Here is a 57384-nt window from a genome sequence, read left to right on the forward strand (position 1 = left end):
CCGATTGGCTTGGTGATGGGCATTTTTGGCGGGCCGTTTTTCCTGTTTTTATTGCTGCGTGAAAAGAAAAGGCGGCGGATATGACCCTTTTGGCGCAAAATGTGTCCTTTGCGGTGCAGGGGCGGCCTTTATTGCGGGATGTTTCGGTATCGATACAGCCGGGCGAGGTGCTGGCCGTGATGGGCCCAAACGGGGCGGGAAAATCCACCCTGTTAAAGGTTCTGGCGGGGGAACTGGCCCCATCGCGTGGTTGTGTGATGCAAAATGGTCGCATTATTGCCGATATGGCGGCGATGGATCTGGCGCAGGAACGTGCGGTGATGCCCCAGGCCGCATCAATGATGTTTCCCTTTGCCGTGCGCGATGTGGTGATGCTGGGGCGTGCACCCTTTCGCAAAATCTCGCCCCACGGGCTTGATCTGCGGCTGGTGGATCAGGCAATGGAACAGGCCGATATTTCCCATCTTGCCGACCATCCCTATCCTGCGCTGTCGGGCGGGGAAAAGCAGCGCGTGCATCTGGCCCGCGCCCTGGTGCAGCTTTGGGCGGTTCCTGATAATCCGGGGCCGGAGGAGCCGTCGCGACATTCAGGTATAATATATCGTTACCGAAATAAATGGACAAAAGACAGGGAGATTCCATCAATTCACGGTTCTCAGGGCCGGTTTTTACTGCTTGATGAACCGACAGCCGGGCTTGATATCGCCCATCAACATGCGCTGTTGCAATTGGCCCGGCAGGAAGCCCTGCAACGCCACGTCGGGGTGCTGATGATCCTGCATGATTTTAACCAGGTCACGGGCTATGCCGACAGGGTGGTTTTGCTTCGCCGGGGGGCCGTTTTTGCCAGCGGACCTGTGGCGGATGTCATGCAACCGGCGCTGTTAAGCGAGCTTTTTGAAAGCCCGATACGGGCCGTGCCCGACCCAGGCGGCGCGTCGCCCATTCTGGTCGGCGACATCGCCGTTCAAACGCAACAGGCAGCGGAAGCTGATGGCCGTGAAGGGGACGCCGCCCTGTCCCGGAAAAGCTTCAGGGCTGGATAACACTGCGTCCTTCGGCTGCGAGATCGCCCAGTTTATCCAGCGTTTCGGCGGTGGCCTTTTCCATTTTGGCAAAATGGGCCTGTGCTTCGACCATGTCGTTTTTGCGCCATGCGGCCAGGGCCGCCGCGCCCTCTTCGTGCATGGCCCGATGCGGGGTCAATACCGCCTTGAAGGCCGGAAGATGGCGGAAGGGTTCGGATGCCGGGCTATCGTACCATTTGCCAAACCGGCAGGTGCCGGGGCTGGTCATGCTGTTGTCATGTTGCTCGGCAAGCCCCGCCAATATTTCGGCAACCTGTTTGCAATAGGCGGAATGGTCGGCCTTGGCACTGCGGATGGTGCGGTTGGGAATGTCATATTGCACCAGTTCGCTGATTTGCACGTTAATCAGCTTTTCGACATTGCCGATCACATCAATGATGCTGCGAATGGCACTAACCTGATTGCCGGTTTGATCGGCAATATTGGCAATGCCGGTTTGTACGGCATCGGCAGAGCGGGTTTGTTCGGCCAGAATTTGCGAAATATCTTCAATCCGGCGGGTGGAATCCGCCATTTTATCGCCGATATCCTCGATTCGGGTTGAAACCTCGCCAATCACCTGCTGCCCGTTGGTGACGGCATCGGTGCCGCGTGCCATCGCATCAACGATATGGCGCATTTCTTCCTGCAAATTGCCAATACGCTGGCGAATTTCCTCGGTCGCGCGGGCGGTTTGCTGGCTAAGTGATTTGACCTCGCCTGCGACCACGGCAAAGCCCTTGCCTGCTTCACCGGCGCGCGCGGCCTCGATGGTGGCGTTCAGGGCCAAAAGGTTGGTCTGACTGGCAATATCTTCGATGGATTGGACAATCTCGCCAATCCGTTCGGAGGCTTCGGCCAAAATGCCAACCCGGTGCGAGGCATCGGAAACCGCAGTGGCGATTTCGTTCATTCCGGCAACCGCGTTTGACACGGTTTGTTGTCCATTGCGGGTGGCAGTAATGGCTTCGGCGGCATTGGTTGCGGCAATGGTGCTGTTTTCATTGATGCTGTTAATGCCTGCCACCATTTCATCGACCGCGCTGGAAATGGAGCGTGCGCGTTCATCCACCTTTTGCAGGCCACGCATCATTTTGGCGTTGGAAATCACCCCGGTATTGATCGCAACCGACATATCCATCGTGCGGTCCAGCAGTTTGTCGGCGAACCGGGTTTCTGACAGGGCAGTGTGGTGGCCGTCGGCCGGTTGCGTGCTGCTTTGGCGCTGGCTTTCCGGGCGTTCCAGCAACAGGGTCAGATCAAACATCAGGGCGGCATTTGCCAGGGCCACCAGCTCCCCCGCCTGGCCGACATTCCAGCGAAACCGGCCAAAAATTGCCGTGGTCAGACTGTGTTGAACGCTGGCAAGGGCCGTGATGATGTGGGGTGGTGAAATGTGGGCGCGCGCGTGCAGGGTTGCCAGTTCTGCGGCCTGATCCGTAAATTTGCGGTCAGCCTTGCCCCTGAAAAGCTGTGTCCAGTGTGCTTCAAGCAGCGGGATCAGCTTTGCCATCTCGTCCCTGTCGGCCCTGGTGCCTGGCAGGCTTTCAATGATTTGGTAAAACTGCTTTGCCCGCTGTGCCATCGGGGCAAAGATTACATCTGAAATGCGCTGAAATTTGGTGAAGTCTTCGGTTTCAATGTGAAACGGCGACAGGTGGTTCTCCACGACCGACAAAGTCATCCCCTTTTGTGCTACCCCGATTACGCAATCGTCCCGCCCGGTTTGTTCTATGTGGTTGTCGGGTCGCAAAATTTTAGGGGTGGGAGCGGAATGGTGCAATTAAAAACGGCTTTCAGCCTGTTTGGGCACGATGGGCCACCTCAGTCGTGCCAATTGGCGGGTTCCCGCTGGCAACCAGCAGCCAGTCGCGAAAGGCGCGCACGGCAAAGGTGTTTTCCTTTTCTTCGGGGTAAACCACGTAATAGGCGTGCTGGCTGGGGATGCTTAAATCAAACGGGGCAAGCAGGCGGCCGTTATCCAGTTCCTCGCGCACCAGGAATTCCGGCATCAGGGCCAGGCCCAGCCCGGCAACGGCTGCCTGAATGACCATGTGGAAATGCTCGAATCTTGGACCGGCAAGATCATCAACGGCGGGCACACCGGCTGCTGTTAACCAGTCCTGCCAGGCAGTGGGGCGGGTGGCATGTTGCAACAGAATGCAATTACGAATGCGTTCGCGTGCAATGGGTAAATCATCATTGTCGCGCAACAGTTTGGGGGCGCAAACCGGGATCAGGGTTTCGCCCATCAGCCGGTGAAATACACAGCCCGGCCAGTTTGCCTCGCCAAAATGAATGGCGATATCAATCGCTTCCTCGGCAAAATCAAACGGGCGGATTTGCGTGATCAGGTTAAGCTGAATATCAGGCCAGGCGGTGCGAAAATCGCCCAGCCGGGGGACGAGCCAGCGCGCGCCAAAGGTGGGCAGGGTGCCCACATTGAGCATCCCGCCTTCACCGCTATAGGCCATCACCTGCAAGGTGGCGGCCTCGGCCCGGTCCAGAAGGTCGCGTACCTGGGCAGCATAGGCATCCCCCGCCGGGGTCAGTTTAAGACGCTGGCGAATACGTCGAAACAGGTCGCGACCCAGATATTCCTCCAGGGCACGGACCTGTCGGCTGATCGCGCTTTGTGTCACGTTAAGTTCTTGTGCGGCCTTGGTAAAACTAAGATGGCGGGCCGATGCCTCGAAAAACTGAAGGGCGGTAAGCGAGGGTAAAACGCGGCGCATAGGTGGGCTTCCTTTGCGAAAAGTTCATTCCAAAACGGAATGATATGGTGCCAATATATCGTTTGCGATAAGCCCCGCCAAGTCCTAGCGTGTGAACGGCCCGGAAAGCGCCCTCGCGCCACCCGCGCAAAAAAAACGAACGGCTTTGACGGCGACAAAATGGAAGGATATGACCTGCGGTCTGTCATATTTTTTTGGTGGGTGTCGCCTCTGTCATGAAAGGGCAGTATCCTGCGGGATCTGCGGTTTTGCCCCACAAAACATCATGACATGCCAGGTTTTTTGCGAAGCAAGTCCGCTTTTCGGGTCGAAAGTTTCAGCAGCCTTTGGCTGCGGCTCCGCCAAGGGTGGGGATATAACAATAAACTCAATCCAGCCCGCAGGAACACTTGTTCATTTCGGGTTCGTTTTAATATCGGGAAGTTGACTTTTATGGGTGTGTCAGGCGATTTTTACGATGTCATTGTCGTGGGTGGTGGCGTTGTCGGGTGCTCGGCGGCGTGGCACCTTTTGGGGCGCAGCGATTTTCAGGGTCGCGTTTTGGTGATCGAAAAGGATTCAAGTTACGAATTCTGTTCGACAGCACTTTCAGCGGCCTCGATCCGTCAGCAGTTTTCCACCCCGATCAATATTGAAATGTCGGGTTATGGCATTGAATTTTTGCGCAACCTGAAGCGCGATGTGGACCCGGATGCCGATATTGCCCTGCACGAAAAGGGCTATCTGGTGCTGGCAACGGCGGATGGCCGCGATATTTTACACAGCAATCATCAAACCCAGCTTGCCCACCATGCCGATATCGTCTGGATGGAGCCCGATCAGCTTAAGGCAAAATATCCCTGGATGAATGTGGATGATCTGGCGGCAGGGTGCTGGGGCCGCACCGGCGAGGGCTGGTTTGATGCCTATTCCCTGCTACAGATCTTCCGCCGTCAGGCCAAAAATCGGGGTGCGCATGTGATCGATGGCGAAGTCACCGCCATTGCCCGTGATGGCGACCGGGTAACGGGTGTAACCCTGGCCGATGGCCGTCAGTTTAGCTGCGATACGATTATTAATGCCGCCGGAACGGGCGCAACGAAGGTCGCCCGCATGGCGGGGCTGGATATTCCGGTCGAGCCGCGCAAACGCTGCATTTTCGTGTTCGACTGCCGCGATGCCCGCGACATTCTGGCATCCTGCCCGATGCTGATTGACCCCAGCGGGCTTTATTTCCGCCCGGAAGGTGACTATTTCATCACCGGCATTCAGCCGCCTGCGGACCGGGATAACGAATGCTGGGATTTCGATGTTGATCATGGCCTGTTTGACGAAATCATCTGGCCGGGCCTCTATCAACGTTGTGAACGGTTCGAGGCGGTCAAGGTCGTGAATGCCTGGGCCGGGCATTATGCCTATAACCTGTTGGATCAAAACGCCATTGTCGGCCCGCATTCCGAACTGGGCAATTTCCTGTTTGCCAATGGTTTTTCGGGTCACGGCCTGCAACAAAGCCCGGCGGTGGGTCGGGGCCTGTCTGAACTGGTGGCAACCGGGCGCTATCAAACGCTGGATTTATCCGTCTTTGGCTATGAACGCATCCGCGATAATGCGCCGGTGCGCGAACTGAATGTCATTTAATATTTCGATATTAAAACAATAACTGAAACCCCAGTGAAACAGCCATTCTCTGCCTTGCATCTCGGTGCGCTACTGTTGCAAGGCAGGCCCGGCTTTACCCTTTGAAACCGGAACACGCCCCATGCCCCGTGATGATATTTCCGCCACCAGCAGCCTGAGCACCCGTCAGAAACAGTCTGTTTCATCGGGGATCCGCACGGTGCATCCGATCTATCTGGATCGTGGTGAAAATGCCGAGGTCTGGGATTGTGACGGCAAACATTACCTGGATTTTGTTGGCGGCATTGGGGTGCTGACATTGGGCCACCGCCACCCGGCCGTAATGGCCGAAGTGACCGCGCAACTGGCGCGTTTTACCCATAGCTGTTTTAACGCCCTGCCGCATGAACCCTATATCGCGGTAACGGACTGGCTGGCACAACATTGCCCGATCGAAGGCCCGGCAAAATCGATGCTGACCAATTCCGGGGCCGAAGCGATGGAAAACGCCCTGAAACTGGCGCGTGCCTTTACCGGGCGCAGTGCCGTGTTCGCCTTTGATGGCGGGTTTCATGGCCGGACAATGGCAACCCTGTCACTGACCGGCAAGGTCGCCCCCTATAAGGCGGGGCTGGGGGCGATGCCAGGCACGGTGCATCACATCCCGTACCCTTGCCCGGAATCGGGTGTGTCCGATGCGGATGCTTTGGCTGCGATTGATCGCCTTTTCAAAATTGTTGCCGAACCGCAATCATTTGCTGCTGTGGTGATCGAGCCGGTTCAGGGCGAGGGCGGGTTTCGATCCTGTTCACCCGCCTTCATGAATGCGCTCCGCCAGCTTTGTGACCAGCATGGCATGATGTTGATTGCCGATGAAATCCAGTCCGGCTTTGGCCGTACGGGCAAAATGTTTGCCATCGAACATGCCGGTGTTTGCCCCGATATTGTGGTGATGGGCAAGGGTATTGGCGGGGGCTTTCCCCTTGCGGCCCTGACCGGGGCGGATGACGTGATGAGTGCGATGGCCCCGGGCGGCCTTGGTGGAACCTATTCCGGTAATCCAGTGGCCTGTGCGGCAGCACAGGGCGTTTTTAAGGCCTTTGCCAATGATGATATTCTGGCGCGCGCCAATGCGCTGGGCCAGCGATATTGCGATTATATCGAAAAACTCCGCACCCTGCCGGGCGGAGACGTGATTGGGCGGATGCGTGGCATTGGGGCCATGCGCGCCTTTGAACTGGTCGATGGGGAGGGTGCCCCGTCGCCAAAACGACTGCAAACTTTATTGCAACTGGCCCGTCAGAACGGGCTATTGTTAATGCCAAGTGGTGAATATGCCAATGTGGTGCGCCTGCTGGCCCCACTGACCATCCCGTTTGACCAGGTTGACGCGGCGTTTGCCATTATCGCGCGCCTTTTACCAGCCCTTGCCGATGTGCAATAAGGGTATCAACCACAAACGGGCTGGCAAATTGGTCAATCACCCCGCCAGACCCAAAAGGAAAGGGAGCTTATCGTGAGCCATACAAAGATTTTAGCCGAACTCGGCCTGACCGATGATGTGATTTCGGGCGGAACCCTGAAGGTCCAGACCCCGGTTGACGGGTCCGAGATTGCCAGCGTGACCGAAACCGACCCGGCGGCCATGAGCGACATCATTGCCAATGCGAAACGGGCCTTTGGCGAATGGCGCCAGGTGCCGGGCCCCCGCCGGGGCGAATTGGCCCGCCTGCTGGGCGAAGAACTGCGTGCTGCCAAGGAACCGCTGGGGCGTCTGGTATCGCTGGAATGCGGCAAGATCTATCAGGAAGGCCTGGGTGAAGTTCAGGAAATGATCGATATTTGCGATTTCGCCGTCGGTCTGTCGCGCCAGCTTTATGGTCTGACCATTGCCTCCGAACGTCCGGGCCATAAAATGATGGAAAGTTGGCATCCGCTGGGGGTTGTCGGTGTGATTTCCGCCTTTAACTTCCCGGTTGCCGTCTGGTCGTGGAACACCGCACTGGCCCTGGTCTGCGGCAATGCCGTGATCTGGAAACCGTCGGAAAAAACCCCGCTGACGGCACTTGCCTGCCAGAACATCCTGAAACGCGCACTGGACCGTTTTGGTGACGCGCCTGAAGGCCTGCATCAGGTGGTCATTGGGGCCCGCGACATTGGCGAAGCCCTGACCGACAGCCACGATGTGGCGCTGGTTTCGGCAACCGGCTCCACCCGCATGGGCCGCGAAGTCGCCCCGCGTGTGGCGCAGCGTTTTGGCCGCACCATTCTGGAACTGGGCGGCAACAATGCCATGATCGTTACCCCGTCGGCCGATATTGATATGACGGTCCGCGCGGTTGTGTTCTCGGCTGTAGGTACCTGTGGGCAGCGTTGTACCTCGCTGCGCCGCCTGATCGTGCATAAAGATGTCAAGGACCAGTTGCTGCCGAAAATTATTGCCGCTTATAAATCGGTCAAAATCGGCGATCCGCTGGCCGATGGCACCCTTGTCGGCCCGCTGATCGATGAAGACAGCTTCAACAATATGCAAACCGCGCTTGCCAATGCCAAAAAGGATGGCGGCACGGTGCATGGTGGCGATCGTACGCTGGCAACGGAATATCCCGATGCCTATTACGTGACCCCCGCAGTTGTTGAAATGCCCGGTCAGACGGAAACCGTGCGCAACGAAACCTTCGCGCCGATCCTCTATGTCATGACCTATGAAACCCTGGAAGAGGCGATTGCGCTTCAGAATGGCGTGCCGCAGGGCCTGTCATCGTGCATCTTCTCGACCGATCTTCGCGAAACCGAACTGTTCCTGTCGGCTGTTGGCTCGGATTGCGGCATTGCCAACGTCAATATCGGCCCATCGGGTGCGGAAATTGGCGGGGCCTTTGGCGGTGAAAAGGAAACCGGCGGTGGCCGTGAATCCGGCTCGGACGCGTGGAAAGGCTATATGCGCCGCGCCACCAACACCATCAACTATTCCCGCGAATTGCCGCTGGCACAGGGTATCAAGTTCGATATCTGATCATCCTGCCGCCAGGATTAAGGCTTTGATCTCAAGCACCGTCAGCATTCCTGCTGGCGGTGTTTTTGTGCCGGGGTGTTTTCTGCGCTATATTGTTATGAGGGTACAATCACGGGCGGGATTTGAAACCTGATGGCGGATACATCTAATAATGACGAATGTGAGGATTGGCAGGCAGAGCTGATCCGTTTGCGTCGGGATCAATTGTTTGATGGGCGGGCAGAGTTGGTTGCGCATGAAGCCGTTTTGACCGAGTTCGCGCAGAGATTTGGTCTTATCGACCCCGAAACGACTTGATTTTGAAAGCAGGCACAAAAAAAGCGGCCCCCGAAGGAGCCGCTTTGTGGTCTGCTTCAAAGCGTTAGCGATTAGCCAGCTTTGGAATACAGTTCGGCAACATAGTCCCAGTTGACCAGGTCGTTGAGGAACGCCTTGACGTAATCCGGGCGACGGTTGCGGTAATCGATGTAATAGGAATGTTCCCAAACGTCGCAACCGAGCAGCGGGGTTTCGCCCTTGACCAGCGGGTTTTCGGCGTTGGCATAACCACCCACAACCAGTTTGCCCGCGCTGTTGAGCGACAGCCATGCCCAGCCCGAACCGAACTGGCCCACACCGGCAGCGGTGAAGTCTTCCTTGAATTTGTCAACCGACCCGAAATCTTCGATGATTTTCTTTTCGAGTTCGCCGGGGATGTTGCCACCGCCATTCGGCTTCATCATCTGCCAGAATTCAACGTGGTTGTAATGCTGGCCAACCTGGTTGAAAAGTTTCGGGTTCGATTTGTCTTCATAGGTTGCCACAACCAGTTCGGCAAGCGATTTGCCCGACGCAAGGTTGGAACCTTCCAGCAGTTTGTTGCCGGTTTCGACATAGGCATTGTGGTGCTTGTCATGGTGGAATTCGAGCGTTTCAGCCGACATATACGGTGCAAGCGCGTCATAGGCGTAGGGGAGTGCTGGAAGTTCAAGAGCCATGATACAATACCTCGAATTTCGTTATCGTTAATCAGTGCGGGTCGCACAAAGCTCCCGCACCATATCCCCATTTGGTTGTTCTGTGAAAGTTAAATTGCCGTGCAACCCGTTGTTACAAGGTAATTTTGCTTTCCTTTCATCCAAATGGAGGGTGAAACTTGCCTGTCCCATCTATCTAGGACAAAGTTTGTTTTACGCAACGCCCTTTACAAAAGCATCATGCAGATGATGCCACGGTCCGGAATACTAAGATGCAAAACGCGCCGGGTGTTTTGACGTTCCCGGCGCGATCAGAGATTTTTGTTTGGCAGCGATCCGTATTAATCGGCCGTGGGCCGCATCACGCCATTTTCATCGCGTTTAAGGGGATAGGGCTGCTCGGGCAAAGGGGCGCCGGGGGCATCGGCCAGGGTCACGCCATATTTCCAGTCTGCCGGCGCAATGGCCACATAGCGGGCATACCCGCCCGTGCCGCCCAGCGGTTTGGCAAAGCCGATTGAAATCAGCGCACCGGTTTCGGGGACCTTATCGAGGTTGGCAACCCCCTCGGCCTGGGTGAAGTTATTGTGCATCAGCCAGTATTCCCCCTCCAGGTTCGGGGTGGTGTCGGTATCGAGCGGTTCGTGGCCGTGGAACAGGATGTGACGTTTAAGATGGAGGAATTTCAGTGCCTCCAGCCCGACACCGGGAAACGGTGTTTCGTTAAAGCTGTCAATATCATCCCAGCGTTTATACCAGTCAGACCGCACCATCACGACCGATCCTTCCGGGATGCGGCCATGTTTTTGTTCCCAATCCTCAATATCGGAAACCTGCAGGTAATAGCCCTGATCCTTGGCAACCTTGTCGGCAATATTGATCACCACAAGCGGACGCACACTATAGGTTGCCGGAAGGTCGCTAATGGTGGCCCCCATCGGGTTCCAGTGCGCGGGCGGGTCCAACTGGGTGCCATACTGGTCGGTTGGCAGGTCATAGGCGGTGGCAACAAAGCCGTGTTTGGCATAGGTGAATTCTTCACCCACCGAAACATAACCCGGTATATCCTGGCCTGCGACAGCCGCCTTGAATTTGGCATTGCCAAAACCCGGCCAGACCGGCTGTACCGGCGCAAAGGCGTGGGTCAGGTCAATATATTTGGCCGTTTTAAAGCTGGCATCATAGGCGGACCATAAGCCGGGTGCGGTTTTGGCTGCCGGTTCGGTATCGTTTTGTACCATTGGTCCGGTTTGCGCACAGCCTGCAAGTATTAAAAACGTTACCGGCAGAAAGGCTGTTGCCAGCCTGGATGAAATTCGCATGTGAAGTTCCCCTGATAAACGTGTTTGAACGAAACCGTTCCTGAACGTCTTTGCCCTTTATTGTCGGGCTGCTAGATAGGTTCCAGCATTTTGGGGTATTAATTCACAAATGCAGGGGGGCAGGCAAGGGCCATAACCATGACCATGACCCTGTTATTCCTTATACAGGCTGACCATATTCTTGATATCGGTTCCCTCGCGAATCATCACGCCATATTCGCCTTTTTGCAGGCTGCTGATGTTCAACTGGCAGGGAAAACGGCTGCAGTTTTTCTGCAGGGCCATGCTGCCATCGGGGTAGGTTAACACAACCTCGCCACGCGGCGCATCGGCATGAATTGTTACCGTATCAGTCACGGCTTTTGGGGCAACCTTGATCGCAGCCAGGGCAGCTGTCGTCACTGACAAAAGACCGATCAGGGCGAGAACCACCGGTTTGCTGCGGAAAGACTTCGGCATGGACGTCTCCTCGCAAAATAACAGATGCGATAAACCGGCAGCGCGGGCAACAGACTGTCATTTTCCGGGAAAAGATACCGGGGCAGATCGTGCGTTCCTGTGTGCCATCGGGCCAAAACGACCCTTGTTTATCGTCGTTAACCCGGAATATGACAGCCAATCTGGCGCTATTCGGGGCGCGAATGAGGCAATTCCATGCCGAAAAGGGTAGGGGATTTATACAATCGCATGTGTAAAAGCCCGTTAATGCCTTGTTCCACAGGGAATTTTTGTGGTTATTTCAATTTTTGCAATGCCTGCCTTAATTTTGGCAAAGGGGGACATATTTTTACTCCGTGCGCGTTATTTGCTGCGATGAAGGGCAAAAATACATCATTGCCGGATTTGCGGGCCGGATTCGCCCGCTTGCGGGAAGTGCCGGGACATGCCCAGTTTCATTATGAATGTTTATTATGAATGCGGGGCTGGTCCCGGGGATGTTAATTTTGGCCGGTTTGGAAGGGGCCGGATGCCAGCCGGGCACGGGCGTTTTTGATTGCATCTGCCAGTTGGCGGGTGGCTGTTTCGGGGTTTTTCTGCCCGCAAATGGCGGAAACAACGGCCAGACCATCGGCACCACTTTCCAAAACATCTGTTACATGTTCCTGTTTCACCCCGCCAATGGCAACCGACGGCAGATTGCAAAGGGTTGTCAGATGCGCCAGCCCCTCAAAGCCGATGGCGGGTTTATGGTCCGGTTTGGTCGATGTCGCAAAAACCGGCCCGATACCGACATAATCAATGACGCTTTTGTCGATTTTGCGGGCGACAGCTTCGGATTCAATCGACAGGCCCAGTATTTTGTCTTTGCCCAGTTTCTGGCGGGCCATTTCGGCGGGCATATCGTCCTGGCCCACATGCAGGCCATGCGCATCAATCGCAATGGCAGCCTCAATATTGTCATTAACGATTAGCGGTACGCCGCTTCCCGCCATTGCCGCCCTTAATGCGCGGCCAATTTCAATGAATTCACGGGTGCTGGCGGTTTTATGGCGTAGCTGGACCATTGTGGCACCGCCCCTGATGGCGGCCATTGTGGTTTCCAGCATCGAATGATCGCGACACAAATCGGGATCCAGCACCAGATACAGCGACAGATCAAACGTCATGACAGAACCTCGATCCCGGCGTGGGTTTCAAGGGCGGCACCATCCAGATTATAAAGGGCATCCAGGAAGGCCGTGGCAAAGCTGGCCGGGCCGGATGCGGTTTTCTCCGCCATTTTTCCGGCAGCGGCAAAACAGGCCAGGGCGGCAATGGTGGCCTCAAACGGGGCCTTGGGTGCCGTTGCGGCAAAGGCACCCACCAGCGCGGTGAGCGAACAGCCCATCGCCGTTATTTTCGGCATCAGGGCAGACCCGCCATGAATGCGAACGGCTGCACTGCCATCGGTAACAAAATCGCTGCTGCCGGTTACGGCAACCACGCATTTTTGGTTTTGGGCCAGGGTTTTGGCGGCTTCTTCGGCCTGTTCAACCGGGTCGCCACTATCCACTCCCTGACCGGCACTTTGCCCCCCGGCAAGGGCAATGATTTCGGAAGCGTTGCCGCGAATAATGGTGGGCTTTAACGCCAGCAGGGCCGTAACAGCGTCACGGCGAAAGCCGGTGGCAAAATGGGCGACCGGGTCCAGGACCCAGGGTTTTTGTGCCGCGCTGGCGCCCGTGGCGGCTTCTTTCATGCCCGCGACCCATTCGCTGGAAAGGGTGCCGATATTTACCGTGAGCGCCCCGGCAATGGCGGCAAATTCACCGCTTTCTTCAGGCGCATGGACCATCGCGGGCGAGGTCCCTGCCGCCAGCAGCGTATTGGCGGCAATATTCATTGCCACATAATTTGTGATGCAATGAACCAGCGGTGCCGCATCGCGCATGTCGGTCAAAAGCCGGGCGGGGGAAAGGTTTTGGTGTGTGTCAGTCATGGCAAGGCTCCCATGCAGGTGCGTTTGGAAACCCAGTTCGGTGCCGGAATGATGTTGAAACGCGGTGTAAAGCGTTTGCACCCTCCCTACGCCAGTATGAACTGGATCAGGTTCAACGGGTCACTGCGCTGTCTGATTTCCCAGCCGTGGCAGTTTCTCAGCCCCCTGTCGGGGCTCCCCTTGGTGAACCCGCAAGATGGGTTTTGTTGATCGTCCTGTCAATGTGCTGTTTGCAGGGGGGATGGATTGGTATCAGCCCACAGGCAAAAAGAAAGGCGGGGTGCGCAAACATCCCGCCTTTCGTTCGATGTGTTTATCAGGCCAATTTGCCGGGATTACTTGCGCCGTTCCATGGCCGCCTTCAGGGCGGCGGCCATTGCCCCGCCCCCGGCATCACCCGCCGATGCCGCTTTGGCGTTGCCACGGCCATGATTGCCGCCATTTCCGCCATTGCCGCCTTGGCGGCGCGGCTGGTTGCGGTCCTGGTGGTTATGGCGGGCACCGCTGGGCTGGCTGCGCTGTTCGCGCCGTTCCTGCGTTCCTTCGTAATCGGGGGCGGATTTCATCGACAGGCCGATGCGTTTGCGCGGTGCATCCACTTCCATCACCGTGACGGAAACGATTTGGCCTGCCTTGACCACTTCGCGCGGGTCGGCGACAAATTTGTCGGCCAGTTGCGAAATATGAACCAGGCCATCCTGATGCACGCCAATATCGACAAATGCCCCAAAATTGGTGACGTTGGTGACGGTGCCTTCCAGTTTCATGCCGACTTTCAAATCCTTGATTTCATTGACGCCCTCAATGAATTTCGCGGTTTTGAATTCCGGGCGCGGGTCACGGCCGGGTTTGTCAAGTTCGGCCAGGATGTCGCGGATGGTCGGCACACCAAAAACATCATCGGCGAATTTTTCCGGCCGCAGGGTTTTCAGGAACGGGGAATCGCCAATGATGCTGGCAAGGTCCCGGCTGCTTTCCCGGCTGATTTTTTCGACAACCGGGTAGGCTTCCGGGTGCACGGCGGAGGCATCAAGCGGATTATCACCGCCGCGAATGCGCAAAAAGCCCGCACATTGTTCAAAGGCCTTTGGCCCCAGCCGTTCGACCTTGCGCAAATCCGTGCGCGAACGGAAGGCCCCGTTCACATCGCGATAACCAACAATATTGCGCGCCAACCCTTCGCTAAGCCCGGCAACACGGGTCAGAAGCGGGATCGACGCAGTATTAAGGTCCACACCCACACCGTTCACGCAGTCTTCCACCACCGCGTCGAGCGAGCGGGCCAGTTTGGTTTCCGAAACATCGTGCTGATATTGACCAACCCCGATGGATTTCGGGTCGATCTTCACCAGTTCGGCCAACGGGTCCTGCAAACGGCGCGCAATCGAGGCCGCACCGCGCAGCGATACGTCCAGATCGGGGAATTCCTCGGCGGCAAATTGTGATGCCGAATAGACCGACGCCCCGGCTTCGTTAACAATGACCTTGGTTGCCTTGATTTGCGGAAAGGCATTTAACAGCATACCGGCAAGCTGGTCCGTCTCGCGCGAGAAAGTGCCATTGCCAATCGCGATCAGCTCGATTTTATGTTTGGCGGCAAGGGCCGCCAGCGTGTTAATCGCGCCCTGAACATCATTACGCGGCTGGAACGGATAAACCGTTGCCGTATCCACCAGCTTGCCGGTGGCATCGACCACGGCAACCTTCACGCCGGTACGCACCCCCGGGTCCAGGCCCATAGTGGCCTTTTGCCCGGCCGGGGCCGCCAGCAGCAGGTCTTTCAGGTTATCGGCAAACACCTTGATGGCATCTTCTTCTGCGCTGTCACGCAAATTGCCAAACAAATCAAGCTCGATCGACAGTGACAGTTTGACGCGCCAGGTAAAGCGCACGGTGTCACTCAGCCATTTATCGGCCGGGCGACCCTGGTTGCGAATGCCGACATGGGCGGCAATCACGGTTTCGGCGCGGCCCGGTTCGCCGCGCGGGCGGTCTTCGTCTTCGGCACCCAGGGTCAGTTTAAGCTGCAAAATGCCTTCGTTGCGACCCCGGAATAGTGCCAGGGCACGGTGTGACGGGCAGGTTTTGATCTTTTCCGAATGGCTGAAATAGTCGGAAAACTTTGCCCCTTCGGCTTCTTTGCCCTCGATGACACTGGCGGTAATTTCGCCGTCATCCCACAAAAGCTGGCGCAGGCGGGCCACCAGGTCGGCATCCTCGGCAAAGCGTTCCATCAAAATCTGGCGGGCACCATCCAGGGCAGCCTTGGTATCTTCGACACCTTTTTCGCCGTCAATGAATTTGGCGGCTTCGGCTTCCGGGTCCAGTTGCGGGTTTGCCAGCAGGGCATCGGCCAGCGGCTCCAGGCCTGCCTCGCGGGCAATCTGGGCCTTGGTGCGGCGCTTTTTCTTGTAGGGCAAATAAAGGTCTTCAAGGCGGGTTTTGGTATCGGCTTCGTTAATCGCCTTTTCCAGTTCCGGGGTCAGTTTATCCTGTTCGCGGATGCTTTCGATCACGGAAGCGCGGCGTTCTTCAAGTTCGGTCAGATAACGCAGGCGTTCATCCAGATTACGCAACTGGGTATCGTCCAGACCGCCGGTCTTTTCCTTGCGGTAACGGGCAATGAAGGGCACGGTCGAGCCTTCATTCAGCAGTTCGATGGTCGCAAGGACCTGTTCGGGACGAACAGAAAGTTCTTCGGCGATACGCTGGGGAATGGAACGCATGGTTTCTCCTTGTTTTGCTCGTCCGCTTGAAATAGCGACTTTCAGGCCCGCTGGAAAGAGCCAGTTTGCGGCAATCACAAGGCAGCTATTAACCGCCGGGGCTTGTCGATTGGGGCGGACGGGGCTATCTGTTGGACAAAGCGTTGAAAATGCCGCGCAAGCGGCCCAGATCGGAGGTCCCGATGGCCGGAAAATTTCGTGAAACCGTAGTGCAGCGGTCCAGCCAGTCCGTTGCCAAGTCAGACGATAAGCCAACATCTTCTGGCGAGAAACCGTCCGTCGTCGGGGCGAGCCAGGCCCCTGACATAACGGACATAAACACAGAGGCACAAGCCGCAGCCGATACTGAAGCCGCATCCGCGCCAGAATTATCGCAAGATGCGATCAATGCCATCGCCGAAGCCAAGGCCTTCCGCGAAGCCGCCCAGCGTGAAATCGGCGGCCCCAAAGGCCCCGAACCGACCCGCTTTGGTGATTGGGAACATAAAGGTCGCTGTATTGATTTTTAAGCTGTTTTTGGCGGGTGCGCGCTAAACAACGTCGTGCAGGGCCGAAACGTTTTTGGTGGCCGCGTCTGGCAGGGTCGCCTGCGCGGCAAATTCGGGCCAGCGTAAAAGGGCGTCTGCAACCTGGTCTATGATGTCGTTGATGCGTGCTTCCCGGATCGGCGATTCCTTTGCCAGTTTGATGAGCTGCTTTCGCGAGATGTCTTTTCCCGCCCCGGCAATTGCCAAACTGTGTTCTCCGCCCGGCCCGTGGGATGGGGTCAGGTCATAGGCAGGCGAGATACGCCAGCGCCAGTTATCGCCATCATCAATGTCCAGAAGGGCGCTATGCTGGCGTCCGTGATCGTCGCGATTATGGGACATGGCATTAAAGGCAGCCCGGCGGAAGGCCTCTTCCAATGCTGTTTCGCTTTGTGTGATTTGCCAAAACCAGTTTAGAAGCGTGCCATAATCAAAGGCAAATTTGCGATGTTCGCTTTCCAGTGCGCCAGAGGCCGATAACATGTGCCAGCGCCGTAAAACGGCCTGACCGTTCACATTTGTGGTTTCGCGATCAAATCGCCGCACAGCAAAAAAGCGTGTTCCCTTTTGTGTTGTGATCAAGCGGGTTTCGGGCATATGGATGCCTGCCTCACGGGCCATCAGGGAATAGGCATATTCAATTTCGGCGGCGTGGGGGCCATCGTCGCGGGTGGTAAATTTGACCATCCAGTGCCCGAAATGAAAATCTGGCAGGGCCGTGGCGGGTCTTATTTGGGCATCTTCGCCCGCATTTTCCTGAATTTGGCACACAATTTTGGGCCGCGCCCCGCCGGACCCGCCAAGGGCGGCCCGCAGATCCAGGGCGTCCTGTAATGTTTGCCCCTCCGCTTCGCCCAAAATACGTTGGGCGGCATCCGAGAGTTCGCCGAGGTCCATTTCGGGGCTTTCCGGCTGCGCCTGTGCTTTTGGTCGATAAGCCAGTGCGCCCATGCCCCCAACGCCGACAATCGCCAAACGGTCAATCGGGGTCAGGTCGCTGCGGCGGATTCCCCGTGCTTCGGCTTCCCGGTCCACCAGCAGCCGTCCCCATCCGTCGGGTAGGCTGTCGGCAAATACCCCGTGCAGGCCATCAAATTCCTCTCTGTCCGCCGGAATGATCTGCTTGCCCATGTCCAGGCTGTGGGGGGAAAGAGGCACCGTTGGTGCAAGATCGTTTTTGGCAGGTTCAAACATGGCGATGCGACGCGCTTTTGACCAGGCAATGCGGCCCAGTTCAATGGATGACGTGCCGGTTTTTCCCGTTGCCAGGCCCTGCAAGCGAATGGTCAGGGGTTCACCAAGTTTCCAGGCCTGTAGCATTGTCATCGTTTGCGGCTCGCCCGTTGTCTGGGTTTGGCATTTTCGCTGGCCAGCATTTCGTCAATGCTGCGTGGCAGGTCGTCATCTGGCTCAAATAAATGTTCAAGATTTTCGCCACGTGACAAGGCCTGCGCAAGGCGTACCACTGTTAGAAATGGGGCCAGGCCCGTATCCTCGAACTTCCGAAGGGTTGGCACGGGCACACCGGCACGTTCGGAAAGTTCCTTGCGCGTCAAATTCATATCCAGCCGTAACTGCTTTGCCGCAAGGCCGGTTTTTAATGCGGTTTCTTCAGGGGAGAATTTATTAAGTGATATAACCATATCAATAAACCACATAAATGCGCTTTTATTGATATCATCATATCACTTATTTTCACCAATGTATTGGTGTTTGTTTTACTCATTCAATTGGAAGGAGCAGGTGTTTTTGTGTGATTGACCTGCTCCGCCAATATAGCGGGGTTTTATGCCCCGCGAATGGCCTTGATATTGGGGGCATATTGGCTGGGGCCGCCTTTGAAGGTGGCGGAACCGGCGACCAGCACATCGGCACCCGCCGCGATCACGTCACGGGCGATTTCCGGATTGACGCCGCCATCGACTTCAAGGTCGATATGCCGTCCGGTCGCATCGATCATTTTGCGGATGCGTTTGATCTTTTCAAGTTGGCTGGGAATAAATTTTTGCCCGCCAAAGCCGGGGTTGACCGTCATGACCAGCACCAGATCAACCAGATCCATCACATATTCGATCATGCTTTCCGGGGTGGAGGGGTTCAGCGAGACACCAGCCTTTTTGCCAAGAGACTTGATCAGTTGCAGGCTGCGATGCAGGTGCGGGCCGGCTTCGGCATGAATGGTGATGATGTCGGACCCGGCATCGGCGAAGGCCTGGATATAGGGATCAACCGGGGCAATCATCAAATGCACGTCAAAGACCTTGTCGGTATGCGGGCGCAGGGCTTTGACAACATCCGGGCCAATGGTGATGTTGGGCACGTAATGGCCGTCCATCACATCGATATGGATGTAATCCGCGCCTGCGGCATCAATCGCGGCGACTTCTTCGCCCAGTTTGGCAAAGTCTGCCGAAAGGATGGACGGGGCAATTTTGATGTTGTGCGTGGTCATGCGCGCAGGGTCCTGATCATGGCAGGTTGAACAAAGGGGAAATCGGTCGCTGCTATAGCGCAATTTCCCCGGCTTGTCATCCAAACCGGCCTTTTTGCCCCGGTCAAATGACGCGGCCTGTGGCCCTCAGGCGCGTTTTTTAACCAGCCGGGCGCAATAAAAGCCATCCATACCGCCCATGTCGGTCATATGGGTGGGCAGAATGCGCAATTCACCAGCATCGGTTATGGCTTCGTCCCAGCCGCCCAGCTCGTCGGCGGTAATGGCTTTGCGTTCATAATTCGGGTGGTCGGCCAAAAAGGATTTCACCTGAAATTCGCCTTCGTCGGGTTGCAGCGAACAGGTGCAATAAATCAGTTCGCCACCCACGGCCAGAACCCGGTCAGCCTGCAGCAGCAGTTTTTGCTGAATCGGCAATAGCGATTTCATCAGGGCATCATTTTGCCGCAACAAAATATCGGGATGGCGGCGAATGGTGCCGGTGGCCGAGCAGGGTGCATCAAGCAGCACGGCATCGGCAATCGGGGCATCATCGGCAAGGTCGGTGGCATCGCCGGTGACAATGGCAGCGCCCAAATCAACCCGTTCGAGATTTTCATAAACCCGGCGCAGGCGCCCTTCGGATTTGTCAACCGCAATGGTTTTGGCCCCGCGTGCGGCAAGCTGCATGGTCTTGCCGCCCGGTGCGGCGCACAGATCATAGATCGTTTTGTTTTCGTAACAGGAAAACAGGGTGGCAGGCAGGGCCGCGGCGGCATCCTGCACCCACCATTTGCCATCCTTATAGCCCGGCAGGTCGCGAATGCGTTGTCCGCCTTCAAGGCGGATGGAGCCGGTAGGTAGCAAAATGCCACCCAGCTTTTCGGCCCATTCGGCGCGTTCTTCGGCATCGCGCACGGAAATATCCAGTTTGGCATGGCCCAGGCTGGCGCGCGCAATGTTGCGAGCCTGATCGGCGCCATAGGCCTTTTTCCACACCCCGCGCAACCAGGCCGGAATGTTAAGCTGCCAGTCCTCCACCCCGTCAGGCCGTTCCACCCCGTCGCGCTGCAGGCCGCGCAAAACGGCATTGACCAGCTTTACATATTTGTGCAGCCCGGCATCACGCGCAAGATTAACCGTGCTATCGACCGCGCCATGTTCGGAAACGTCCATGAAAAACAGTTGGGTTACACCCAGGCGCATGATGTTGGTCAGGCGGTTGGCGGTGCGGTCCTGGGGCTGATGATAGCGCGGGGCCAGGATGGCATCAATTTCGCCCAGATGGCGCAGGGTGCTGCCCAGAAGCTGGCGCAGAAAATTGCGGTCCAGTGACGGCAGGCCGTAACCGTGTTTGGTCAGCAATTCATCAAGCGTGACTTCGCCGCCCCGCAATTCCTGCAGGGTCTTGAGCGCCAGCATCCGTGGATCGGGAAGCACGGGGGCTTGGTTGCGGCGGGTGTCTGAATGACGGTGGCCGGAACGGTTTGAACGGCTTTCACGCACGGACGGGGTTCTCCTTGAATAATGTCATCGTGTAAGTAAGCGCGATGGCAAAGCGTGTAAAGCGTCTTGCCTGCAATTCAGCCCTGCCGCGATACGGGGGAATGCCTTATATCTGAAAAACCTTGCGGTTGCAGGCTGGCATCGGTAATCCAGAAACCGGAATTCATTTAACACGGGTTGATCCAATGTCCTTTGCTGCCCTTGCCGGTTTTTCCGGTGGTTTGCTGGTTGCCTCGCTGCTGCTGACCGGGGTGGTGTTGCGCTATTTGCGTCATAAGGCCATTCTTGACATGCCCAATCATCGCTCCAGCCATGCGGTCCCAACGCCGCGTGGCGGCGGTCTTGCCGTAACGCCATTATTGCTGTTGATGGTGGCCGTTGTCACCTTTTGGTTCGGTGCCGGGCCGGGGAGCGCGATCTGGCCGCGCTGGCTGATGCTGGCGGCCGCGATTGGCCTTGCAGGCATTTGCTGGATGGATGACCGGCATGATCTTTCGGCACGGTTGCGGTTCGGGTTTCAGTTTATCGCGGTCATTTGCGGGGTAACGGCCCTTGATGGCCCGGTTTTGCAGGGGGTGGTGCCTTTGTGGCTGGATCATGTGCTGGTGGTTTTGGCCTGGGTCTGGTTTGTGAACCTGTTTAATTTCATGGACGGCATTGATGGCATTTCCGGGGTTGAAGCCGGATCCATTGGCGCGGGAGTTTTTACCGTCTCGCTGTTGGCCTTTACCCCGGCCTTTGTTGATCTGGGGGTGATCGGCCTGGGTATGACCGCCATCATGCTGGGCTTTCTGATTTGGAACTGGCACCCGGCCAAGCTGTTTTTGGGCGATGTCGGATCGATCCCGCTGGGTTATGTGCTGGGTTGGCTGTTGCTGGAACTGGCATCGCGCGGGGCGTGGCTGCCGGCCCTTGTTTTCCCGGCCTATTATTTGTTTGACGCCACCTATACGCTGGTGCGCCGCGCATTGCGGGGGGAAAAAATCTGGCAGGCACACCGTCAGCATGCCTATCAGCTCGCAACCGGCCGCGGCATGAGCCACGCACGGGTATCGTTTTTGATTTTGCTGGCAAATATCGCCTTGATAACGGTCGTGTTCGTGCCCTTGCCGCTGGTGATATCCGGTGCGATTGGGCGTTTGGTTCTTGCTGCAATTATCGTATTGTTGCTGGTCGGTATTTTGCGCTTCTGGCCGGTGGCAGGCGGGCAAGACCCGACGGGTAAATAAGCCCCATCGCTGCGACCTTTGCTTGACTTGGCGGGGGCAGAACGCGAAAAGATCGATAGATCAAATAATGAAAATACAACCCGCCTTTAGCGTGCGTGAATAACCGGTTTGGGAAATATATGTGGCGATTGATACGGCGTAGCCAGGTGGCCTTTGTCCATGACGTGATCATGGCAGCGATTTCTTTTCCGCTGGCCCTGTATTTGCGTGTTGGCGATGCGCTGCCTTATTTCGTCCCGCAGAACATGGTGCTGGCAACGCTGGGCTTTGCCGTACTGTCGGGGGGCATTTTCTGGCTGTTTGGGCTGTATCGCGGGATCTGGCGGTATGCGTCGCTAAATGACCTGTCGCGCATTGCCCGGGCCGTCACGCTGGCGATTGCCGTTTTGTTTGCCGTGCTGTTTTTAACCACGCGTCTGGACTGGCTGCCGCGTTCCGCCCCGATTATTCAATGGTTTTTGCTGATGGCATTGCTGGGCGGGCCGCGCCTGGCCTATCGCGTGATCAAGGACCGGTCGGTATCAAGGGCGCTGGCAAAACAGGGCGAAAGTCGTATTCCGATTTTGCTGGTCGGGGCGGGCGATGAATCCGAAGCCTTCATTCGAGAAACCCGCCGTTCGGCGCTGGCACCGTTTGAGGTGGTGGGGATTCTCGGCCTGACTGATGGTCGTGTGGGCCGTAAAATGCACGGGGTTCAGGTGTATGACACGGTCGACAACCTCGAAGCGACGCTAGATCGGCTGGAAAAATCCCGGTTGCAGCATCGCCCGCGCAAACTGGTGTTAACCGGTAATGCCCTGCGCCATCCCGATGTGGGTAAATGGGTGGAAATTGCCGACCGGCGTGGCCTGGTTTTGTCACGTTTGCCCAAACTGGGTGATTTGCGCGATGGCATTTCCGACCCGCTGCAAATTCGCCCGGTGGCGATTGAAGATTTGCTGGGGCGCCCCGAAGCCCGGCTGGACCGCGAGAAAGTCCGCAATATGATTGCCGGTCGCCGGGTGTTGGTGACAGGGGCGGGCGGGTCCATCGGCTCGGAACTGGTGCGTCAGATTGCCAGTTATGCCCCGGCGCATATCTGCCTGTTTGATGCGGGCGAATATAACCTTTACGCCATTGATATGGAGCTGTCGGAGAAATATCCCGACCTTCCGCGCTACAGCGTTTTGGGCGATGTGCGTGACCGGCTGCGTCTGGACCAGGTTTTTGCCATCGAAAAACCCGATATCGTTTTTCACGCGGCGGCCTACAAACATGTGCCGCTGGTCGAACATAACCCCAATGAGGGGATTTTGACCAACACCATCGGCACCCGCAATGTGGCAGAGGCCTGCCGGGCCGCCGATGTTGAAACGATGGTTCTGATTTCAACCGACAAGGCGGTAAACCCGGCCAATGTGATGGGGGCATCGAAACGTCTGGCGGAATGTTATTGCCAGGCATTGGAAACCCTGAGTGACGAGGAACGGGGCAAAACCCGGTTTGTCACCGTGCGCTTTGGTAATGTGCTGGGCTCGACAGGCTCCGTCGTGCCGCTGTTTCGTCGCCAGCTGGAGGCCGGTGGGCCACTGACCGTAACCCACGAAGGCATTACCCGCTATTTCATGACGATTGCCGAGGCGGTTGAACTGGTCTTGCAGGCGGCTGTGCTGGGCCGTCAGGGGGTAACAGCAGGCGGCAAGATTTTTGTTCTCGATATGGGGCGCCCGGTCAAGATTATTGATCTGGCCCGGCAAATGATATTGCTGGCCGGGTTGCGCCCGGAAACCGATGTCGAGATCAAGGTGACGGGCCTGCGACCGGGTGAAAAACTTTACGAAGAACTGTTCCACGATTCCGAACCGCCCCAGCCCACCACAACCGATGGCGTGTTGCTGGCCGCGCCGCGCGTGCTGGATTACAGTCTGATCAAATCGGTGCTTGATGAACTGGCCGAAAGTGCACAGGCGCGCAATTCGCAACGGACGCTGGAACTGGTGTCGCAACTGGTGCCGGAATTCCAGCCGCCTGAAATCGGCGTTAGTTCGATCCTGGCCCAGCAGCAGGCCGAAATTGCCAGCCGGGCTACCGAGGCTTCCTGAGGGCGATTGCGGTGCTGCCTTAAAAACGGGCAGACTTCATTTGTGATGACGGGATAGCCGCCTTGCAACAATTCGGGGTCCACATTTAACCCGTTGCGTGTTATTGCTCCGCCCGAAATCGGGCCGGGCCCATTAATGATGCGTATTTGCCGGAATTGGGGTTGGTGAAACCATCATTAATGCGCCCGGGCCATGTTGCTGTATCCGTTCCTGCATGAAAGCGAAGCCAAGATGACTGCCCGTATTGCGCGTGCGCTGATTTCCGTTTCCGATAAATCCGGTATGATCGAATTTGCCAAAGCCCTCCATGACAAGGGCGTTGAAATTCTCTCGACCGGTGGTTCTGCCAAGGCGATTGAAGCGGCCGGTATTCCGGTCAAGGAAGTTGCCGCCCATACCGGTTTCCCTGAAATCATGGATGGCCGTGTCAAAACCCTGCATCCGAAAATTCATGGCGGTCTTTTGGGCCGCCGTTCTGTCGAAAGCCACATGCAGGCGATGACGGATAACGACATCACCCCGATCGATCTTTTGGCGGTGAATCTGTATCCGTTTGAAGAAACCGTTGCCAAGGGTGCCGATTACGACACCTGCATCGAAAATATCGACATCGGCGGCCCTGGCATGATCCGCTCGGCTGCCAAAAATCATGAATCCGTCACGGTTATCGTTGATCCTGCCGATTATGACCGCGTGATCGCCGAAATGGGCGATAACGATGGGGCCACAACCTATGAAACCCGCCGTGCCCTGGCGGCCAAGGCCTATGCCCGTACCGGGGCCTATGATGCGGCGATTTCAACCTGGTTTGCAGGTCAGCTTGGCGAAACCTTCCCGCAGCGTTTGAATGTTTCGGGCGAGCTGAAACAGACCCTGCGTTATGGTGAAAACCCGCACCAGCAGGCGGCATTTTACACCAATGGCAAAAACCGCCCCGGTGTGGCAACCGCAACCCAGCTTCAGGGCAAGGAACTGTCGTTTAACAACCTGAACGACACGGATGCCGCCTTTGAACTGGTTTCCGAATTTGCTGAAAAACCGGCGGTGGCGATTATCAAACATGCCAACCCCTGCGGTGTGGCCGAAGGCGACACCCTGATTGATGCCTATCACAAGGCCCTGTCCTGTGACCCGGTCTCGGCATTTGGGGGCATCATTGCCGTGAACCGCACGCTCGATGCACAAACCGCCGAAGAAATTGCCAAACTGTTTGCCGAAGTCGTAATCGCACCGGATGCGGATGACGCTGCCAAGGCCGTTCTGGCCGCGAAAAAGAACCTGCGTGTTCTGATCACCGGTGGCATGGCCGACCCGGAAGGCGAAGATATGACCCTGCGCTCGCTGGCAGGTGGCTACCTGTTGCAGAACCGCGATGCCGGCCGCGTTAAGCGCGAAGAATTGAAGGTTGTGACCAAACGTGCGCCGTCCGACCAGGAACTTGATGACCTGCTATTTGCCTTCCGTGTTGGCAAGCATGTGAAATCGAATGCGATTGTTTATGTCAAGGACGGTAAAACGGTGGGGATCGGTGCCGGTCAGATGAGCCGCGTTGACAGCTCGCGCATTGCCGCATGGAAAGCGGAAGAAGCCGGTAAAAACGCCGGTGAAGATGCCTTGCGGACTGCGGGTTCTGTTGTTTCAAGCGACGCCTTCTTCCCGTTTGCTGATGGCCTGCTGGCAGCGGTCAAGGCCGGTGCAACGGCGGTGATCCAGCCCGGTGGCTCGATGCGCGATCAGGAAGTGATCGATGCTGCCGATGAAAACAACATCGCCATGGTCTTTACCGGCATGCGCCATTTCCGGCATTAAGTTTTGGCCCCGTTCAGGGCTTGAACATAAAAACGGCGGCCTGTCATGCGGGCCGCCGTTTTTTTTGGTAATGATCACACTGCGGAGATTACGATTGAGGCTTTGCCCCGGACGACGTGATGGCCTCATCCCCGTCAATCACTGTGCCGGCAACCGAAACGGCCAGGGGGGCCTCGGGTTTGCCTTTGGTATTGGCTTTGCCATGATCGCTGTTGTGATTGCTGTGCGGGTGATTGTGCAGGCGCAGCGGCGCGCGCCAGTCAATCGCGCCGAACGAATGGCAGGACGGGCAAATGACCGACCATTTGCCGGTTTCCGCCCCGCAGGCACCACAGCGCCAGTCCGGGTCCGGGTTGGCATGGCTGGCCTTGACCAGTAATTCCCGGGCCTTGGCCGGGTCCTGTTTTTCGGCAAATTCCAGATCGGCAAGCAGGCGGTAATGGCGGGCCTGGGCATTTTGCCCAATCGCCTTTTGAAGGTTGCTGCGCGCCATGCCCCATAACTGGGCCTTCAGGGCGGCCTCGGCCAGCAGAAGCTGGCTTTCGGGGTGATCGGTTTTACCGGCAATCAGCTTTTCCACCGCCTTGACCTTGGCCAGGGCGTCGCCCTCCAGGCTTTGCAAATAAAGCTGACCCAGTGCGCCATTCGGGTTGATCTGCCAGCTTTGCGTGACGATTTCGCGGGCTTTGCCCGGCTGGCCGACCTTGACATAAAGTTCGGTCAGCAGGATGGCGGCCCCGCTGAAATCGGGATGTGCATTCAGCGCCTTGCGCAGCAATTTGACGGCTTCGCTGTTTTCACCATCGCGAATGGCATCTTCGGCTTTGGCGGTGATCAGCAGGGCCCGGCGGCGCGACAGTTCATTTTCCTTGAAGATATCGGCCTTTTGCGCATCAACCAGCAGGGTCAAGGCGCGGTCCCATTGTTTGGCCCCTAATAGCAGGTCAAAATACGTGACCAGCACCGACGGATTACGGGGCCGCAGGCGGTGTGCGCGTTCAGCGTAATCCAGGGCGGCTTTGCGATCATTGGCCTTAAGCGAGAGTTGCAGCAAGCCGCGCAACCCGAAAAACGCCGAATCCGGTGATTTCAACATTTCTTCAAACTGGCGGCGGGCGGCGTCATTGTTGCCTTCAAGTTCGGCAGCCTGGGCGGTTAACAGGCGGGTCAGCGTGTCATCCTCCAGATATTTATCGACCGCACGGGTATGTTTCAGCGCCTGGCGGACATCGCCCGATGCCAGTTCCAACAGCCCCATTGTCAGGGCCTGCTGGCCCTTTTTACGGCGACGGCTGCCCAGCATGCGCCCCACCCAGCCCGGTGACCGTGAAATCACAAACCAGATGCGCCAGAGCACCACCAGCACAAAAACCAGCGCCAGCACGGCCAGCAAGACCATGCCAATCGAGCCATCAAAGCGATAGCCCAGCCAAATCACGGTCATGGTGCCGGGGTTATTGGCAAACCAGACCGCCCCTGTCACCAGGGCGGCGGTGATCAGAACAAAGATAACCAGACGGATCATTGGGCGGCCTCCGATCCGGTGGGGGTGTTGATCACTTGGTTGCCGGTTTTGTCTTCCTGCCCGGTCAGAAGGCCAATCGCGTGCGTGCTGAGCACATCAATGGCTTCATTAATGGTCTGGCGGGCACGCGCCTTTTCCAGCCAAGGTTCAAGGGCGGTTTTGGTGTTCTGGCCTTCCACCCCTTCAAGCGCGGAAATGGCCTTTGCCAGATTATCTGCTGCCAGGGCCTGTTCGGCTGTCACCAGTCGGCCATCAAGCGTGTCCTGGCCTACTGCATCGACCCGGCGAATGGGGAACAGTTTTTTCAAATTCGCCACGGTTGACTCCCAAATCCCGCCAGAATGATCATCGCTGGCGGCTTTAACCGCCTCGTCCGCCGCAACCGGGAAGGATTGCCGCAATTGTTCAATGCGTGGGGCGCCTTCAGCGGCAAGCGGTTTGAGCTTTGCGATCTGTTCCTGAACGACGGTATCATCCGACCCGCTGCGATTAAGCTGGTTCAGGGCAATTTCAAACGGGCCGCCGCGTTGTGCGGCATCACGCAGCAGGGCAACGCCAATGCCAATCGCCTGGCCGCGTCCGGCAATGCGCAGGCCTTCGGTTGCCTTGAGTTCCTGTTCAACAGTTGCCATGCGCGCGCTTAGGTCGCGCATTTCCGTGGCAACCCCGGAAAGTTCGGATTGCACCCGGGCGACTTCATCAATCGGGGCGGTGCGGGTTTCAAGTTCCCCCAGGCGGCGGGCGACAGAATCGTTTAACTGCCCGCCACGTTCCTGATCCAGGCGTTCGCGCAGGGCATTGATGGTCCCTTCAAGATGGGACAGGCGCGATGTCAGGTCGGTTGCAACAACAACATTCCGGGCCTGCGTATCAGCGGTATTTTCGCGATCGGCGCTGTTTGTGCTTGCCGGTGCGGTCGCATCTGCAGGTGCCGTTTCATCCGTTGCGGCCTCGCCGCTGTTGATGTCGGTGTTATCGCCATCGTCGGGCTTGTTGGCCGTGTCGGATGCCATACTGTCAGAATTGCTGGTACTGTCCGCTGTCTCGCTGTTTGCCGTGTTTGACGCGGCGGTATCATCTGCTGGTGTCTGCGACATTTCGGCGGTGTTTTGCTGCCCTTCCGGGGCCAGGGCATCGACCGTGCCTTGCGGTAAAATATTGGTCAGGGTCGGTTCGGCCTGTTTCCACCACATGGCCCGGCTGGCCCAGCCCAGCGCCAGGACGATCCCGATAATAATTACCGCCCAGACGACCACCATGATGGCGGGTTTACCCGTTTTTTTGCCCTGCGGGGTGCCTTTGCCCGGAGGAGGCGTTTTATCGCCGGGCTTTGCGCTGCCAGACGGTGCGGTGCTTGCCGATGAATTCCCGCCGGACGCAGATGCGGTGGATTTTGCCCCGCCTGTGCTGCTGGTGCTGCTTTTGCTGCTGGCGGTGGAAGAGCTTTCGGGTTTTGCCGACGTGGTGGCCCCTGTCGGGCTGGATGGGGCCGCAGAACCGGTTGCCGGTTTTGTGCTCGCATCCTGTGATGAAGATGCCGATTGGCCAGCACTGGCATTGCCTTTGCTGTCGATCGAGATCGTATCCTGCCCCTTGGAGGGCGTCGCGGAAGTGTTGGTTCTTGGCGTTTCTGGTTTTTTCACGGTCGGACCATTGCAGTTTGCGGTTGTTCCGATACGCCCACTGGCGCAGGACATTCAGATAATAACGGTATCGAGTTCCAAAAGCAGACTTTCCTGTGTCGGCTGGGCCGCGACCACGATCTTGCGCCATTTAAGGCAGGCAAGGCGGTCTTTGACGGCGGGGCTGAGACACAAGGCAGTCACATTTGTCAGGGCCCCTTTCGTATGATGGCTTTCCATCAGCTTAACAAAGGTTTCAGCCGTGCGGGGAGAGAAAAATAACACCGCATGGATGGTTCCGCCAAGCAGACCCTCACGCACCGGTTGGGGCAGGCTGGTTGCAGCGTGGGCCTCGTAAAGCGTTTGGCGGTTTATCACGTAACCTTTTGCGGCCAGCATTGTTCCCAGATCCCCCGCGACTTTGCGCGCCGCAGGATGATAAAGCACCCCGTCATCGGGCGAGATTTGACGGGTGATCAGCCCTGCCAGGTCGTGAATGTCGCCATTGGCACTGTAAACCGTTTCAAAACCCGCCGCACGGGCCGTGGTGGCCGTCGCATCGCCTACGGCCAGAACCGGCAAGTCCCGTTGTGAACTGTGGCGTGTAAAGGCGCGCACACCATTGGCGGAGGTAAAGATAAGGGCCTGCACACCATCAAGGTTGATCGTGGGCTGGTCGGCGGGCAGGGGCGGGAAAGCGATGGACAGCATGGGGGCGTGGCAAACGTCATAACCACGCTGCTTCAGGAGAGTATCCAGATCACCGGAATCGGTTTCCGGCCGGGTATTCAAGATCGTTTTCCCCATGATTGCCTCATCCTGTTTGGGAACCATTCCGCGACGGGCGGAATGGTTCTGCAAGATCGTGTCCTTGATATGTCAGGCCAGAATGAAATCAGGCCCGCCGCGTTCCTTAAGTTCGTTCCCGGCATCGGTGCCAATACGGTCCGCCCCGGCAATATCCGGGTTTTCAAGGGTGCGTTCGGCGTCGAGCCATTCGCTGCCATCCGGTCGCACAATGGTGACGCGCAGGCGCATGGTGCCGTTTTCATCAATTTCAGCCAGAGCGGCGATGGGCGTTTTGCACGAGCCATCGAGCGCACGCAATGCGGCCCGTTCGGCGGTAATGCGCAAATCGGTTTCATGGCAATGCAGCGACGACAGCCAGTTGGCAACTTTTTCATCCCCCGCACGAATGGCAAGGCCCAGTGCACCCTGTCCGACGGCGGGCAGCATGTCATCTTCGGAAATAACATGGGTGGCAATTTCCGGGGTGCCCAGGCGGTTTAACCCGGCCATTGCCAGCAGGGTGGCATCGGCCTGGCCTTCCTCCAGCTTGCGCAGGCGGGTTTGCACATTGCCACGAAAGGTTTCGACTTTCAGGTGCGGGTATTTGTGCAAAACCATTGCCTGGCGGCGCAGCGATGCGGTGCCGACGATGGCACCTGCGGGCATGTCGGCAAAGCTTTTATATTTGGTGGAAATAAAGGCATCGCGCACATCTTCACGTGGCATGATGACGGGCATGGCAATGCCATCGGGCAGAATGGTCGGCACATCCTTGATGCAGTGAACGGCAACGTCGATCTCGCCCTTGAGCTGGGCCTCGTCGATTTCCTTGGTAAACAGGCCCTTGCCGCCAATTTCCGACAGGGCACGGTCTGTCACACGGTCGGCGGTTGTGGAAATGACAACAACTTCGATGTCGCCTTCCGCCGAAATTTCGGGGTTAGCCTTTGCCAGCAGGTCGCGCACTTCATAGGCCTGTGCCAGTGCGAGCGGGGAGCCACGGGTGCCGATGCGAAGTTTTACGGTATCAGTCATGGTGCCGGTTATTCATCCGAATTCAGGGGTTAAACAGGGTTTGTAAGCTATCGCTACGTTATTGTTGATGACTTTCGTTTATGACATGCCTGCACCCTAGACTGCGACACAGGTCCCTGCATAGGTCCAATATGACCCATGATGCGGATAAATGGCCGCCATGTTGCCGTGATGATCAGCAAACAATCAGCAAAGGGTGGCAAGGCGTGTTAGTTTGGGCTACATCATCGCCATCAGGCCTGCCTTGATCGGGCGCAAACCAGTGATAGCCGGAAATCAAATTCCATGAATGTTCTTGGTATTGAAACCAGTTGTGATGAAACGGCCGCCGCCGTTGTAAATGATAAACGCGAAATTCTGTCCAATCGCGTTTTGACCCAACTGGAAGACCATCGCCCCTATGGCGGGGTGGTTCCCGAAATTGCCGCAAGGGCACATCTGGAACATATCGACCGCCTGGTGGCCGAGGCAATGGATGATGCCGGGCTGGAATTTGACGATCTTGACGCCATTGCCTGCACGGGCGGGCCGGGCCTGATTGGCGGGGTGATGGTCGGCACCATGACGGCAAAATCCATTGCCTTTGCCACGGGCAAACCCTTTTTGGCGGTGAACCATCTGGAAGGCCACGCCTTGACCGTGCGCCTGACCGATGATGTTGCCTTTCCCTATTTGCTGTTGCTGGTATCAGGCGGGCATTGCCAGGTTTTGATTGTCGAAGGGGTGGGAAAATACCGCCGCATTGGCACCACCATTGACGATGCGGTGGGCGAGGCCTTTGATAAAACCGCCAAGATGCTGGGTCTTGGTTATCCCGGCGGGCCAGCCCTGGAAAAAATGGCTAAAAACGGCGATCCGCTACGCTTTCGCCTGCCGCGTCCATTACGCGGGCGTGAAGGGTGCGATTTTTCGTTTTCCGGGTTAAAAACGGCGGTGCGGGTGCATCTGGATGGTTTTCCCGTGCCCCAGCGCACGGACGCGGTCAAGGCGGACCTTGCTGCCTCCTTTCAGCGTGCGGTGGGCGAAACCCTGATAGACCGGACCAAAAACGCGATTTACCAGTTCATGCGGGAATATCCTGAGGGCAAAACGCTGGTTCTGGCGGGCGGGGTTGCGGCCAACACATATTTGCGTACCCGCTTGACCGAACTGACCGACAAGGCAGGCATGCAGCTTGTGGCACCCCCCCTGCCGCTGTGTACCGATAACGCTGCCATGATCGCCTGGGCCGGGCTTGAACGGTTTCGTCTGGGCCAGGAAGACCCGCTGGATTTTAAACCCCGTCCGCGCTGGCCGCTGGACCCGGAAGCTCCGAAACGCCCCGGTGCGGGTGTGAAGGCATGAAGACGTAATTTCTTAGCTACAGGGACATTTCAGGGCGATGGAAACAACCGGCATGGCGGAAAAACGTATCGGAATTGTGGGTGGGGGTGCCTGGGGCACGGCGCTGGCGATACAGGCCGTGCGCGCCGGGGCGCAGGCAAATATGCTGTTGCGCGATGCCGACCTTGCCGCACGCATGAATCAAAACCGCGAAAATGATTTGTATTTGCCCGGTATTCCTTTGCCAGCCGGGTTAAACGCCACCCTCAATGCCGATGATGTTTTGCAGGCCGATGCGGTTTTGCTGGTCACACCAGCACAGTTTCTGCGTGATTCCCTTGCCGCAATTGCCGGGAAGTGGCAGCGCGATGTGCCCGCCATTATTTGCGCCAAGGGCATTGAAAAACACAGCGGTGCCCTGATGGAAAATGTGGTGCGCGATGTATTGGGCGATGTGCCCGTCGCGGTGCTATCGGGCCCGACATTTGCCCAGGAAGTGGCCGCAGGGCTGCCCGCCGCGTTGACACTCGCCTGCCGCGATCGCGAGATGGGCAAAAACCTTGTCGAAATGATCGGCACGTCTGCCTTTCGCCCCTATTACAGTTCCGATGTAACCGGGGTGGAAGTGGCCGGGGCGATTAAAAACGTGCTGGCGATTGCCAGTGGCGTGGTGGCAGGCATGAAGCTGGGCGATAATGCGCGTGCAGCTCTTGTAACCCGGGGCCTTGCCGAAATGTCGCGCCTTGCCATCGCAATGGGTGGACGGGCGGAAACCCTGATGGGCCTGGCCGGGCTGGGCGATTTGATGCTGACCTGCACCGGTACGCTGTCGCGCAATTACACATTCGGTGTGGCACTGGGGCAGGGGCAAAGTACGTCCGATATTTTGTCATCCCGGCGCAGTGTCACCGAAGGGGTGCATACGGCGGCATCGGTGACGGCGGTGGCGGAAAAATACGGTGTGGAAATGCCGATTTGCACGGCGGTAAACCAGGTGGCAAACCATCATGCGCCCCTGCGCGAAACGCTTGATACCCTGCTAAATCGCCCGTTTCGCGACGAACATTAACCTACGGTCTTGAGCCATGCCGGGCATTCTGTCACTTTGGCGGTATCTTGTTCTCAATCCTATTAAATGCAGGAAAATCCATGCTGTTTTACATCCGTTGTGTTGATAAGCCCGGCCATCTTCATGTCCGTAAAGCCAACCGTGATGCCCATCTGGCTTATATCAAAGACGGTTATGCCGATAAAATTGTTGCCGCCGGGCCGACCCTGGATCCTGATCTTGAAGGCATGAACGGATCGGTTTTCATTATCGAGCTGGAAGATATGGCCGCTGCCGAAGCCCTGACGGCAAATGACCCCTATGCCAAGGCAGGCCTGTTTGAATCGGTGGTGATTCGGCCGTTTAAAAAGGTTTTCTGATCAATGGCGTACTGGCTGATCAAAACGGAACCGTCAAGCTGGTCATGGGACGACCAGGTGGCGAAGGATGTTGAGGGTTGGGACGGGGTGCGCAATTATCAGGCGGCGAATAATCTGCGGGCGATGAAAACCGGCGATCAGGCGTTTTTCTATCATTCGGTGAAAGAAAAAAGCATCGTTGGCATTGTCGAAATTGTGCGTGAAGCCTATCCGGACCCAAGCGATGCCAAGGGCAAATTCGTGCAGGTGGATGTCAAAACCGTCAAACCACTTGCCCGGCCCGTGACGCTGGATGCCATCAAGGCGGACCCGCAATTTTCCGATTTGGCCTTGCTAAAACAATCGCGCCTGTCGGTTTTGCCGATTGATGATGCGTCCTGGAAGGCGATTTGCGAGATGGGTGGTGTGACACCATGAACCGCCTTGCCCCCGAAGGAACCATTTTATGTGCGTTAAGCGACCTTGATGCCACAGGAGCCAAGGGCCTGTTTGTGGGAGAAGGGGAGGCACGGCGGAATATTTTTGTCGTGCGCGATGGCGATGCCGTGTTTGGCTATGTCAATAGCTGCCCGCATATCGGTGTCCCGCTGGAATTTGAACCCGATGAATTCATCAGCGAATTTGGCGGTGAAATTTTGTGTTCCACTCACGGTGCCCGCTTTCGCATTGAAGACGGCTATTGTGTGTCGGGACCGTGCAGTGGGGATGCGCTGGAGCCGGTGGCTGTGCGCGTTCAGGGTGATGACGTGGTTTTGGCCTAACTGTATTTGGGCTTGTCCTTCCAGCTAATTGCAAAATTAAAAAATGGCGCGGCCTGTTTCATTCAGGCCGCGCCATTTTTGTGAATGAACGAAATGCGTTCCCCCCCCCATCTGAAGTTCTGTGGGTTTGAGATTTTTATTTTTAGATATTTAATTTGAAATTCTTCAATCAGGAGGGTTTTTATTTGAAAATTTAATTTCTGTAATAATTTTAAATACTAGTCTTAAGTATGCGTTGTCTCTCCTCAAAAATAGGCTTTCCTGCTCTTGCTGACAGGATTTAAGTGATTGTTTTTAATTGTTTTTGGGGGATTTTTATTTTTCTTTTGAAGTTGGGATTATTTTCTTGATTTGTTCGTTTTCTGGAAATAAGTGATTAAACCTATCTGGGGGGAATTGGGTTTCACGTGTGATTTATCAATGGCTGTAATGCCTTGTGATATAGTGATGCGGATAAGCTGAACGGTTTCTTCTGCGCACGAATCAACTTTTATCCTGCACATTTTGTGTTGCGGGCAGGGTGTTTATTTGTGTCGTCGGAGTGAAAATTTAATTTCTCCCGCGCGGGTTTAAAATATTCAAACGGGGATCGGAATGAAAATTTCAGCCACTTTATTGCTGTTATCCACGACGGCACTTGTTTCTTTGGTGTCGATTTCTGACGTCCACGCAGAAGAGAGCCGATGGGCTGGCACAAATGGTACTCAGTTCAATGTGGACGCTAACTGGAGTAACGGGTTTACAGGCAAGGACCTGGTTATTGATGGCAACGATTTGGATGGAGAGGTTGTCGTCTTTGCCCCTAATACAGTGGTGACAGTCACTGTTGACAGCCAGTCTGGAAGCAATCCGAATTCGCTGGTTGTTCAAGGGGGCGCAAGGCTGGAAGCCGAGTCAAGCGATTCGCTGGTTCTTGGTTTGACAGATGGTGCGACATCAAACATCACGATCACGGGAGCCGGAACCAAACTTCACACCACAAATGGTGATGTATTGATCGGGTCTGGAAATGGCGCGACCGGTATTCTGACTGTATCAGCCGGTGCGATTTATGATGCCGATTCTCTCGTGCGTGTTGGCTTTGGTGATGGCGCGCAGGGGACCATAACCTTTGATGCTGCAACATTTAACCTGGGGAGCTCGGGGCAGTTTCAAGTAGGTAGTGCCCAAACAGGTGCAGTAACAGGTACTGCAAATTTCAATAATGGCTCAACTGCGACACTGGATGGGGGGACTTCTATTGGTACCAAGTCCTCAAACACCGGTACGCTCAATGTTTCAAGTGGTTCGTCGCTGACGGCCAATGGTTACTTTATTGCCGGGGTCTATGAAGGTTCGACCGGGACGGTTACGGTCAGCGGTACAAATTCGACAGCCACCCTGAAGGATGAAATTTATTTTGGTTATCAGGGGAGCGGTACGCTCGAAATTAAGGAAGCTGGTGCTGTTACCGCGACAAAAACGGTTTATGTGGGGCATGACACGACAGCAAACGGTACGTTGACGGTTGACGGCGAAAGCTCTTCCTTAACGGCGAATTCTGATGTCATCCTTGGCGAACGTGGTACGGCTTCAATGACTGTATCGGATCAGGCCACGGCCTCGATTGATGGTACTTTGTCTGTTGGCTCCGGTTTTTACCGTGACAAGGATGATACCAGCCAGACGTCAACCAACTCGACGGCAACCGGCGATCTGACCGTTAAAAGCAACGGGGTTCTGAACGTTAAGACCGGTCTTTATGTCGGGGATCATGCGACCGGCACCCTGACACTGGCCAGTGGCGGCACCGTGAGTGTGAATAACGGTACTGGTACTCTTGATATTGCCAGGTCCTCTGGTTCCACCGGCACCCTGATTATTGGCGCTGCGGCCGGAAGTGGGGCTGCGGCGGCGGGCACATTGAATGCGACCAATGTTGCCTTTGGCTCAGAGCTTACGGGGTCACAAACCAGCACCGGCAAGATCGTATTTAACATTACCGATACGGATTACACCTTTGCTTCCAACATCATCGGGGCCGGTGCTGTTGAGCAATATGCAGGCACTGTTAAATTAACCGGAACATCAAACTATACAGGTGCGACCACCATACATGGTGGTACGCTGAATGTTGCTGGCACCGTTGCCTCATCTGCTGTCTCCGTTCAGGGGGACAGTGCGGCTGCGACGCTGATTCTTCGCGATGGCAACACCCTGAATGTTAATAGTGGTGGTGGCACCGGTAACGGCACCGTTGATATTGCCAAATCTGCCGATTCCACCGGCACCCTGATTATTGGTGCCGCCGCCGGAAGCGAGGCTGCTGCTGCGGGCACATTGAATGCGGCCACGGTTGCCTTTGGCTCAGAGCTTACGGGCTCACAAACCAGCACCGGCAAGATCGTATTTAACATTACCAATACGGATTACACGTTTGGATCCAACATCACCGGTGCCGGTAGCGTAGATATCGAGGCCGGGACGGTGAACCTGACGGGTACGTCCTCGACCTATACAGGGGCGACCACGGTTAATGGTGGCACGCTGAATATTGCGGGTTCCATTGCCTCTGTCGTTGCCATCAATAACGGCGCATTCTTGACGGGTAATGGCACTATTGGCGGGCTGTCGGTTAATTCCGGTGGTACGGTCAGCCCTGGCGGGAACACCATTCAAACCCTGAATGTTTCGGGGGATACCACGTTTAAAAGTGGGTCGGTTTATGTTGTGCAGGTCGATGATACCTCCAGTGACGCGATTAGCATTACCGGCGGTGCCACCATTGAAAACAATGCAACGGTGAGGCTGTCGGCATTGAATGGTGACAATTCCACGATTGCGGTGGACAAGAAATACACCATTGTTTCAACCACAACCGGCGTCACCGGGGAGTTTAACCGCATCAGCAAGTATTCTGCCTATTTGCAGGATGAACTGACCTATGACGACGATCATGTTTACCTGACGCGGACCCGTAACGGTCAGGCGCTGGCGGTGCAGACGACCACGCCGAACGAAGGGTCCACGGCAGGCGGGGTTGACAGCCTGAGTAATGGGAACGCCCTTTATGATGCGGTTGTACAGTTGCAGCCGGGTCAAACAGCTGCTGCTTTTGACCAGCTTTCGGGCGAAGTTCATGCCTCGACGGTTTCAACGATTGTGACCAATGCCGGCATGTCACGGGCGGCGGTGAATAATCGTATCCGGGATTCGTTTTCGGGTGGTGGTGTGAATTCGGCACCCCTGGTTGCCTCGAATGAAGACAATATGGACGGCTTGCTGGGCAAGGAGAAAACGACCCAGGCCTGGATGAGCAATTTTGGCAGTTGGAGCCGGACGTCAGGCGGAAGCCAGGCCCATGATACGACCACCCGTGGCGGTGGTTTCATGATTGGTGTGGATACGCAGGTGCTTGATGACTGGCGCTTTGGCGTGGCGACGGGTTTTGGCCGGGATTCGATCCAGGACAAGAATGTGTCCTCCAGTGCGATGGTTGACAGTTATTATCTGGCGGCTTACGGCGGTACCGAGATCCAGGCAACTTCGTTGCGTTTTGGGGCGTTGCATGCTTTCCAGAAAATTGATGCCAAACGGTCGGTTGCTTTTGCCGGTTTTACCGATAACCTGACGTCAGATTATGATGCCCAGACCACCCAGCTTTTTGCCGAGGGGGCGTTGCGCATCAAACATCAGGAATCGCGCTTTGAGCCGTATCTGAACCTTGCCGTTGTTCATTCCAAAGTGGATGGTTTTCAGGAAAAGGGTGGGGCTGCTGCCCTGACATCCAGCTCGCAAACCGACAATCAGTTGTTTAGTACGCTTGGTTTGCGCTTTGGGCATGATCTGGCAATTGATAGCTGGGGACTTTCTGGCGAACTGAAGGCCGGTTTGGGCTGGCGTCATGCTTATGGTGACATGTCGCAGGATGCGACCGTGTCATTTAGCGGTTCAGACAGCTTTACGGTCAGCAGTGCGGCGGATTCCCGCGACAGTGCGGTGCTGGAGGCCGGGGTTGGCGTTGATGTTGCCCAGGATACGACCGTGTCCCTGAATTATAATGGCGATTTCAGCAAAGATACCCGTGAAAACACCTTGTCGGCAAAGCTGGCAGTCAAGTTCTGATCTTTAGGTTGGAATTGGTATGTGCCGGCGGTGCCTGCACACATCTTTTTGACATATGATGATCGTCACAAAGTCCCCGCCAGTTGCGGGGACTTTGCTCTTTTGGGTTGGGTTCAGGCCGGGGCGCATCCGGCCAGCACGTCAATATGACGGGTGATAGCATCAAGCTCTGCCGGTTTGGACAGGCGATGATCGCCCGATTTGATGAACTGTATTTCAACATCCTGGCTTGAAAGTTTTTCGGCCAGTTTCAGCGCGGTTTGCCAGGGCACATCGGCATCCTCAATGCCCTGAACCAGACGCACGGGAATGTTCAGGTTGATGGTGTCGCGTAGTAACAGGTGCTCTCGGCCATCCTCGATCAGGGCACGGGTGATGGTATAGGGATCGTCACCATACTCGGTCGGTTCGATCAGCGCCCCCTGTTCCTCGATGGTTCGTTTTTGCGACTCCGAAAACTGCGCCCACATCAGATCCTCGGTAAAATCCGGGGCGGCGGCAACGCCAACCAGGCCGGTAACACGATCCGGGCGGGCCAGGGCCGCAAGCAGGCTGATCCAGCCGCCCATCGAGGAGCCGACAAGAATTTGGGGTCCGGTTGCAACCCCGTCAAGAACAGCAAGGGCATCCTGCGTCCATTGTCCAATGGTGCCATCGGAAAATTTGCCCGATGATTGTCCGTGACCGGAATAGTCAAAGCGGGTATAAGCCAGGCCGCGCCGGACACAATGTTGCTCCAGATGTGTTGCCTTGGTGCCTGTCATGTCGGACATGAAACCGCCAAAAAACAGGATGCCGGGCTTTTGATCATTTGGGGCTGTTGCCTGCTTGCGGGGGATCGTGTGGTATGCGATTTTTGATCCGTCAGGCCGGTCAAGAAACATGGGTTCAGGCATGTCATAAGTCATCTGGGCACGAAATCCTGGATGCTGAATGGTTAAGGTTGGATGAGCGCGTCACAAAACGAGACACAGGCAGTCTATCGCCCCGGGCGGCAGACGCAAGGTTCGGACTTCCGTCCGGCGGTAATCCTTCAGGTTCTGCCCGAACTGGAAACAGGTGGCGTGGAACGTGGAACGGTTGATATTGCCAAAGCCATTGTCGAGGGCGGGGGTGTGGCCCTGGTGGCATCCCAGGGCGGACGGCTGGAGCGCGAACTTGAACGGGTTGGTGCCCGCCATATCACCCTGCCGCTTAAATCCAAAAACCTTTTGACCATGCGCCAGAATGGCCGCCTGCTGGCCGATCTGATCGGCGCGGAAGGGGTGGATATTGTCCATGCCCGCTCGCGTGCTCCGGCCTGGAGTGCCCGCTGGGCGGCGCGCCATATGAAGGTGCCGTTTGTCACCACATTTCATGGCACCTATTCGGGTTATACCAACCCGTTCAAGCGATATTACAATTCCGTCATGACGATGGGTGACCAGGTGATTGCCGTCTCGGAATTTATCGCCAGCCATATTCGCAAATATTACAAGATCGACGAAGAACGCCTTAATGTGGTGCCGCGCGGCACCAATGTGGATTTGTTCAACCCGGAAAATGTCAGCCAGGAACGTTTGATCGCGCTTTCAACCCAGTGGCGGCTGAATGGCGATGAATATGTCATTATGCTGCCCGGCCGGTTGACCCGCTGGAAAGGCCAGACTTTTCTGATCAGGGCGATTCCCGCCATGCTTGAGGAAATCGGCCATCGCAATGTGCGCTGCCTGCTGGTGGGGTCGGACCAGGGGCGGTCGGCCTATCGGGAAGAGCTGATTGAACTGAGCCGCAGCCTGGGCCTGCAGGATATTGTTCATATCGTCGATCATTGCAACGATATGCCCGCGGCCTATATGCTGGCAAATGTTGTTGTGTGTCCGTCGCTGGACCCCGAGGCCTTTGGCCGTGTGCCCACCGAAGGACAGGCGATGGGACGGCCGATTGTGGCAACCGCACATGGCGGGGCGACGGAAACGGTGCTGCCCGGGGAAACCGGCTGGCTGGTGGCCCCAAATGAAGTCCCGCAGTTGTCGCACGCGCTGGCCCAGGTGCTGAAACTGAGTCCGGAACGGCGCGAGGCCATTGCCCTTAAGGGGCGGCAACATGTGATCGATAAATTCTCCCTGACCCAGATGGCGGAACAGACTCTGGCGGTTTATGAAAAAGCCCTGCGGCGCATCGCCAGGAATAATGCGGCATGACAGAAAATAAAATGGAACCGTTTGGTGCGGAAATGGCTGTTGGCGGGGATGATCCGGTCAAACAGCAGCGAATTTTGGTGATCAAACTCAGTGCGCTGGGGGATGTTGTGATGGCAACCGGCCCCTTTGCGGCCATTCGCCGGGCTCACCCCGATGCACATATTACTTTGCTGACAACCAAACTTTATGTCGATCTGGCAAAATCGACCGGGTGCTTCGATGCTATCGCGGTGGATCGTCGGCCCAAGCTGACGCAGTTTGCCGATCTGATGGCACTGCGCCGCTTTCTGCGTGCCGGTGAATTTGATCGCGTTTATGACTTGCAAACGTCAGATCGCAGCACATTTTATTACCGGCTGTTCTGGCCGGGCAAGGCACCGGAATGGTCCGGGATCGCGTGGGGATGCTCGCATCCGCACAAGCATCCCGACCGGCATAAAATGCACACCATCGACCGGCATATTGACCAGTTGGCAGGTATGGGCATTACCGATATTCCCCTGCCCTTTATCAATGCGCCAAAGGCCGACCTGGATCGTTTCGGTATCAAAACACCCTATGTGCTGATTTGCCCCGGCGGTTCGCCGCATCGCCCGGAAAAACGCTGGCCTGCCGAACGGTTTGGCCTGTTGGCCAAAATGCTGGCGGATTACCGGTTAACCCCGGTTTTGATCGGCACGGACAAGGAAGCCGATGTTCTGGACCGGATCAGCAATATGTGCCCGCGGGCACGGAACCTGATGGGAAAAACCGATTTCCTGGAAATTGCCAGCCTGGCACAGGGGGCGGTGTTGGCGATTGGCAATGATACCGGACCGATGCACTTGGCCGCAGCGGCCGGGGCCCCGACGATTGTGCTGTTTTCCGACGCATCGAATCCGGCGCAATGTGCCCCGCGTGGACATGGCAGGGATGCGGTCAGCATTATTCAGCAGCCCGATTTGCGCAATTTGCCGATTACCCGGGTGTTTGAGGTCATTCGCCAGCGATTGAACCTGGAAGACTAGGGGCTGAATACCGAACCAATGCAAAAGACAGGCCATTGAATTGCAATGGAACTGTCTTATGTTGTGAAATCATTGCTTTCTGATATGCAGGCGATATGCTAAATCAGTTTGCTACTGATGCTTTTGCGGGCATCGGGCAATTTTTGTTTGCCTTGTTATTTTTGACTGTCAGAGGAGATTCTCCATAGCACGACCACGCAAACCGATGCAGCCGACCAAAGACGGTCCGCGCGTCAATCAGGATATCAAAGCCCGTTCCATCTGTGTTGTTGACGCAGAAGGCAATTTGTCACAGCCGATTAGTGTTCGTGAAGGCATTGACATGGCGATGGAGGCTGGACTCGACCTCGTTGAAGTCGCCCCCAATGCCGAGCCGCCGGTTTGCAAGCTGATCGACTTTGGCAAATACAAATACGAACAGAGCAAGAAACAGAACGAAGCCAAAAAGAAGCAGAAGGTTATCGAGGTCAAGGAAATCAAACTGCGACCGAATATCGATATCCATGACTATAACGTCAAACTGCGGGCGGCTCAGAAGTTTCTTGGTGGTGGCGACAAGGTAAAAGTCACGCTGCGGTTCCGCGGCCGTGAAATGGCGCACCAGGATCTTGGCCTTGGCATGTTGCAGCGTTTTTCCGGCGATCTGGAAGATCTGGCAAAACCGGAACTGATGCCAAAGATGGAAGGCCGGATTATGATTATGGTGCTGGCGCCGCGTTAAGACGCGGCGATACAGCCAAACCGGGAGGAGACACCGATGGGAACAGGTCAGGAGCCTCTTGTTGTCGGAGTTGACGACGATGCCAAAAGCCTCGTTCTGCTGAGACGGATTGTCGAAAGCGGCGATTACCGTTTCATCGGTGTGTCTTCCGGGCATGAATTGTTAACCCTGCTGAAAACCGAGCGACCGCGCATTATTCTGATGGATGTGATGCTGCCGCAAATGAACGGGTTTGAGGCCAGCCTTCGGGTCCGCACGACCTATCCGCAACTGCCTGCCGCCATTATCTATGTGACGGCCCGGCAAAGCGAGGAAGACTTGCGCGGGGGCATGGCCGCCGGGGGAAACGACTTTGTGCTCAAACCGGTAAACCGGGAAAAGCTGCTGAGCCGAATCGAAAAATGGCTGGGCAAAACCCATCTCATCAAAACCGCCGTTTAGGCGGTTTTTTTGTGGCTGGCGGCCATCCTGGGGGCTGTTTCGACGGCCCGGCCCGACATGGCAGGTTTGACTGAAAAGTTCCTTGAAAAAGCACGGGGTGGAGTCTATAACCACCCGTCCCCAAAACAGGTGGTGAGGCTGGAGACGATTTAATCGTCTCGGGGCATGCCCAGCCGCCGACGGGGATTTTCGTCAAATTGCTTTTTGCAAGGATAGAAAAATGCCCAAGATGAAGACAAAATCGAGCGCTAAAAAACGCTTTAGCCTTACCGCCTCTGGCAAGGTCCGTCGTAATGTCGCGAACAAGCGTCACCTTCTGACGGCAAAACCGACGAAAATGAAGCGTCAGGCACGCGGCACGGAAATTCTGTGCGATGCTGATGCACGTATCGTCAAAAAATTCCTGCCGTACGGCTAAGGCTAAGGAGAGTTAAGAAATGGCTCGTGTAAAAGGGGGCGTGTCGTCGCACGCTCGTCACCGCAAGGTTATCAAGGCTGCCAAGGGCTATCGCGGTCGCCGTAAAAACGCTTACCGTACTGCGGTTCAGGCTGTCGAAAAAGGTTTGCAATACGCATACCGCGACCGCCGCGCCAAAAAACGCCAGTTCCGCAGCCTGTGGATCCAGCGTATCAATGCCGGTGCCCGTGAAAACGGTCTGACCTATTCGCAGTTTATGAACGGCCTGAAAAAAGCAGGTGTCGAACTGGACCGCAAGGTTCTGGCCGACATCGCCGTGCGTGAACCGGAAGCCTTCAAGGCTTTGGTGAACCAGGCCCAGGCTGCGCTCGCCTGATAAACCTTTTTTAAAAAGGTTTTTACGGCATTGCCTGATTTATGTCGGGGGCGGCCAGTTTTGGCCGTCCCCGTTTTTTTGTTCCAAGTTTCTTTATCCTGTTCACCCCAGCCAAAGCGTCGGAAGTTATGGAAAACATCGAAGCGTTGCGCGAAGAGGTTCTGGCAGAAGTTGAAAAGGCAGGCGATCTGGCTGCTTTGGAAGACATCCGCATCAGTGCCCTTGGCAAAAAGGGCCGTATTACCGGCCTTATGAAAAACCTTGGCAAGATGGACCCGGACCAGCGTCGCGAATTTGGTCAGGCCCTGAATGCGGTGAAAGACCAGGTCGCCAGCGCCATTGACATGCGCAAGAGCGATCTGGAAAACGCGGCCCTGGAGGCCCGCCTGAGCGGTGAACGCATTGACGTGACCCTGCCTTCACGTCCCAGCGAAACCGAAGGCCGCATTCACCCGATCAGCCAGACGATTGACGAGATCATTTCGATCTTTGGCGAAATGGGGTTTGCCCTGGCCGAAGGCCCGGATATCGAGGACGACTTCCATAATTTTACCGCGCTGAACATTCCGCCCGAACATCCGGCGCGTGAAATGCAGGATACTTTCTATTTGCCCGAAGCCGAGGACGGATCGCGCCTGGTGCTGCGCACTCATACATCTCCGGTGCAGATCAGAACGATGCAGTCCCAAACCCCGCCCATTCGCATTGTTGCGCCGGGTCGGACCTATCGTTCCGATAGCGATATGACCCACACGCCGATGTTCCATCAGCTTGAAGGCCTGGTGATTGACGAGAAAACCCATATGGGCCATCTCAAGGGGTGCCTGCTGGAATTTGTCAAAACCTATTTCGAGCTTGATGACGTGCCGGTGCGTTACCGCCCGAGCTTCTTCCCGTTTACCGAACCCAGTGCGGAAATGGATATTGGCTGTTCGCGCAAGGGGGGTGAGCTTAAAATCGGTGCCGGGGATGACTGGCTGGAAATTCTGGGTTGCGGCATGGTGCATCCGCGCGTGCTGGCAGCCTGTGGCCTGGACCCCGAAAAATATCAGGGTTTTGCCTTTGGCATGGGGATTGAGCGTATCGCCATGCTGAAATACGGCATTCCCGACCTGAGAACCTTTTTCGATACCGATCTGCGCTGGCTGAAACATTATGGTTTCGTGCCGCTGGATGTACCGAATATGGTGAGGGGCTAAGATTATGAAATTCACATTCGAGTGGCTGAAACAGCATCTGGATACCGATGCGCCGGTGGAGCAGATCACCGAAAAACTGACCGCGATTGGCCTGGAAATTGAAAGTTTCGAGGACCGTTCGGCAGCCCTTGCTGACATCCGTGTCGCTTATATTGAAGAAGCCGGTCAGCACCCCGATGCCGACCGTCTGAAGCTGTGTAAGGTCAATACCGGCGAGAAGATGATTCAGGTGGTGTGTGGTGCGCCCAATGCGCGTACGGGCATTAAGGTCGCACTGGCACAGCCGGGTGCGATTATTCCGATTGACGGGTCCAAGCTGAAAGCCGGCAAAATTCGCGGTGTTGAAAGCCAGGGCATGATGTGCTCCACCCGCGAGCTGTGCCTGGGTGAAGACCATGACGGCATTATCGAACTGCCGGCCGATGCCGAAATTGGCGCGCCGGTGGCCGGTGTTCTGGGGGCTGACGACCCGATCATCGAGATTAACCTGACGCCAAACCGCCCGGATTGTACCTCGGTTCGCGGAATTGCCCGTGACCTGGCTGCTGCCGGAATGGGTACGCTCAGGGATGATCCCTATCAGCAACCGGTCGCGGGCAGCTTTGACAGCCCGGTTTCGGTGACGATTGCCGATGATGTGCTGGCAGATGGTGCCGCCCCGGCCTTTTATGGCCGGTATATTCGGGGTGTTAAAAATGGTGAAAGCCCGGACTGGCTGAAAGCCCGCCTGGAAGCCATTGGTCTGCGCCCGATTTCGATTCTGGTCGATATTACCAACCTTGCCACGTTTGATCTGGGTCGTCCGCTGCATGTTTTTGATGCGGACAAGCTGAAGGGCAATCTTGACGTTCGTTATGCCCGTGATGGGGAAACCCTGCAGGCCCTGAACGAAAAAGAATACAGCCTGACCAGCGATATGGTTGTCATTGCCGACCAGGCCGCCGCGCAAAGCATTGGTGGCATCATGGGCGGTGAGCTGACCGGCTGCGAGAATGACACGGTGAATGTGTTTGTCGAATGCGCCCTGTTTGACCCGATTGTGACGGCGAAAACCGGCCGCAAACTGCAAATCAATTCTGATGCCCGTTACCGGTTCGAGCGTGGTGTTGACCCGCAATCGGTGATTTGGGGAATCGAAGTTGCAACCCGCCTGATTACCGAACTGTGTGGCGGCGAAGCGTCGCATGTGGTACGGGCAGGCGAGGTTCCGGCCCCGAAAAACAGCTTTGATCTGCGTATTGATCGTATCGCCGAATTGGGTGGTGTTGCTGTTGAACAGAACCGTGCGGCTGAAATTCTGACCGCTCTTGGTTTTGAAGTGACGGCGAAAGAAGGTGTGCTCGGCACCATCGCGCCGACCTGGCGCCCCGACATTGTGGGCGAGGCCGACCTGGTCGAGGAAGTGCTGCGCATTGTCGGTTATGATCAGATTCCAACCGTGCCGGTGGAACGGGAAACCAGCCTGCCGGTTCCGGCCATCAGCCCGATGCAAAAGCGCGTTGGTCTGGCGCGCCGGGTGCTGGCCTCGCGCGGGATGTATGAAACCATCACCTGGTCCTTTGCCGATTCGCGCCTGGCAAAGGAATTTGCCGATTTGAAACCGGGCCTGTTTGTGGCGAATCCGATCAGCTCCGATCTGGATGTGATGCGCCCCAATGCGCTGATGAACCTGGTTTCGGCGGCCGGGCGTAATCAGAAACGCGGTTTCCCCGACCTGGCCCTGTTTGAATTGGGACCGGAATTTTTTGGCGATCAGCCGGGCGACCAGCGTTTGGTGGCGGCCGGTTTGCGGGCCGGTGCGACGACAAACCGTAGCTGGACCGGATCACGCCGCGATATTGACGTGTTTGACGTCAAGGCCGATGCCGAAGCCCTGATTGAGGCACTGGGTGTTCCGGCAGGCAATATTCAGGTGAATGCCGAAGGCGCACCGTCCTGGTACCATCCGGGCCGTTCGGCGGCCTTGCAGTTGGGTCCGAAAAACGTGCTGGGCTATTTCGGTGAATTACATCCGCGCATTCTCAAGGCGCTGGATGTCAAAGGCCGTGTGGTGGCATTTGAACTGTTCGTTGAAAACCTGCCCATGCCTAAAAAGAAAGGCACCAATCGTCCCCCGCTCAATGCCTCGGCATTCCAGTCGGTCGAACGTGACTTTGCCTTCCTGCTTGATGATACGGTGAGTGCCGAACAGGTGGTCAAGGCGGCCCGCAGTGCCGATAAGGGCCTGATTACCGATGTGACGATTTTTGACCTTTATGCCGGCAAGGGCATTGAAGAGGGTAAAAAGTCTCTGGCCTTTTCGATTACTCTGCAGCCGACAAAACAGACACTGACCGACGAAGAAATCGACGCTGTTTGTAAAAAGGTGATTGCGGCGGTTGAGAAAGCTACAGGCGGCGCATTGCGCGGCTAAGCGGCTTTATTACGATATAAAAACAAAAAAGCGGGCTGCGTATATTCAGCCCGCTTTTTTATGTCTGGCGCATGCGTGATTTCTAATAGGTATTGCGCTTTTTCAGGATGGCGTAGGTTTCATCCTCCAGGTCGGCGGCAACAAGGTCCGGCCCGTTGGTATAGATGCGCCAGGATTTTTCAAATTTTTCGCAATCAAGGGTCAGGCGGTCGGCAATGCTCGCCCATTGGCACTGGCGTGGCCTGTCCAGGCCAACAAGGCTGCCGGTGGCATTGTCTTCCAGGTGCATGACCAGCATTTCCTGATCAGTGGTGACGGAATAGATGCCATATGTTTCGTTGGCAAAACGATAGCTGATTTCCGTGCCGTCAAGCTGCCGCCAGCCGCCCGGAAGCGGGGCATTGATGTCGCGCTGGGAAAAGGATGCCGCCAGTGCCTGCATATGGTCATTGGGCATAATGCGCGGATCGCTGCTGCAGGCAGAAAGAAAAATCAGCCCGGTGACAACGGTGGAAAGAATGCCGATTTTCTTCATTTTATTCTCCTGTCTGCGAGCCTTGGAAACGACGTGATTCGACAAGGATATTGAAATAGCGCCGATTATGGAAATATCGCATCATCACAAGATGCGTTCCGTCAGTCAGAACGAACCACTTGAGAGTCACGCCTCTGGATCGCATGTTCCATGAGGATTTTTCAATCCACCAGGTGCCGTTTTGCATGTCATACGGCCCGGTACCATATCGCAAACGACCATCTTCGAGTATATCATAATAGTATGATATTCCTCTGCGGCTGGTGTCGTATCCTTTGAAAAAACGACCGGAAAAACGATTTTTGATCGCGTCTCCATCCAGTTCATGCCAACCTTCCGGCAGAGTTGTATCATCTTTGTGTTCTTGAACAAATGCAGCAAGCTGCTGTAGTTCCGGGCTTGGCATTTTACGAATGTCGGGACCGGTTGTGCAGCCAGCGGCCAGGATGCCAATGATCCAAAACAGTGTAATTGACGATAGTATTTTGATCATGTGGTGATGCCTGATGATGGGTTATCCCCGGATCCCCGCAGGGTAAAGACGAACGTTGCACCGGGATCGCTGATCGGGCGAGAGGTATCGAGCCAGATTTCGCCGCCATGCTGTTCGACAATTTTGCGACAAAGTGACAGGCCAAGCCCGGTGCCGCTGAATTCATCTTTGTGCAGGCGCTGAAACAGGCGGAAAATGCGCTGGGCATGTTCGGGATGAATGCCAATACCGTTATCATGCAGGGTAAAACGCCAGAAATCAGGCTTGTGCGGGTCGCGTATCGCGCTCACCTTGATCAGGGGCGGAACTCCGGGACGGGCATATTTGATAGCGTTTGAAATCAGGTTCTGAAACAGGCGCGAAAGTGCGATCCGGTTGCCATACAGCAAGGGCAGATCTTCATGGCTGATGATGGCCCGGGTTTCCGAAATGGCGGCTTTCAGGTCGGCCTGGGCCTCGTTTAACACTTCGTTGCAATCCACCTCGCTCAGGCCGCCATTGTTGCCGGTTTTGGCATATTCAAGCAGGTGGGTAATCAGTTTGTGCATCCGTTTGGCCCCGTCAACCGCGTAATTGATATATTCGTCGGCATCCGGTCCCATTGATCCGCCATAGCGGCGCTTGAGAAGCTGGGTATAGCTTGTGACCATGCGCAGCGGTTCCTGCAAATCGTGCGAGGCGACATAGGCGAACTGTTCAAGATCTTCATTGCTGCGTTTGAGCTGATTGAGGGTTTCGCGCAGTTTTTCGGTATTGTCGACAAACTCGGTCACATCCCGTGCACTGCCCAGCATCACCCCGTCGATCGGCCCCACACAATGCCAGGCCAGCCAGCACAGTTTGCCATTTTTGTCTTTCATGGCAAAGACCAGTTCCCTGTCGGGTTTTTCACCCCTGACACATGCCGAAAAGGCGCTGGTTGCCTCTTCAAGCTGGTCTTCGGTAAACAGTTGGAAAAACGGGGTGCCGATCGCAAAATGCACCCTTTCACCCAGCAAGTCTTCAAAAGCGGCGCTAAAACCGCGTAAGGTGCCCTGTATGTCAACGGCGATGGCGGGTTCCGGCGAATATTGCAGGTAGGCCTCAAACGGGTTGCAAATTTCCTGGCTGCCGATGGTTTCAAGCAACATGACGGTGACAAAACTGTCGCCGTGGTCAACATGGCGGGTCGCGGTCAGATAAAAGCGCTGGCTTTGTGGCGTGTCGGTAGTGAGGCTGACCATTGCCGCAACACGATCCTGGGGCCAGCGGTTTTCAAGCAGGGCCCCGCGCAATTGGGCATAAGATGCCGGATCCAGCAAATTCATGAAATCGTTGGCGGTGATCAGGCTGTTATTGTCGGGCGCGCCGATAACTTCCGGCCAGTTCAGCCGCAGATTCAGCGCCGCAAGCGGAGACGAGAGACGCCAGCCAATCAGTGCGCAGCCAAAATTTGACAGACTGTTTTCGACATCATTGAAATGGCCCGCAAGATCGCGGGCGCGAATATGCTGGCGTTTCAGGCGGATCCAAAGCCAGCCGGAAAGCCAGCCCATGACCGAGAGGATCATGCCAAACAGCACCGTATGCAGTGCCAGACCCCGAAACCATTCATGAAGCAGTGCCATTTTGGGCACCATCACAACAGTCATGCGATCCAGGCGTGGCATGGCATGATAGGCCAGCATGATCGATTGTGTGCCATGTTCGCAGGTTAGACTGCCGTTTATATTGTGCTGGTTCTTTTCAAGCAGTTGCCGTAATTCTGTGGCCAGATGTGCGGGGAAACTGCCATGCAGGACATTGAGGTCATTATCGACAACGACCAGCGAAATATTGTCCTGCCGTGTCGGGATCGAATGCAGGTTGTTCCTGCTGGCCTGGGCGACGGACAGGCTGATCGATGACACCAGCCGGACCAGCTCGGACCGCCCCTGTTCGAGGGTGCTGTCATACAGGGTTTTCTGGATGATGGCGAAAGACAGCAGAACAATGAAGGTTCCACTGAGCGAGAGAAGCAGCAGGCGGCGACGCAATATGCGCAGGCTACGCTGTGACAGAGACGGTTCTGTGGCGGTCAGAAACATTATACTGGGCGCATCCCTGTCGATTCCCTCTATACGGATGAAGGACAAAAGCCTAAATAAACCGGCACGAAGCGTAAAGCGAGATTGCTATGACCCGGCAGTTGCTGTTAAACGATCACGCTTGTGATCGGGAATGGTGTTTTCATCGCAGACAGCTTTTGTCGAAACAGGGCTGTCTGGCGTTGCGCGCTGTCGCTGTTGCAGTTTGGCATGCAGACGCGGCAACGGGAACGGCCCTTTTCGATACGCAGACGTGACACTGGATATATCGATTGCTGATTGCTAGAAAAGCATCCCATGACCGATCTTAAACATATACGAAATTTTTCGATTATCGCCCATATCGATCACGGCAAGTCCACCCTGGCGGATCGTCTGATTCAGCTCACCGGCGGTTTGACCGATCGCGAGATGGCCGATCAGGTTCTCGACTCGATGGATATTGAACGCGAACGCGGCATTACCATCAAGTCGCAATCCGTGCGCCTGAAATATGTCGCAAAGGATGGCGAGGAATATACCCTCAACCTGATGGACACACCGGGCCATGTGGACTTCGCCTATGAAGTCTCGCGTTCGCTGGCGGCGTGTGAAGGCTCGCTTCTGGTGGTGGATGCCGCCCAGGGCGTGGAAGCCCAGACGCTGGCCAACGTTTATCAGGCAATGGATAACGATAACGAGATTATCCCGGTCCTGAACAAGGTGGACCTGCCGGCCGCCGAACCCGAACAGGTGAAAGAACAGATCGAGGAAGTCATCGGTATTGATGCTTCCGATGCGGTCATGATCTCGGCCAAAACCGGCCTTGGCGTGCCCGATGTTCTTGAGGCCCTGGTCAAACGCCTTCCCGCCCCGACGGGGGATGCCGATGCCCCGCTTCAGGTTCTGCTGATCGATAGCTGGTATGACGCCTATCTGGGTGTGATGATTCTGGTGCGCGTGAAAGAAGGCACGCTTAAACGGGGCCAGAAGGTCCGTTTCATGAATGCCAAGGTCACGCATACCATTGACCGTGTCGGTGTGTTCACGCCAAAGCCGCTGGCGCTCGATTCGATGGGGCCAGGTGAAATCGGTTTCATCAATTGCGGGATGAAAACCGTTGCCGAATGCGAAGTTGGTGACACGATTACCGAAGAAAAACGCCCGTGCGATAAACCGCTGCCCGGTTTTAAGCCGTCCATTCCGGTGGTGTTCTGTGGCATTTTCCCGGTGGATACCAGCGAATATGATACGCTGCGCGATGCGCTGGAAAAGCTGCATCTGAATGATGCGTCCTTCCAGTTCGAGCCTGAAAATTCGACCGCGCTGGGTCTGGGTTTCCGCTGTGGTTTCCTGGGCTTGCTGCATCTTGAAATCATTCAGGAACGTCTGGAACGTGAATACGAACTGGACCTGATCACCACGGCCCCGTCTGTATCTTACAAAATCACGCTGACCAGTGGCGAAGACGTGATGCTGCATAACCCGGCAGACTTCCCCGAAGTCACCAAGATCAGGGCAATCGAGGAGCCGTGGATCAAAGCATCGATCATGGTGCCGGACGACTATCTGGGCGGTATCCTGACGCTGTGTACCGAACGCCGTGGTGTTCAGCTTGACCTGACCTATGTGGGCAACCGGGCGATGGCGGTTTATAAACTGCCGCTGAACGAAGTGGTGTTTGACTTCTATGACCGCCTTAAATCCATTTCGCGCGGCTATGCCAGCTTTGACTATGAGCTGGCGGGTTATGACGAAAGCGACCTGGTGAAGGTATCGATTCTGGTCAATGAAGAACCGGTTGATGCTCTGGCCCTGATGGTTCACAGAAGCCAGGCTGAAACCCGGGGCCGCGCCATTTGTGGCCGCTTGAAAGAGCTGATCCCCCGGCAGATGTTCCGGGTTGCCATTCAGGCAGCCATTGGCGGCAAGGTGATTGCGCGTGAAACCGTTTCGGCCCTGCGCAAGGACGTGACGGCAAAATGTTACGGCGGTGACATTACCCGTAAACGCAAACTTCTGGAAAAACAGAAGGCCGGTAAGAAGAAAATGCGCCAGTTCGGCAAGGTCGAAATTCCGCAATCGGCCTTTATCAACGCGCTTAAAATGGGCGACGACAAATAATTTCCGTCGTTGTTTGACCCGTCAAAAGGCCCTAGCCGGACTGTCGGTTATGGCCTTTTTTATTGCCATTTCGCCATCGCATACGGTTAGCTGTGGGCGGATTGCTGCTTTTTTCACCCGACAGGAGGTTTCTTATGGATCTGGAATTACTGGCCCGGCAGGAAGAAACCCTGGTATTTGAGGGGTTCGATGAAAACACCGCCTGGATGCTGGGAACAGCCCTTGTGGAAGCGGCCCGGGTGCGCAACGCGCCGGTGGTGGTTAATATCCGTACCCCAAACCGCACGCTGTTTCATGCCGCATTACCCGGTGCCGTACCGGCCAATGACGAATGGGCGCGACGCAAAAGCAACCTTGTTTTGCGCGAACATCAGTCATCCTATCGCTTTGGCATAGCCTTGAAGGCCAAACACAAAGGCCTGGTCGATCACGGCATTGATTTTGCCGACTATGCCGACCACGGCGGCAGCTTTCCGCTGCGCGTTAAAAATGTGGGCGTGATTGGTGCCATTACGGTGTCCGGCCTGGCCTCTGCCGAGGATCATGCCCTGATTGTCGAGGTTTTAGAAAGAATTATCCTGTTTAAGTGTTGATTTAAAATTATTTATTATTTTTAAATATGGTCCTTTAATTTTTTGTCATTATTTGTTGATCAGGATTTCGAATTTTTCAAGTGCATTCTGTGTTATTTCTTTAATTTTATCAATGTTTATTTCTTTTTGTTCTTCGGTATGTGTCGTGTTGGTGATGCTCCAGTATACTCCATCTTCAATGTTCTCTTCTGGCCAATCTTCTTTGCTTAATAGTAGTTCATGAGTCACGTTTTTATTTCTGCGTTCTATTATTATCCCAGCTTGAATTTCTGTAATTGATTGGGCGCTCACTGCTAATGTGATTGATATGTCTTTTGCATTTCTGACACGAAATTTTTTTCTAAAATCAGAGTATGCCCACAGTTTGCTTTGCGTGTAATTGCAAAGAACTTCCTGGTTTTCACTTAGAGATAGCTCTACCAGAAACCTGTCTGGAAGAATTTCTTTTATATGTGCCCTCCAGATGGATTCCCATAAATCAAACATAAATTCTGCGAATTCACATTGAATTTGTTGGCAGTAAAGGTTTGCACGATAAAAATCTTTTAAGTCTATCCAGTCAATGTTATGTGGAACGCGACTGCCTTTCATTCCCAGAATGTGGTTTACCGCGCTTGTAATTACCGAGTCATTGAAGTAATCATATAAATTTGGTGGAATTGTAATGGTATCCATATCCATTTTTCACTTCTTGAATTAATTTTTTGTACGATTCCAAAGTGTTTTTCTGAATCGACGAAAATCATCGTCGTCATGGACGCTGTTCTTGAATTTCTCATATTTCAGTAGTAGAGAACTCCAGGATACCCATTTCCAAGAGTTATTTTCTTTTAACTGTTCGGCAGTGATTCGAGTTCTTGCTTCTGAGATAACATAAAAATAACAATTGTCGAATTTTTCTTTTTTCCTGTTTGTGTTTTTTGAGTATAATTTTAATTGATTTTCTCTTAATTCATAATTTAACTTTGCCTCAATTATGATTTGATTGCGCATTGCTCCATCATCCCATTTTATGATTAGGTCAATGCGCGTGTTGTCGTTATTTCGGGATTCTGCCTCTACATTCTGATTTTCAACTGCACTGGCTATCCCGAAGGCAGAAACTAGCGTCTGCACTCTTGATCGATTTTGAGTGTCATTTCCAGATCTCAAGAAGTAAGCCAACCCTTTTGTTACCTGTGTTTCAATTAAAGATAACCATTCATAAGGGGCGGTTTCGAGGAAATGATTTGCGCGATCAATGCAGTATATTGAGCTTATCGATCTTTTATATTCTTCCGGGTGAGAAGGGATTTTCTGTTCTTTTACGTAGCTTTTCAAGAACACTCGCAGGTCTTTGTTTAAAAGGCCGCTAACCCGGTAAACTGGGGCAGAGCTGAAGGTGACGTTTGTCTTTGCCGCTAAATATTTATAGTCAACCTTAAGCATCTGCCCTGTCTCTAAAGTTAATTCATTCGTTCGGAACGCCGGTGGTTGTTGAGTATTCGAAATGAAATTCCTTATCGGGGAACAGGTAGCTGCGCGCGGCATGGATCGCACTGGCGCCTTCGGCAAAGCCCGACAGGATCAGTTTTAGTTTGTGCTCGTAATTGGCGATGTCGCCGATGGCGAAAATACCGGGGACGGATGTTTCCATTGTTGCCTGGGTGACACCAATATGGTTGCGATCCAGGTTCAGGCCCCAATCGGCAATCGGCCCCAGCTCCATTGCCAGACCAAAGAAGGGCAGCAGGTGATCGGCTTCAAGGTCCAGTTCTTCACCCTTCAGGGTGGCGACGGTTACGTGGCTGAGCTTGCCTGATGCGGTGTCGCCTTTCAGACCTTTGAGCTGATAGGGGATGACCATTTCGATTTTGCCAGCTTCGGCCAGGGCGGCGAGCTTGGCACTGCTGTCCGGGGCGGCGCGGAATTTGGGGCGGCGGTGCACGACATATACCTTGTCGGCAATATCATGCAGGGAGAGTGCCCAGTCGACAGCGGAATCGCCACCACCGGCAATGACAACCTTTTTGCCGGCAAAATCGGCGCGGCGTTTGACGTAATATTGAACGCCACCGGACCCTTCAAAATCTTCCAGGCCTTCCATCGGCGGTTTGTTGGGGCCAAAGGCACCACACCCTGCAGCAATAACAACGGCACCGGCATCAATTTTGGTGCCGACCGAAGTTTCCAGGGTAAAGCGGCCATCATCGCGCTTTTCCAGTTTGATCACCTGCTGGCCCAGATGATAGGTCGGCTCGAACGGGGCGGCCTGTTTGGCAAGCTTGTCGATCAGGTCCTGCCCGGTGATTTGTGGATGGGCGGGAATGTCGAAAATCGGTTTTTCCGGGTACAGCGCACTGCATTGGCCGCCCACCATGTCCAGCGCATCGATCACATGGGTTTTCAGGCCCAGCATCCCGGCTTCAAATACGGCAAAAAGCCCGACCGGGCCTGCACCAATGATGGCAATATCCGTGCTGTGCGACACTTCAGACATCCTGATTCCATTCCAAAAAACAAAGTTTATTCACCTGTCAGGGGCGAAATAGCATTTTGCCCCCGCTATCGCAACGTTATCCGCCCTTATGGGCGGGCCGGGTGTGATCGGTGTTGCTATATTGACGGGCTTTTAACCGGGGCAGGTTACAATAAAATGCCAGTCAAAATCATTGCGAAATCGCCCTTTCTGCCCGTAGAACAGGGGAAAGGGCGATAATTTTTGTCATATCGTGTGAAAGCGGGTGCAAAGGCATATGCAAAAGACCATTGAGATCAAGGATCAGGCCGGGACCGAGGACCTTGCCGCCCGCCTGGCCGCAGTGGCTGTAAAAGGCGATGTGATTTTGATGCACGGCACATTGGGCATGGGCAAAAGTGCCTTTTGCCGCGCCTATATTCGCGCCCTTGCCAATAATCCGCACGAAGAAGTCCCCAGCCCGACCTTCACCCTGGTGCAGATTTATGACCTGGAGCCGGTACCCGTTTGGCATTTTGACCTTTACCGCCTGTCCGACCCGGAAGAGGTCCACGAGCTGGATATTGAAGATGCCTTTAGCGAGGCCGTCAGCCTGATCGAATGGCCCGACCGGCTGGAATATTTAACGCCGGAAACCCGGCTTGATATTTATATCGAACCCGGACCAACCCCGGATGCGCGCCAGATAAAGCTGGTTGCGCAAGGCGATGAGTGGGTAAAGCGCCTTGCCGCACTGGACGGGACTGCGGCATGAGCCAACAGCAAAGAATGACGGCGATTGATGATTTTTTGCGTCATCATGGCTGGGCGGATGCCGCGCGCGAACAATTGGTTGATGATGCCTCGGCCCGGAAGTATTTTCGCCTCGAACGCGGGATTGAAACCGCGCTTTTGATGGATTTTGCCCCCGATGCGGTTTCGATTGATCCGCATGGGCTGAGTGATCAGCCAAAGCGCCCGGCCTCAATTGCGCCTGTGGTGCAAACAACATCTTTGTTTGCCACGCTGGGCTGGCGGGTGCCGCATATTTTGGCCCATGATATTGATCGCGGCCTTGCCCTGATCGAGGATTTTGGCGACCTGACCTTTACCCGTGCCCTTGAAATGGGTGATATCGCGCCGGTCAGCCTGTATATCCGCGCGACCGATGCCCTGATTGCCCTGCATCGTCAGGCCGATCGCATTGCGGCAATGGCCCAGCAGCCCGATGGTGCGGCGCTGGTTGTTTATCGGCCGGAAAATCTGCGCCGTCAGCTTGCCAGTTTTGGTCGCGATTATGTCCCGCTGGTGATTGCCGATGAGGCCCGGCGGGCAGAAGCAATGCAGGATTTTGATACGCTGCTCGATCACATCCTGCCGCAATGCTGGGATGCCGGGCAAACCCTGATTCATCGCGATTACCATGTGGATAATTTGATGCTGGTCGATACCGATGATGGCGGGGTGGATTGCGGTATCATTGATTTTCAGGATGCCGCCATTGCCCCGCGCCCCTATGATCTGGTGTCATTGCTGCGCGATGTGCGCCATGATGTGGGGCTTGATATTGAACGTGCCATGATGGATCGCTATCTGGCGGCCTTTCCAGATATGGACGAAGCTGCCTTTTACCGTGCCTATATCGCCACCGGCATGGTGCGCAATTTTCGCATTTTGGGCCGGTTTGGCTGGCTGGCGCGCGAAAGTGGCAAAATGCGCTATCTGGAATTTGTTCCGCGCTGCTGGGAGCTGATTTTACGTGGCGCACAGCAAAACCTGCCGGAACTGGCACAATGGGTGGATAAACACATTCCCGCCAGCGCCCGTTTGGCCCCTGTCATCCCCAAAAATGGACCGGAAGCATGAGCACTAAAATGCACCCCATATTAAAACCGGCGCAGGCGATGGTTTTGGCTGCGGGCCTTGGCAAACGGATGCGCCCGATGACCGATAAAATGCCAAAGCCGCTGGTGCCCGTGGCTGGTAAACCGATGCTGGACCATGTGCTGGACCGGCTGGGCGATGCCGGGTTTGACCGGGTGGTGGTGAACAACCATTACCTGGGCGAAATGATTTCGGCGCATGTGGCAAAGCGGGATTTTCCGCTGGTTGTTAATTCGGCCGAGGCAGAATTGCTGGAAACCGGGGGCGGGGTGCAAAATGCCCTGCCATTGCTGGACGATACCGCCATTCTGGTTGCCAATGCTGATATGTACTGGACCGAAGGCCGCGAACCGCTATTTGAACGCATGATGGATGCCTTTGATGCCGAGCATATGGATGCCCTGCTGGCGATAGTGCCGGTTGAGGGGGCCTTTGGCTATGATGGTGCGGGCGATTTTTTCTGGCAGGTGGATGGCCGGTTGAAACGGCGTGGGTCGGCACCGCG

51 protein-coding genes, 1 pseudogene and 1 riboswitch (2 of these 53 only partly in view) are annotated in these 57384 nt (G+C 55.6%); of the genes and pseudogenes, 29 read left to right on the plus strand and 23 right to left on the minus strand.

What is annotated here, in order from left to right:
* Both TH25_RS01835 and TH25_RS01840 read left to right on the plus strand, forming a co-directional pair.
* Nucleotides 1-84, plus strand: the final stretch of a protein-coding gene (locus tag TH25_RS01835; protein ID WP_114086706.1) for a FecCD family ABC transporter permease. 1023 nt of this gene lie to the left of the window's left edge; only the last 84 of its 1107 coding nucleotides appear in the window; its start codon lies beyond the left edge, outside the window; the stop codon is at nucleotides 82-84.
* A gap of 59 nt (nucleotides 85-143) precedes the next feature.
* Nucleotides 144-1046, plus strand: a pseudogene (locus TH25_RS01840) (heme ABC transporter ATP-binding protein); the annotation flags it as partial.
* On the opposite strand, the gene TH25_RS01845 reads toward TH25_RS01840, so the two are convergent.
* Nucleotides 1033-2751 carry a methyl-accepting chemotaxis protein gene (locus TH25_RS01845; protein ID WP_114086708.1) on the minus strand — a complete coding sequence of 573 codons (1719 nt, stop codon included), beginning with the start codon at nucleotides 2749-2751 and terminating at the stop codon, nucleotides 1033-1035. The pseudogene TH25_RS01840 and the gene TH25_RS01845 sit on opposite strands and share 14 nt — an antisense overlap.
* 112 nt (nucleotides 2752-2863) lie before the next feature.
* The gene (gene gcvA / locus TH25_RS01850) at nucleotides 2864-3802 is read right to left on the minus strand and encodes a transcriptional regulator GcvA (RefSeq protein WP_114086709.1); all 939 of its coding nucleotides are present in this window, start codon (nucleotides 3800-3802) and stop codon (nucleotides 2864-2866) included.
* A gap of 432 nt (nucleotides 3803-4234) precedes the next feature.
* Here gcvA and TH25_RS01855 point away from each other — a divergent pair, with 432 nt between their 5' ends.
* From TH25_RS01855 to TH25_RS24850, 4 genes are all read left to right on the plus strand, one after another.
* Nucleotides 4235-5422, plus strand: coding sequence for an NAD(P)/FAD-dependent oxidoreductase (locus TH25_RS01855; RefSeq protein ID WP_114086710.1), 1188 nt, complete (start codon nucleotides 4235-4237; stop codon nucleotides 5420-5422).
* Nucleotides 5423-5543: 121 nt separating this feature from the next.
* Nucleotides 5544-6845 (plus strand): aspartate aminotransferase family protein, encoded by a 1302-nt coding sequence (locus TH25_RS01860; RefSeq protein ID WP_114086711.1) that lies wholly within the window; start codon nucleotides 5544-5546, stop codon nucleotides 6843-6845.
* A gap of 72 nt (nucleotides 6846-6917) precedes the next feature.
* Complete coding sequence (gene amaB / locus TH25_RS01865) at nucleotides 6918-8417, plus strand: L-piperidine-6-carboxylate dehydrogenase (RefSeq protein ID WP_114086712.1); 1500 nt, start codon at nucleotides 6918-6920, stop codon at nucleotides 8415-8417.
* 132 nt (nucleotides 8418-8549) lie between these two features.
* Entirely contained in the window at nucleotides 8550-8714 is a 165-nt protein-coding gene (locus tag TH25_RS24850; RefSeq protein ID WP_181847342.1) for a hypothetical protein, read from the plus strand.
* A gap of 71 nt (nucleotides 8715-8785) precedes the next feature.
* Here TH25_RS24850 and TH25_RS01870 read toward each other — a convergent pair whose 3' ends face one another.
* The 6 genes from TH25_RS01870 to TH25_RS01895 form a co-directional block, all read right to left on the minus strand.
* Nucleotides 8786-9394 (minus strand): superoxide dismutase, encoded by a 609-nt coding sequence (locus tag TH25_RS01870; RefSeq protein WP_114086713.1) that lies wholly within the window; start codon nucleotides 9392-9394, stop codon nucleotides 8786-8788.
* Between the two features lie 320 nt (nucleotides 9395-9714).
* Nucleotides 9715-10695 carry a cyclase family protein gene (locus TH25_RS01875; protein WP_258548986.1) on the minus strand — a complete coding sequence of 327 codons (981 nt, stop codon included), beginning with the start codon at nucleotides 10693-10695 and terminating at the stop codon, nucleotides 9715-9717.
* A 153-nt stretch (nucleotides 10696-10848) separates the two neighbouring features.
* Entirely contained in the window at nucleotides 10849-11154 is a 306-nt protein-coding gene (locus tag TH25_RS01880; protein WP_258548987.1) for a hypothetical protein, read from the minus strand.
* A 479-nt stretch (nucleotides 11155-11633) separates the two neighbouring features.
* Nucleotides 11634-12302 (minus strand): thiamine phosphate synthase, encoded by a 669-nt coding sequence (thiE, locus tag TH25_RS01885; protein WP_114086714.1) that lies wholly within the window; start codon nucleotides 12300-12302, stop codon nucleotides 11634-11636.
* Entirely contained in the window at nucleotides 12299-13114 is an 816-nt protein-coding gene (thiM, locus tag TH25_RS01890) for a hydroxyethylthiazole kinase (RefSeq protein ID WP_114086946.1), read from the minus strand. Before thiM ends, thiE begins: the two co-directional genes overlap by 4 nt.
* 66 nt (nucleotides 13115-13180) lie before the next feature.
* A riboswitch (TPP riboswitch) is annotated at nucleotides 13181-13305 on the minus strand.
* A 144-nt stretch (nucleotides 13306-13449) separates the two neighbouring features.
* Nucleotides 13450-15840 (minus strand): Tex family protein, encoded by a 2391-nt coding sequence (locus TH25_RS01895; RefSeq protein WP_114086715.1) that lies wholly within the window; start codon nucleotides 15838-15840, stop codon nucleotides 13450-13452.
* 182 nt (nucleotides 15841-16022) lie between these two features.
* On the opposite strand from TH25_RS01895, the gene TH25_RS25775 reads away from it, so the two are divergent.
* The gene (locus TH25_RS25775; protein ID WP_258548988.1) at nucleotides 16023-16349 is read left to right on the plus strand and encodes a DUF1674 domain-containing protein; all 327 of its coding nucleotides are present in this window, start codon (nucleotides 16023-16025) and stop codon (nucleotides 16347-16349) included.
* Nucleotides 16350-16370: 21 nt separating this feature from the next.
* Here TH25_RS25775 and TH25_RS01905 read toward each other — a convergent pair whose 3' ends face one another.
* The 4 genes from TH25_RS01905 to TH25_RS01920 form a co-directional block, all read right to left on the minus strand.
* A complete protein-coding gene (locus tag TH25_RS01905; RefSeq protein WP_114086716.1) occupies nucleotides 16371-17693 on the minus strand; it encodes a type II toxin-antitoxin system HipA family toxin in 1323 nt (440 codons plus the stop codon).
* Nucleotides 17690-18010, minus strand: a complete 321-nt coding sequence (locus TH25_RS01910) for a helix-turn-helix domain-containing protein (protein WP_147252969.1) — start codon at nucleotides 18008-18010, stop codon at nucleotides 17690-17692. Before TH25_RS01910 ends, TH25_RS01905 begins: the two co-directional genes overlap by 4 nt.
* A 143-nt stretch (nucleotides 18011-18153) precedes the next feature.
* Nucleotides 18154-18819, minus strand: a complete 666-nt coding sequence (rpe, locus tag TH25_RS01915; protein ID WP_114086718.1) for a ribulose-phosphate 3-epimerase — start codon at nucleotides 18817-18819, stop codon at nucleotides 18154-18156.
* A gap of 126 nt (nucleotides 18820-18945) precedes the next feature.
* On the minus strand, nucleotides 18946-20304 hold the full coding sequence (locus tag TH25_RS01920; protein WP_258548989.1) for an RsmB/NOP family class I SAM-dependent RNA methyltransferase: 1359 nt from the start codon (nucleotides 20302-20304) through the stop codon (nucleotides 18946-18948).
* A gap of 185 nt (nucleotides 20305-20489) precedes the next feature.
* On the opposite strand from TH25_RS01920, the gene TH25_RS01925 reads away from it, so the two are divergent.
* From TH25_RS01925 to purH, 3 genes are all read left to right on the plus strand, one after another.
* Nucleotides 20490-21533: an MraY family glycosyltransferase gene (locus TH25_RS01925; protein WP_114086719.1), complete on the plus strand. Its 1044-nt coding sequence runs from the start codon at nucleotides 20490-20492 to the stop codon at nucleotides 21531-21533.
* Between the two features lie 170 nt (nucleotides 21534-21703).
* Nucleotides 21704-23614: a polysaccharide biosynthesis protein gene (locus tag TH25_RS01930; protein ID WP_258548990.1), complete on the plus strand. Its 1911-nt coding sequence runs from the start codon at nucleotides 21704-21706 to the stop codon at nucleotides 23612-23614.
* Between the two features lie 231 nt (nucleotides 23615-23845).
* A complete protein-coding gene (gene purH, locus TH25_RS01935) occupies nucleotides 23846-25423 on the plus strand; it encodes a bifunctional phosphoribosylaminoimidazolecarboxamide formyltransferase/IMP cyclohydrolase (RefSeq protein WP_114086948.1) in 1578 nt (525 codons plus the stop codon).
* Between the two features lie 88 nt (nucleotides 25424-25511).
* On the opposite strand, the gene TH25_RS01940 is transcribed toward purH, so the two are convergent.
* The 4 genes from TH25_RS01940 to hemC form a co-directional block, all read right to left on the minus strand.
* On the minus strand, nucleotides 25512-26948 hold the full coding sequence (locus TH25_RS01940) for a heme biosynthesis protein HemY (RefSeq protein WP_114086721.1): 1437 nt from the start codon (nucleotides 26946-26948) through the stop codon (nucleotides 25512-25514).
* Entirely contained in the window at nucleotides 26945-28591 is a 1647-nt protein-coding gene (locus TH25_RS01945; RefSeq protein WP_114086949.1) for a COG4223 family protein, read from the minus strand. The genes TH25_RS01940 and TH25_RS01945 overlap by 4 nt, the downstream gene beginning before the upstream one ends.
* Nucleotides 28592-28645: 54 nt before the next feature.
* Complete coding sequence (locus tag TH25_RS01950; RefSeq protein WP_114086950.1) at nucleotides 28646-29377, minus strand: uroporphyrinogen-III synthase; 732 nt, start codon at nucleotides 29375-29377, stop codon at nucleotides 28646-28648.
* Nucleotides 29378-29449: 72 nt separating this feature from the next.
* Nucleotides 29450-30394 (minus strand): hydroxymethylbilane synthase, encoded by a 945-nt coding sequence (hemC, locus tag TH25_RS01955; RefSeq protein WP_114086722.1) that lies wholly within the window; start codon nucleotides 30392-30394, stop codon nucleotides 29450-29452.
* A gap of 285 nt (nucleotides 30395-30679) precedes the next feature.
* Here hemC and tsaD point away from each other — a divergent pair, with 285 nt between their 5' ends.
* The 6 genes from tsaD to TH25_RS01985 all read left to right on the plus strand — a co-directional run bounded on the left by tsaD (nucleotide 30680) and on the right by TH25_RS01985 (nucleotide 38010).
* Entirely contained in the window at nucleotides 30680-31738 is a 1059-nt protein-coding gene (gene tsaD / locus TH25_RS01960; protein ID WP_114086723.1) for a tRNA (adenosine(37)-N6)-threonylcarbamoyltransferase complex transferase subunit TsaD, read from the plus strand.
* Between the two features lie 37 nt (nucleotides 31739-31775).
* Nucleotides 31776-32786 carry an NAD(P)H-dependent glycerol-3-phosphate dehydrogenase gene (locus TH25_RS01965; protein ID WP_258548991.1) on the plus strand — a complete coding sequence of 337 codons (1011 nt, stop codon included), beginning with the start codon at nucleotides 31776-31778 and terminating at the stop codon, nucleotides 32784-32786.
* 80 nt (nucleotides 32787-32866) lie between these two features.
* Nucleotides 32867-33145, plus strand: coding sequence for a YciI family protein (locus tag TH25_RS01970; RefSeq protein ID WP_114086724.1), 279 nt, complete (start codon nucleotides 32867-32869; stop codon nucleotides 33143-33145).
* A 3-nt stretch (nucleotides 33146-33148) separates the two neighbouring features.
* Nucleotides 33149-33562 (plus strand): EVE domain-containing protein, encoded by a 414-nt coding sequence (locus TH25_RS01975; RefSeq protein WP_114086725.1) that lies wholly within the window; start codon nucleotides 33149-33151, stop codon nucleotides 33560-33562.
* Complete coding sequence (locus tag TH25_RS01980; protein WP_114086726.1) at nucleotides 33559-33906, plus strand: Rieske (2Fe-2S) protein; 348 nt, start codon at nucleotides 33559-33561, stop codon at nucleotides 33904-33906. Before TH25_RS01975 ends, TH25_RS01980 begins: the two co-directional genes overlap by 4 nt.
* 594 nt (nucleotides 33907-34500) lie before the next feature.
* Nucleotides 34501-38010, plus strand: a complete 3510-nt coding sequence (locus tag TH25_RS01985; RefSeq protein WP_114086727.1) for an autotransporter domain-containing protein — start codon at nucleotides 34501-34503, stop codon at nucleotides 38008-38010.
* A gap of 113 nt (nucleotides 38011-38123) precedes the next feature.
* Here TH25_RS01985 and TH25_RS01990 read toward each other — a convergent pair whose 3' ends face one another.
* Complete coding sequence (locus tag TH25_RS01990) at nucleotides 38124-38918, minus strand: alpha/beta hydrolase (RefSeq protein ID WP_114086728.1); 795 nt, start codon at nucleotides 38916-38918, stop codon at nucleotides 38124-38126.
* A 39-nt stretch (nucleotides 38919-38957) separates the two neighbouring features.
* Between TH25_RS01990 and TH25_RS01995 the strand changes: the two genes are divergently transcribed.
* The 8 genes from TH25_RS01995 to pheT all read left to right on the plus strand — a co-directional run bounded on the left by TH25_RS01995 (nucleotide 38958) and on the right by pheT (nucleotide 46768).
* Entirely contained in the window at nucleotides 38958-40193 is a 1236-nt protein-coding gene (locus TH25_RS01995) for a glycosyltransferase family 4 protein (RefSeq protein WP_114086729.1), read from the plus strand.
* Nucleotides 40190-41200 (plus strand): glycosyltransferase family 9 protein, encoded by a 1011-nt coding sequence (locus TH25_RS02000; protein ID WP_114086730.1) that lies wholly within the window; start codon nucleotides 40190-40192, stop codon nucleotides 41198-41200. The genes TH25_RS01995 and TH25_RS02000 overlap by 4 nt, the downstream gene beginning before the upstream one ends.
* A 205-nt stretch (nucleotides 41201-41405) precedes the next feature.
* Nucleotides 41406-41921: a translation initiation factor IF-3 gene (gene infC / locus TH25_RS02005; protein ID WP_114086731.1), complete on the plus strand. Its 516-nt coding sequence runs from the start codon at nucleotides 41406-41408 to the stop codon at nucleotides 41919-41921.
* A gap of 36 nt (nucleotides 41922-41957) precedes the next feature.
* Nucleotides 41958-42362, plus strand: coding sequence for a response regulator (locus tag TH25_RS02010; RefSeq protein WP_114086732.1), 405 nt, complete (start codon nucleotides 41958-41960; stop codon nucleotides 42360-42362).
* A gap of 220 nt (nucleotides 42363-42582) precedes the next feature.
* Complete coding sequence (gene rpmI, locus TH25_RS02015; protein ID WP_073955289.1) at nucleotides 42583-42780, plus strand: 50S ribosomal protein L35; 198 nt, start codon at nucleotides 42583-42585, stop codon at nucleotides 42778-42780.
* 19 nt (nucleotides 42781-42799) lie between these two features.
* Nucleotides 42800-43156, plus strand: a complete 357-nt coding sequence (rplT, locus tag TH25_RS02020; protein ID WP_114086733.1) for a 50S ribosomal protein L20 — start codon at nucleotides 42800-42802, stop codon at nucleotides 43154-43156.
* Between the two features lie 128 nt (nucleotides 43157-43284).
* A complete protein-coding gene (gene pheS / locus TH25_RS02025; RefSeq protein WP_114086952.1) occupies nucleotides 43285-44355 on the plus strand; it encodes a phenylalanine--tRNA ligase subunit alpha in 1071 nt (356 codons plus the stop codon).
* Nucleotides 44356-44359: 4 nt separating this feature from the next.
* A complete protein-coding gene (pheT, locus tag TH25_RS02030) occupies nucleotides 44360-46768 on the plus strand; it encodes a phenylalanine--tRNA ligase subunit beta (protein WP_114086734.1) in 2409 nt (802 codons plus the stop codon).
* Nucleotides 46769-46850: 82 nt separating this feature from the next.
* Here the strand turns inward: pheT and TH25_RS02035 are convergent, their stop codons facing one another.
* Genes TH25_RS02035 through TH25_RS02045 form a run of 3 tightly spaced genes read right to left on the minus strand, consistent with a single transcriptional unit; the run spans nucleotide 46851 to nucleotide 49862 of the window.
* Nucleotides 46851-47303: a hypothetical protein gene (locus tag TH25_RS02035; RefSeq protein WP_114086735.1), complete on the minus strand. Its 453-nt coding sequence runs from the start codon at nucleotides 47301-47303 to the stop codon at nucleotides 46851-46853.
* A 1-nt stretch (nucleotide 47304) separates the two neighbouring features.
* Nucleotides 47305-47796, minus strand: coding sequence for a hypothetical protein (locus TH25_RS02040; RefSeq protein ID WP_114086736.1), 492 nt, complete (start codon nucleotides 47794-47796; stop codon nucleotides 47305-47307).
* Nucleotides 47793-49862, minus strand: a complete 2070-nt coding sequence (locus TH25_RS02045; protein ID WP_114086737.1) for a PAS domain-containing sensor histidine kinase — start codon at nucleotides 49860-49862, stop codon at nucleotides 47793-47795. Before TH25_RS02045 ends, TH25_RS02040 begins: the two co-directional genes overlap by 4 nt.
* Before the next feature lie 297 nt (nucleotides 49863-50159).
* Between TH25_RS02045 and lepA the strand changes: the two genes are divergently transcribed.
* Together lepA and TH25_RS02055 are read left to right on the plus strand one after the other, a co-directional pair.
* Complete coding sequence (gene lepA, locus TH25_RS02050) at nucleotides 50160-51965, plus strand: translation elongation factor 4 (protein WP_114086738.1); 1806 nt, start codon at nucleotides 50160-50162, stop codon at nucleotides 51963-51965.
* 134 nt (nucleotides 51966-52099) lie between these two features.
* Nucleotides 52100-52558 carry a heme-degrading domain-containing protein gene (locus TH25_RS02055; protein ID WP_114086739.1) on the plus strand — a complete coding sequence of 153 codons (459 nt, stop codon included), beginning with the start codon at nucleotides 52100-52102 and terminating at the stop codon, nucleotides 52556-52558.
* Between the two features lie 48 nt (nucleotides 52559-52606).
* Here TH25_RS02055 and TH25_RS02060 read toward each other — a convergent pair whose 3' ends face one another.
* Genes TH25_RS02060 through TH25_RS02070 form a run of 3 tightly spaced genes read right to left on the minus strand, consistent with a single transcriptional unit; the run spans nucleotide 52607 to nucleotide 55037 of the window.
* Nucleotides 52607-53239, minus strand: a complete 633-nt coding sequence (locus tag TH25_RS02060) for a hypothetical protein (RefSeq protein WP_114086740.1) — start codon at nucleotides 53237-53239, stop codon at nucleotides 52607-52609.
* Between the two features lie 15 nt (nucleotides 53240-53254).
* Nucleotides 53255-53986, minus strand: coding sequence for a PD-(D/E)XK nuclease family protein (locus tag TH25_RS02065; protein ID WP_181847344.1), 732 nt, complete (start codon nucleotides 53984-53986; stop codon nucleotides 53255-53257).
* A gap of 22 nt (nucleotides 53987-54008) precedes the next feature.
* The gene (locus tag TH25_RS02070; protein ID WP_114086742.1) at nucleotides 54009-55037 is read right to left on the minus strand and encodes an NAD(P)/FAD-dependent oxidoreductase; all 1029 of its coding nucleotides are present in this window, start codon (nucleotides 55035-55037) and stop codon (nucleotides 54009-54011) included.
* 256 nt (nucleotides 55038-55293) lie between these two features.
* On the opposite strand from TH25_RS02070, the gene tsaE reads away from it, so the two are divergent.
* The 3 genes in view from tsaE to TH25_RS02085 are tightly spaced (each overlapping or abutting the next) and all read left to right on the plus strand, a layout consistent with a single transcriptional unit that may run on beyond the window.
* Nucleotides 55294-55770 (plus strand): tRNA (adenosine(37)-N6)-threonylcarbamoyltransferase complex ATPase subunit type 1 TsaE, encoded by a 477-nt coding sequence (gene tsaE, locus TH25_RS02075; protein ID WP_114086743.1) that lies wholly within the window; start codon nucleotides 55294-55296, stop codon nucleotides 55768-55770.
* On the plus strand, nucleotides 55767-56861 hold the full coding sequence (locus tag TH25_RS02080; RefSeq protein ID WP_114086744.1) for an aminoglycoside phosphotransferase family protein: 1095 nt from the start codon (nucleotides 55767-55769) through the stop codon (nucleotides 56859-56861). Before tsaE ends, TH25_RS02080 begins: the two co-directional genes overlap by 4 nt.
* Nucleotides 56858-57384, plus strand: the 5' portion of a protein-coding gene (locus TH25_RS02085; RefSeq protein WP_258548992.1) for a nucleotidyltransferase family protein. It continues 205 nt past the right edge of the window; only the first 527 of its 732 coding nucleotides appear in the window; the start codon lies at nucleotides 56858-56860; its stop codon lies off the right edge, out of view. Before TH25_RS02080 ends, TH25_RS02085 begins: the two co-directional genes overlap by 4 nt.

The sequence above is a fragment of the Thalassospira profundimaris genome (genome assembly GCF_003326755.1).
GTDB lineage: Bacteria > Pseudomonadota > Alphaproteobacteria > Rhodospirillales > Thalassospiraceae > Thalassospira > Thalassospira profundimaris_B.

Excerpts from the sequence above, each read along its gene's own strand:
- TH25_RS02080 (WP_114086744.1), top strand. The coding sequence starts at position 55,767 with ATGAGCCAACAGCAAAGAATGACGGCGATTGATGATTTTTTGCGTCAT.
- TH25_RS01970 (WP_114086724.1), top strand. The coding sequence starts at position 32,867 with ATGCTGTTTTACATCCGTTGTGTTGATAAGCCCGGCCATCTTCATGTC.
- TH25_RS01980 (WP_114086726.1), top strand. The coding sequence starts at position 33,559 with ATGAACCGCCTTGCCCCCGAAGGAACCATTTTATGTGCGTTAAGCGAC.
- TH25_RS01925 (WP_114086719.1), top strand. The coding sequence starts at position 20,490 with ATGTCCTTTGCTGCCCTTGCCGGTTTTTCCGGTGGTTTGCTGGTTGCC.
- rplT (WP_114086733.1), top strand. The coding sequence starts at position 42,800 with ATGGCTCGTGTAAAAGGGGGCGTGTCGTCGCACGCTCGTCACCGCAAG.
- TH25_RS02000 (WP_114086730.1), top strand. The coding sequence starts at position 40,190 with ATGACAGAAAATAAAATGGAACCGTTTGGTGCGGAAATGGCTGTTGGC.
- TH25_RS01990 (WP_114086728.1), bottom strand. The coding sequence starts at position 38,918 with ATGACTTATGACATGCCTGAACCCATGTTTCTTGACCGGCCTGACGGA.
- TH25_RS01875 (WP_258548986.1), bottom strand. The coding sequence starts at position 10,695 with ATGCGAATTTCATCCAGGCTGGCAACAGCCTTTCTGCCGGTAACGTTT.
- TH25_RS01985 (WP_114086727.1), top strand. The coding sequence starts at position 34,501 with ATGAAAATTTCAGCCACTTTATTGCTGTTATCCACGACGGCACTTGTT.
- pheS (WP_114086952.1), top strand. The coding sequence starts at position 43,285 with ATGGAAAACATCGAAGCGTTGCGCGAAGAGGTTCTGGCAGAAGTTGAA.
- TH25_RS01995 (WP_114086729.1), top strand. The coding sequence starts at position 38,958 with ATGAGCGCGTCACAAAACGAGACACAGGCAGTCTATCGCCCCGGGCGG.
- TH25_RS02065 (WP_181847344.1), bottom strand. The coding sequence starts at position 53,986 with ATGCTTAAGGTTGACTATAAATATTTAGCGGCAAAGACAAACGTCACC.
- TH25_RS02070 (WP_114086742.1), bottom strand. The coding sequence starts at position 55,037 with ATGTCTGAAGTGTCGCACAGCACGGATATTGCCATCATTGGTGCAGGC.
- lepA (WP_114086738.1), top strand. The coding sequence starts at position 50,160 with ATGACCGATCTTAAACATATACGAAATTTTTCGATTATCGCCCATATC.
- hemC (WP_114086722.1), bottom strand. The coding sequence starts at position 30,394 with ATGACTGATACCGTAAAACTTCGCATCGGCACCCGTGGCTCCCCGCTC.
- TH25_RS01845 (WP_114086708.1), bottom strand. The coding sequence starts at position 2,751 with ATGACTTTGTCGGTCGTGGAGAACCACCTGTCGCCGTTTCACATTGAA.
- TH25_RS01895 (WP_114086715.1), bottom strand. The coding sequence starts at position 15,840 with ATGCGTTCCATTCCCCAGCGTATCGCCGAAGAACTTTCTGTTCGTCCC.
- TH25_RS01950 (WP_114086950.1), bottom strand. The coding sequence starts at position 29,377 with ATGGGGAAAACGATCTTGAATACCCGGCCGGAAACCGATTCCGGTGAT.
- rpe (WP_114086718.1), bottom strand. The coding sequence starts at position 18,819 with ATGACCACGCACAACATCAAAATTGCCCCGTCCATCCTTTCGGCAGAC.
- thiM (WP_114086946.1), bottom strand. The coding sequence starts at position 13,114 with ATGACTGACACACACCAAAACCTTTCCCCCGCCCGGCTTTTGACCGAC.
- purH (WP_114086948.1), top strand. The coding sequence starts at position 23,846 with ATGACTGCCCGTATTGCGCGTGCGCTGATTTCCGTTTCCGATAAATCC.
- TH25_RS01860 (WP_114086711.1), top strand. The coding sequence starts at position 5,544 with ATGCCCCGTGATGATATTTCCGCCACCAGCAGCCTGAGCACCCGTCAG.
- TH25_RS02040 (WP_114086736.1), bottom strand. The coding sequence starts at position 47,796 with ATGATCAAAATACTATCGTCAATTACACTGTTTTGGATCATTGGCATC.
- infC (WP_114086731.1), top strand. The coding sequence starts at position 41,406 with ATGCAGCCGACCAAAGACGGTCCGCGCGTCAATCAGGATATCAAAGCC.
- TH25_RS01910 (WP_147252969.1), bottom strand. The coding sequence starts at position 18,010 with ATGGTTATATCACTTAATAAATTCTCCCCTGAAGAAACCGCATTAAAA.
- thiE (WP_114086714.1), bottom strand. The coding sequence starts at position 12,302 with ATGACGTTTGATCTGTCGCTGTATCTGGTGCTGGATCCCGATTTGTGT.
- TH25_RS02045 (WP_114086737.1), bottom strand. The coding sequence starts at position 49,862 with ATGTTTCTGACCGCCACAGAACCGTCTCTGTCACAGCGTAGCCTGCGC.
- TH25_RS01880 (WP_258548987.1), bottom strand. The coding sequence starts at position 11,154 with ATGCCGAAGTCTTTCCGCAGCAAACCGGTGGTTCTCGCCCTGATCGGT.
- TH25_RS01965 (WP_258548991.1), top strand. The coding sequence starts at position 31,776 with ATGGAAACAACCGGCATGGCGGAAAAACGTATCGGAATTGTGGGTGGG.
- tsaD (WP_114086723.1), top strand. The coding sequence starts at position 30,680 with ATGAATGTTCTTGGTATTGAAACCAGTTGTGATGAAACGGCCGCCGCC.
- TH25_RS02055 (WP_114086739.1), top strand. The coding sequence starts at position 52,100 with ATGGATCTGGAATTACTGGCCCGGCAGGAAGAAACCCTGGTATTTGAG.
- TH25_RS01855 (WP_114086710.1), top strand. The coding sequence starts at position 4,235 with ATGGGTGTGTCAGGCGATTTTTACGATGTCATTGTCGTGGGTGGTGGC.
- gcvA (WP_114086709.1), bottom strand. The coding sequence starts at position 3,802 with ATGCGCCGCGTTTTACCCTCGCTTACCGCCCTTCAGTTTTTCGAGGCA.
- TH25_RS02010 (WP_114086732.1), top strand. The coding sequence starts at position 41,958 with ATGGGAACAGGTCAGGAGCCTCTTGTTGTCGGAGTTGACGACGATGCC.
- TH25_RS01940 (WP_114086721.1), bottom strand. The coding sequence starts at position 26,948 with ATGATCCGTCTGGTTATCTTTGTTCTGATCACCGCCGCCCTGGTGACA.
- TH25_RS25775 (WP_258548988.1), top strand. The coding sequence starts at position 16,023 with ATGGCCGGAAAATTTCGTGAAACCGTAGTGCAGCGGTCCAGCCAGTCC.
- TH25_RS01930 (WP_258548990.1), top strand. The coding sequence starts at position 21,704 with ATGGCAGCGATTTCTTTTCCGCTGGCCCTGTATTTGCGTGTTGGCGAT.
- TH25_RS01975 (WP_114086725.1), top strand. The coding sequence starts at position 33,149 with ATGGCGTACTGGCTGATCAAAACGGAACCGTCAAGCTGGTCATGGGAC.
- rpmI (WP_073955289.1), top strand. The coding sequence starts at position 42,583 with ATGCCCAAGATGAAGACAAAATCGAGCGCTAAAAAACGCTTTAGCCTT.
- TH25_RS24850 (WP_181847342.1), top strand. The coding sequence starts at position 8,550 with ATGGCGGATACATCTAATAATGACGAATGTGAGGATTGGCAGGCAGAG.
- TH25_RS01870 (WP_114086713.1), bottom strand. The coding sequence starts at position 9,394 with ATGGCTCTTGAACTTCCAGCACTCCCCTACGCCTATGACGCGCTTGCA.
- pheT (WP_114086734.1), top strand. The coding sequence starts at position 44,360 with ATGAAATTCACATTCGAGTGGCTGAAACAGCATCTGGATACCGATGCG.
- TH25_RS02035 (WP_114086735.1), bottom strand. The coding sequence starts at position 47,303 with ATGAAGAAAATCGGCATTCTTTCCACCGTTGTCACCGGGCTGATTTTT.
- TH25_RS02060 (WP_114086740.1), bottom strand. The coding sequence starts at position 53,239 with ATGGATATGGATACCATTACAATTCCACCAAATTTATATGATTACTTC.
- tsaE (WP_114086743.1), top strand. The coding sequence starts at position 55,294 with ATGCAAAAGACCATTGAGATCAAGGATCAGGCCGGGACCGAGGACCTT.
- TH25_RS01905 (WP_114086716.1), bottom strand. The coding sequence starts at position 17,693 with ATGACAATGCTACAGGCCTGGAAACTTGGTGAACCCCTGACCATTCGC.